The sequence below is a fragment of the Mesorhizobium sp. M0751 genome, assembly GCF_040320265.1.
Classification (GTDB): domain Bacteria; phylum Pseudomonadota; class Alphaproteobacteria; order Rhizobiales; family Rhizobiaceae; genus Mesorhizobium.
On the sequence record NZ_JAMYPH010000018.1, the window covers coordinates 55,566 to 113,236 of the forward strand.

The 57,671-nt window shown below is 59.7% G+C and carries 48 protein-coding genes and 2 pseudogenes (2 of these 50 cut by a window edge); 22 read left to right on the forward strand and 28 right to left on the reverse strand.

Going from position 1 to position 57,671, the window contains the following annotated elements; genetic code table 11:
- Together nodB and NKI19_RS24410 are read right to left on the reverse strand one after the other, a co-directional pair.
- Positions 1 to 451, reverse strand: the 5' portion of a protein-coding gene (gene nodB / locus NKI19_RS24405) for a chitooligosaccharide deacetylase NodB (protein ID WP_352566039.1). The gene continues 209 nt to the left of window position 1, outside the view; only the first 451 of its 660 coding nucleotides appear in the window; its start codon is at positions 449 to 451; its stop codon lies off the left edge, out of view.
- Positions 448 to 1,041, reverse strand: a complete 594-nt coding sequence (locus NKI19_RS24410; protein WP_352457034.1) for a NodA family N-acyltransferase — start codon at positions 1,039 to 1,041, stop codon at positions 448 to 450. The genes nodB and NKI19_RS24410 overlap by 4 nt, the downstream gene beginning before the upstream one ends.
- A gap of 268 nt (positions 1,042 to 1,309) precedes the next feature.
- Between NKI19_RS24410 and NKI19_RS24415 the strand changes: the two genes are divergently transcribed.
- Positions 1,310 to 2,239, forward strand: a complete 930-nt coding sequence (locus NKI19_RS24415; RefSeq protein WP_352494956.1) for a LysR family transcriptional regulator — start codon at positions 1,310 to 1,312, stop codon at positions 2,237 to 2,239.
- Between the two features lie 116 nt (positions 2,240 to 2,355).
- Here the strand turns inward: NKI19_RS24415 and NKI19_RS32905 are convergent.
- The 3 genes and pseudogenes from NKI19_RS32905 to NKI19_RS24425 form a co-directional block, all read right to left on the reverse strand.
- Positions 2,356 to 2,593: pseudogene (locus tag NKI19_RS32905) on the reverse strand (IS1634 family transposase); the annotation flags it as partial.
- A gap of 445 nt (positions 2,594 to 3,038) precedes the next feature.
- Entirely contained in the window at positions 3,039 to 4,070 is a 1,032-nt protein-coding gene (locus tag NKI19_RS24420; protein WP_352542066.1) for a LacI family DNA-binding transcriptional regulator, read from the reverse strand.
- Between the two features lie 302 nt (positions 4,071 to 4,372).
- Positions 4,373 to 5,701, reverse strand: a complete 1,329-nt coding sequence (locus NKI19_RS24425) for a dicarboxylate/amino acid:cation symporter (RefSeq protein ID WP_352494958.1) — start codon at positions 5,699 to 5,701, stop codon at positions 4,373 to 4,375.
- 998 nt (positions 5,702 to 6,699) lie between these two features.
- Here NKI19_RS24425 and nifA (NKI19_RS24430) point away from each other — a divergent pair.
- From nifA (NKI19_RS24430) to NKI19_RS24440, 3 genes are all read left to right on the forward strand, one after another.
- Entirely contained in the window at positions 6,700 to 8,472 is a 1,773-nt protein-coding gene (gene nifA / locus NKI19_RS24430) for a nif-specific transcriptional activator NifA (protein ID WP_352566037.1), read from the forward strand.
- A 235-nt stretch (positions 8,473 to 8,707) separates the two neighbouring features.
- Entirely contained in the window at positions 8,708 to 9,847 is a 1,140-nt protein-coding gene (gene hisC, locus NKI19_RS24435) for a histidinol-phosphate transaminase (protein WP_023678255.1), read from the forward strand.
- A 91-nt stretch (positions 9,848 to 9,938) separates the two neighbouring features.
- On the forward strand, positions 9,939 to 10,979 hold the full coding sequence (locus NKI19_RS24440) for an LLM class flavin-dependent oxidoreductase (protein ID WP_023678254.1): 1,041 nt from the start codon (positions 9,939 to 9,941) through the stop codon (positions 10,977 to 10,979).
- A gap of 609 nt (positions 10,980 to 11,588) precedes the next feature.
- Here the strand turns inward: NKI19_RS24440 and NKI19_RS24445 are convergent.
- From NKI19_RS24445 to NKI19_RS24520, 16 genes are all read right to left on the reverse strand, one after another.
- The gene (locus NKI19_RS24445) at positions 11,589 to 13,484 is read right to left on the reverse strand and encodes an ABC transporter ATP-binding protein (RefSeq protein WP_352566035.1); all 1,896 of its coding nucleotides are present in this window, start codon (positions 13,482 to 13,484) and stop codon (positions 11,589 to 11,591) included.
- Positions 13,484 to 15,352: an ABC transporter ATP-binding protein gene (locus NKI19_RS24450; protein WP_352566033.1), complete on the reverse strand. Its 1,869-nt coding sequence runs from the start codon at positions 15,350 to 15,352 to the stop codon at positions 13,484 to 13,486. The genes NKI19_RS24445 and NKI19_RS24450 overlap by 1 nt, the downstream gene beginning before the upstream one ends.
- 73 nt (positions 15,353 to 15,425) lie before the next feature.
- The gene (locus tag NKI19_RS24455; RefSeq protein ID WP_352566031.1) at positions 15,426 to 16,331 is read right to left on the reverse strand and encodes an SIR2 family NAD-dependent protein deacylase; all 906 of its coding nucleotides are present in this window, start codon (positions 16,329 to 16,331) and stop codon (positions 15,426 to 15,428) included.
- Positions 16,332 to 16,369: 38 nt separating this feature from the next.
- Complete coding sequence (gene nifT / locus NKI19_RS24460) at positions 16,370 to 16,582, reverse strand: putative nitrogen fixation protein NifT (protein WP_023678250.1); 213 nt, start codon at positions 16,580 to 16,582, stop codon at positions 16,370 to 16,372.
- On the reverse strand, positions 16,579 to 16,899 hold the full coding sequence (locus NKI19_RS24465; RefSeq protein ID WP_352516056.1) for a nitrogen fixation protein NifZ: 321 nt from the start codon (positions 16,897 to 16,899) through the stop codon (positions 16,579 to 16,581). The genes nifT and NKI19_RS24465 overlap by 4 nt, the downstream gene beginning before the upstream one ends.
- A 98-nt stretch (positions 16,900 to 16,997) precedes the next feature.
- Complete coding sequence (locus tag NKI19_RS24470) at positions 16,998 to 17,192, reverse strand: 4Fe-4S dicluster domain-containing protein (RefSeq protein ID WP_352457023.1); 195 nt, start codon at positions 17,190 to 17,192, stop codon at positions 16,998 to 17,000.
- 31 nt (positions 17,193 to 17,223) lie between these two features.
- Positions 17,224 to 18,702: a nitrogenase cofactor biosynthesis protein NifB gene (gene nifB / locus NKI19_RS24475; RefSeq protein ID WP_352566029.1), complete on the reverse strand. Its 1,479-nt coding sequence runs from the start codon at positions 18,700 to 18,702 to the stop codon at positions 17,224 to 17,226.
- Positions 18,703 to 18,940: 238 nt separating this feature from the next.
- On the reverse strand, positions 18,941 to 20,704 hold the full coding sequence (nifA, locus tag NKI19_RS24480) for a nif-specific transcriptional activator NifA (protein ID WP_352566028.1): 1,764 nt from the start codon (positions 20,702 to 20,704) through the stop codon (positions 18,941 to 18,943).
- Positions 20,705 to 20,876: 172 nt separating this feature from the next.
- The gene (locus NKI19_RS24485; protein ID WP_352480510.1) at positions 20,877 to 21,176 is read right to left on the reverse strand and encodes a ferredoxin family protein; all 300 of its coding nucleotides are present in this window, start codon (positions 21,174 to 21,176) and stop codon (positions 20,877 to 20,879) included.
- An 11-nt stretch (positions 21,177 to 21,187) separates the two neighbouring features.
- Positions 21,188 to 22,495, reverse strand: a complete 1,308-nt coding sequence (locus tag NKI19_RS24490) for an FAD-binding protein (protein ID WP_352566085.1) — start codon at positions 22,493 to 22,495, stop codon at positions 21,188 to 21,190.
- Positions 22,496 to 22,504: 9 nt separating this feature from the next.
- The gene (locus NKI19_RS24495) at positions 22,505 to 23,614 is read right to left on the reverse strand and encodes an electron transfer flavoprotein subunit alpha/FixB family protein (RefSeq protein ID WP_352566026.1); all 1,110 of its coding nucleotides are present in this window, start codon (positions 23,612 to 23,614) and stop codon (positions 22,505 to 22,507) included.
- A gap of 18 nt (positions 23,615 to 23,632) precedes the next feature.
- Positions 23,633 to 24,484, reverse strand: a complete 852-nt coding sequence (locus tag NKI19_RS24500; protein WP_352472415.1) for an electron transfer flavoprotein subunit beta/FixA family protein — start codon at positions 24,482 to 24,484, stop codon at positions 23,633 to 23,635.
- A 191-nt stretch (positions 24,485 to 24,675) separates the two neighbouring features.
- Positions 24,676 to 25,056, reverse strand: a complete 381-nt coding sequence (gene nifW, locus NKI19_RS24505; RefSeq protein WP_352506802.1) for a nitrogenase stabilizing/protective protein NifW — start codon at positions 25,054 to 25,056, stop codon at positions 24,676 to 24,678.
- The gene (nifV, locus tag NKI19_RS24510) at positions 25,053 to 26,261 is read right to left on the reverse strand and encodes a homocitrate synthase (RefSeq protein ID WP_352566025.1); all 1,209 of its coding nucleotides are present in this window, start codon (positions 26,259 to 26,261) and stop codon (positions 25,053 to 25,055) included. The genes nifW and nifV overlap by 4 nt, the downstream gene beginning before the upstream one ends.
- Positions 26,258 to 27,475 carry a cysteine desulfurase NifS gene (gene nifS / locus NKI19_RS24515; protein ID WP_352566023.1) on the reverse strand — a complete coding sequence of 406 codons (1,218 nt, stop codon included), beginning with the start codon at positions 27,473 to 27,475 and terminating at the stop codon, positions 26,258 to 26,260. Before nifS ends, nifV begins: the two co-directional genes overlap by 4 nt.
- Before the next feature lie 459 nt (positions 27,476 to 27,934).
- Positions 27,935 to 28,255, reverse strand: coding sequence for a HesB/IscA family protein (locus NKI19_RS24520; protein ID WP_023678237.1), 321 nt, complete (start codon positions 28,253 to 28,255; stop codon positions 27,935 to 27,937).
- 724 nt (positions 28,256 to 28,979) lie between these two features.
- Here NKI19_RS24520 and NKI19_RS24525 point away from each other — a divergent pair.
- The 9 genes and pseudogenes from NKI19_RS24525 (at position 28,980) to NKI19_RS24565 (ending at position 38,326) form a co-directional block, all read left to right on the forward strand.
- Entirely contained in the window at positions 28,980 to 30,047 is a 1,068-nt protein-coding gene (locus NKI19_RS24525) for a hemin-degrading factor (protein ID WP_352494970.1), read from the forward strand.
- An 853-nt stretch (positions 30,048 to 30,900) separates the two neighbouring features.
- Complete coding sequence (locus NKI19_RS24530) at positions 30,901 to 32,118, forward strand: cytochrome P450 (protein WP_352566021.1); 1,218 nt, start codon at positions 30,901 to 30,903, stop codon at positions 32,116 to 32,118.
- Positions 32,119 to 32,158: 40 nt separating this feature from the next.
- A complete protein-coding gene (locus NKI19_RS24535) occupies positions 32,159 to 32,359 on the forward strand; it encodes a ferredoxin (RefSeq protein WP_352566019.1) in 201 nt (66 codons plus the stop codon).
- Between the two features lie 323 nt (positions 32,360 to 32,682).
- The gene (locus NKI19_RS24540; protein ID WP_502899331.1) at positions 32,683 to 33,303 is read left to right on the forward strand and encodes a nitrogen fixation protein NifQ; all 621 of its coding nucleotides are present in this window, start codon (positions 32,683 to 32,685) and stop codon (positions 33,301 to 33,303) included.
- 143 nt (positions 33,304 to 33,446) lie between these two features.
- Positions 33,447 to 33,780: pseudogene (locus tag NKI19_RS24545) on the forward strand (hypothetical protein); the annotation flags it as partial.
- Between the two features lie 781 nt (positions 33,781 to 34,561).
- On the forward strand, positions 34,562 to 35,278 hold the full coding sequence (locus NKI19_RS24550; protein WP_352566018.1) for a nuclease-related domain-containing protein: 717 nt from the start codon (positions 34,562 to 34,564) through the stop codon (positions 35,276 to 35,278).
- On the forward strand, positions 35,275 to 35,415 hold the full coding sequence (locus NKI19_RS24555; RefSeq protein WP_352566016.1) for a hypothetical protein: 141 nt from the start codon (positions 35,275 to 35,277) through the stop codon (positions 35,413 to 35,415). Before NKI19_RS24550 ends, NKI19_RS24555 begins: the two co-directional genes overlap by 4 nt.
- A 241-nt stretch (positions 35,416 to 35,656) precedes the next feature.
- Positions 35,657 to 37,564, forward strand: coding sequence for a GmrSD restriction endonuclease domain-containing protein (locus NKI19_RS24560; protein ID WP_352566014.1), 1,908 nt, complete (start codon positions 35,657 to 35,659; stop codon positions 37,562 to 37,564).
- Between the two features lie 3 nt (positions 37,565 to 37,567).
- On the forward strand, positions 37,568 to 38,326 hold the full coding sequence (locus tag NKI19_RS24565; RefSeq protein ID WP_352566012.1) for an AlbA family DNA-binding domain-containing protein: 759 nt from the start codon (positions 37,568 to 37,570) through the stop codon (positions 38,324 to 38,326).
- A gap of 117 nt (positions 38,327 to 38,443) precedes the next feature.
- On the opposite strand, the gene NKI19_RS24570 is transcribed toward NKI19_RS24565, so the two are convergent.
- From NKI19_RS24570 to NKI19_RS24585, 4 genes are read right to left on the reverse strand one after another with little or no spacing between them, the layout of a single operon-like run.
- Positions 38,444 to 38,944, reverse strand: a complete 501-nt coding sequence (locus NKI19_RS24570; protein WP_352566010.1) for a very short patch repair endonuclease — start codon at positions 38,942 to 38,944, stop codon at positions 38,444 to 38,446.
- Position 38,945: 1 nt separating this feature from the next.
- Entirely contained in the window at positions 38,946 to 39,494 is a 549-nt protein-coding gene (locus tag NKI19_RS24575) for a hypothetical protein (RefSeq protein ID WP_352566008.1), read from the reverse strand.
- Positions 39,491 to 40,987, reverse strand: coding sequence for a DNA cytosine methyltransferase (locus NKI19_RS24580; protein ID WP_352566007.1), 1,497 nt, complete (start codon positions 40,985 to 40,987; stop codon positions 39,491 to 39,493). The genes NKI19_RS24575 and NKI19_RS24580 overlap by 4 nt, the downstream gene beginning before the upstream one ends.
- Position 40,988: 1 nt before the next feature.
- Positions 40,989 to 41,186 carry a ribbon-helix-helix protein, CopG family gene (locus tag NKI19_RS24585; protein ID WP_206073768.1) on the reverse strand — a complete coding sequence of 66 codons (198 nt, stop codon included), beginning with the start codon at positions 41,184 to 41,186 and terminating at the stop codon, positions 40,989 to 40,991.
- Between the two features lie 288 nt (positions 41,187 to 41,474).
- Here NKI19_RS24585 and NKI19_RS24590 point away from each other — a divergent pair, with 288 nt between their 5' ends.
- The 9 genes from NKI19_RS24590 to NKI19_RS24630 all read left to right on the forward strand — a co-directional run bounded on the left by NKI19_RS24590 (position 41,475) and on the right by NKI19_RS24630 (position 54,175).
- Positions 41,475 to 42,950: an ATP-binding protein gene (locus NKI19_RS24590; protein WP_352566005.1), complete on the forward strand. Its 1,476-nt coding sequence runs from the start codon at positions 41,475 to 41,477 to the stop codon at positions 42,948 to 42,950.
- Positions 42,937 to 45,636, forward strand: coding sequence for a Z1 domain-containing protein (locus NKI19_RS24595; RefSeq protein WP_352566003.1), 2,700 nt, complete (start codon positions 42,937 to 42,939; stop codon positions 45,634 to 45,636). The genes NKI19_RS24590 and NKI19_RS24595 overlap by 14 nt, the downstream gene beginning before the upstream one ends.
- A 1-nt stretch (position 45,637) precedes the next feature.
- Entirely contained in the window at positions 45,638 to 46,624 is a 987-nt protein-coding gene (locus NKI19_RS24600; RefSeq protein WP_352566001.1) for a PD-(D/E)XK motif protein, read from the forward strand.
- Positions 46,621 to 48,729 carry an AIPR family protein gene (locus tag NKI19_RS24605; protein ID WP_352565999.1) on the forward strand — a complete coding sequence of 703 codons (2,109 nt, stop codon included), beginning with the start codon at positions 46,621 to 46,623 and terminating at the stop codon, positions 48,727 to 48,729. The genes NKI19_RS24600 and NKI19_RS24605 overlap by 4 nt, the downstream gene beginning before the upstream one ends.
- Before the next feature lie 77 nt (positions 48,730 to 48,806).
- Complete coding sequence (locus tag NKI19_RS24610; RefSeq protein ID WP_352565997.1) at positions 48,807 to 50,489, forward strand: hypothetical protein; 1,683 nt, start codon at positions 48,807 to 48,809, stop codon at positions 50,487 to 50,489.
- An 11-nt stretch (positions 50,490 to 50,500) separates the two neighbouring features.
- Positions 50,501 to 52,111, forward strand: a complete 1,611-nt coding sequence (locus NKI19_RS24615; protein WP_352565995.1) for an AAA family ATPase — start codon at positions 50,501 to 50,503, stop codon at positions 52,109 to 52,111.
- 95 nt (positions 52,112 to 52,206) lie between these two features.
- A complete protein-coding gene (locus NKI19_RS24620; RefSeq protein WP_352565993.1) occupies positions 52,207 to 52,947 on the forward strand; it encodes an HNH endonuclease signature motif containing protein in 741 nt (246 codons plus the stop codon).
- Between the two features lie 164 nt (positions 52,948 to 53,111).
- On the forward strand, positions 53,112 to 53,771 hold the full coding sequence (locus NKI19_RS24625) for a hypothetical protein (RefSeq protein WP_352565992.1): 660 nt from the start codon (positions 53,112 to 53,114) through the stop codon (positions 53,769 to 53,771).
- Positions 53,768 to 54,175 (forward strand): hypothetical protein, encoded by a 408-nt coding sequence (locus tag NKI19_RS24630; RefSeq protein ID WP_352565990.1) that lies wholly within the window; start codon positions 53,768 to 53,770, stop codon positions 54,173 to 54,175. The genes NKI19_RS24625 and NKI19_RS24630 overlap by 4 nt, the downstream gene beginning before the upstream one ends.
- Before the next feature lie 435 nt (positions 54,176 to 54,610).
- Here the strand turns inward: NKI19_RS24630 and NKI19_RS24635 are convergent, their stop codons facing one another.
- From NKI19_RS24635 to rpoN, 3 genes are all read right to left on the reverse strand, one after another.
- Positions 54,611 to 54,778: a hypothetical protein gene (locus NKI19_RS24635; protein WP_352565988.1), complete on the reverse strand. Its 168-nt coding sequence runs from the start codon at positions 54,776 to 54,778 to the stop codon at positions 54,611 to 54,613.
- 320 nt (positions 54,779 to 55,098) lie between these two features.
- Positions 55,099 to 56,316, reverse strand: coding sequence for an MFS transporter (locus tag NKI19_RS24640; RefSeq protein ID WP_352565987.1), 1,218 nt, complete (start codon positions 56,314 to 56,316; stop codon positions 55,099 to 55,101).
- Between the two features lie 57 nt (positions 56,317 to 56,373).
- A protein-coding gene (rpoN, locus tag NKI19_RS24645) for an RNA polymerase factor sigma-54 (RefSeq protein ID WP_352951242.1) crosses the window boundary here: on the reverse strand, positions 56,374 to 57,671 show its 3' portion. The gene runs 139 nt beyond the window's last position; 1,298 of the gene's 1,437 nt are visible here — the last part of the coding sequence; its start codon lies beyond the right edge, outside the window; it ends in the stop codon at positions 56,374 to 56,376.

Genomic DNA, 57,671 nt, shown 5'->3' on the forward strand with positions numbered 1-57,671 from the left:
GAGACCAATCTCGAGGGTCGACGGACCAATGGAGGGCCGTCAGCCCGGCGATCTGTGACGCTGTGAAGATTTCTTCGCTCCAGGCGCCGTAGGGCGCGCGAATATAGCGCACCGAGGCCTGAGGGCACGCCCTCATGATGGCGCCGTTCGCTTCAAAAATCTCACGTTGCACTTCGCCGAAGCCGCATTTGTACAGATCCGGATGAGTCATCGTGTGGTTGCCTAGCTCGTGCCCTTCTGCAAACATTCGTTGGATTAGATCCGGGTGCTCTAAGGCGTAGGCGCCGATGACGAAGAAAGTCGCCGGCACCCGCTGCTCTGCCAACACATCGAGAATCTCCGGTGTGAAAAGTGGATTGGGACCGTCGTCGAACGTCAGATAAACGCTGCGACGGCCGGTGCCGTCAGAGCACTCACGGCGCACGTCGTACAAGCAATCGGGACGGCTCATAGCTCTGGTCCGTTCCGATCGATCATCGTGCCCGTGGGCCATTCGCTGATCGGCCGTCCAACTGGCAGAACAATGGTGAGTGCGTCATCGATGCGTGTGGGCGGCAGGTCGAGGCGCGCCTCTGGTCGGGTGGAGCGCACGCGAATTCCCGACAAAACGGCCAAAGGGCTGTATCGCCGCGCGAACCTCTCAACATGATTCCGCAGCGCGTCCCGGACGGTTCCGAAAGCGAATGGAACGCCAAGCTCCTGCAGTATTGGAAGCATGACATGGATTGAATGGGCGATTCCGAGACCCTCAAGATCCGGACGTACCCCGTACAGGCCCAGCTCAGCCACCAACAGATCGACCGCGTCAACCTTGATGAAACGGCGCAGTATGCCCATGTGAGCCGCTACACCGCTCGAATCATAGGCGATTGCGCGGAGTTCAGGCCTGGCTCCGGCCCAGCTTCGACTACCTTCGAACGGTTCTGCGTTGGACGCCCCAGTCGGCCCGTAGGTATTACGAAAGAACTGGGCGAGCTCGACGTGGTCCGAGAGCTGCAACTCGTTTTCCCAGCACAATTTCCACTGCACCTGAGGGCGCATTCAGGACCTCTCTTCAAAATGGTTTCTTGCGGGCCGCATTACCCGGCCAAAGCGGCGGCGTTGTTGGCTGCACTCAACCGTTGTCGTTAGCGACGGTGAGCCAGCCGGTGGGGCTCGCCAATGAGCTCTCTCGATGTTCCCGCCCGTGTGGCGGCGCCGTCGATTTGAGCTTGACGTCGGTCATTTACGTTCCTCTAATGCATGGTTCGTAAATTCGTAAAATTGATTGTTTAGATGATGCCCATCCACACGCTGGATAGATCAGGATATGCGGTTTAAGGGGCTGGATCTGAATCTCCTCGTTGTGCTGGACGCTCTGATCAGGGAGCGTAAAGTCACTGCCGCGGCCAACAGTATTAATCTGAGCCAGCCGGCCATGAGCGCCGCCGTCGCTCGGTTACGCGCCTACTTCAGCAATGAGCTATTTACGATGAACGGCCGCGAGCTCATTTTGACACCGCGCGCGGAGGGGCTTGCCCCAGCAGTCCGGGACGCATTGCTGCACATCCAGCTATCGATTATTTCCTCCGACGCCTTTAACCCAGCCCAATCGGATCGTCTCTTCCGAATCATGCTTTCCGATTACCTCACGCTCGTGCTTTTTAAGAGGATCGTAGAGCGTACTGCGCGGGAAGCTCCCGCCGTCCGCTTCGAATGTCTGCCTATTTGCGACGACCCCGAGGAGCTTCTCCGGCGCGGCGACGTTGATTTTCTGATTATGCCGGAAGTGTTCATGTCGAAACATCCTCGCGCAGCCCTGTTCGAAGATATGCTCGTATGCGTAGGCTGCGGCACGAACAAGCAGCTGTCAGAGCCACTTACATTCGAGCGATACTTGTCGATGGGGCATGTCGTGCTCAAATTCAGGCACACCCGGCAGCCCACCATGGAGGAATGGTATTTGCTCGAGCACGGGTTCGAGAGACGTATCGAGGTCGTCGTACAGGGCTTTAGCCTGATCGCGCCGGTCCTATCAGGCACCAACCGCATCGGGACCATGCCCTTACGGCTGGCGCAGCATTTCGCAAAAACAACACCCCTGCGGATTGTCGGACTTCCGCCGCCACTTCCTCATCCCGCATTCACGGAGGCCGTCCAATGGCCTGCGCTTCACAACACTGATCCGGCAAGCCTGTGGATGCGGGAAATGATGTTGCAGGAGGCATCTCGCCTGGCGCCTTTGCCTGAAAGCTATTGAGCGTCTCGGGCACGACCATCCGACCTGGCAGTTAAACACCGCCCGTAAGAATATGTCATTAATCAGCATGTTAGGCGCGCTCCGGCGCGTGTTACCACTACGTTTTGGGGGTGATCTCAGGCGAGTTGTTCGTCCAGGTTGTGTGGCAGAGCGATGCCAGCTGCCTTCAAAACGTTGCCCACTTTGGCCGTGACGTGGTGGTGACGACGCGAGCATCCTTTTCGATGGTGGCTTCCTGGAGGCGGTCGCGATCGCTTAGGAGCGGTTGCCATTCGGGCGTCAGGCCTTTGGCCCGGTAGAGCGGCGCAGTTCCTTGCTGAGTACGAGGGCCAGGAACGAGCAGAACACATGTCCGGGTTGGTACTGAATTGACTGCCGCCTCCGATTTCGCGTGCGAAGTCCCAGAAGGTGTTTAGCCCCACTCAAATGCCAACTTTGCCGGCCATGCCGCGGCTTTTCACGCGGCCAGGCGAGGAGATGGCGGTCGACGAGGTCGATACCAATGGACTGTGCCGGCCTCGCTCGGCTACTGGCGTGAGGCATCCTTGACGACACCGCCCTGCACCGACAAGGTCGAGATGTTGGCAATGAAGCCGGTCGAGGTCGACGCTGCGGATGTAGGCAATTTACCTCGCGCTTCGGGCTGAACGCGCGGCCGATCCGTTCACCCAATCGGCGCTTCATGCTGGGCCGCGGCTGAGGCCTGTGGGGTGCGGCTACCCCGCGTGGATGGGATAATCAATCAACTTTCTCTCATTCATGAAAGGAAACTCCCCGCTTACGATAGAAGCCATCAGTTTCATATATTTTCCGGCAGATGGATGTCGAACGGCAGAAATGTCTGTCCTGGTGTTTCAGCAGTGCCGGTCTCGATAGCCCGCGTCATCAGCGTTATCAGCTCCTGGGAAAGCCGGCGCATTGGCGTGGCGACCGCCATCGTGATGATGTTATCAGCGAGTGCCGCCCGAGATTCCGGCGTGATTTCATTCACGATCGCGACGAGATCGCGACTTTTACCCTCTTCCCGGACCGCGGAGATGGCGCCCTCCATGCCGCCCCCGGCGACATAGAAGCCGACGAGCTCGGGTTCCCGCTGCATGAGATCAAGCGTTGCCTCGTAGGTGACCTGCCGTTTCTCCAGGTTCACAAGCGGATCGAGCACCTCGAACGTCGGCGCGTTCTCACGGCAATAGGAGCGAAAGCCGACGTCACGGAGCTCGTGCCCCTGGAAACGATGGCTACCGACAAACACCGCCACCTTGCCGGGCCGTTTTGCGACCTTGGACACCATCCAAGCGGCCGTGCGCCCCACCTTGCGGTTGTTGAGGCCGATATAGCCCTGTCGCACGCCGGCGGCGAAGTCGGAAAGCAGCGAGAAAACCGGAATGCCTTTGGCCTTGAGGTCCTCAACCGCTGCTGTAATTTTTGGGTGGTCCGGTGCCACCATCGCGATCGCATGGCAGCGTGCGCCCAAATCCTTGAGCGGTGCGATTAGGTCGTTCGGCATATGTGACGGGGCGAATTGGATGAGCGGAATGCCGTGGAAGGACTGGGCCAAATTGACCGACGCTTCGACCTCGCGCGCAAAGTCTTGGTAGAAATGCTGGGCCGGTTTTCTCAAGATGAAGCCCAGACGGTAGCACGGTAGGTCTCGCCGCAAGCGCTGCTTGATGAGCCCGGCAGCATGATAGCCGATCGCGTGGGCGGCGTCGTGGACCCGCCGCGCGGTCTCCTCGCGCACCGGATGGCGGGCGTTCAGAACCCGATCGACCGTTGCTACGCTGACTCGGGCTTCGCGGGCGAGATCGGTAATTGTGGGGCGCTTGGTCATGGGTCCTATTCTGATTGGTTTTTGACGCAGGCTGGCTCTCTGTCACCTAGCGCGATTCGACAATGCTTTCGGGTGGGCAAAGTGAAGACGCCCGCATACTGAATGATCGACAGCGTATTGGGCTACTCCAGACGTAGACCGGCCGGGTATAACGGAAGGTTCATTCGCTTAGGGCGGCGATGATTTGCACTCACACATTTAGCGCTTCTGATACATGGTCCGTGAGGCGCCGTTTAGAGCCTGCGAGTCGATCGTTCAGGTCATGTGACCAGCTTGGCGAAACCGGTCGCGGTGCGTCGCCCTTACTGGGCGGGGGGTAGCCGGTTTGGTGCCTCGGCAAGCTGATGACCGCAGAAGGCGGCTTTCATCTGGGCTTGGTCCAATTCTCCTTCCCAGCGGGCGACGACGAGGGATGCCACTGCGTTACCAACGCAATTCGTCAGCGCCCGGCATTCGGACATGAAGCGGTCGATGCCGAGTATCAGTGCCATCCCAGCAACGGGAACACTCGGAATTACGGCGAGCGTAGCAGCCAGGGTGATGAAGCCCGCACCTGTTACACCTGCAGCGCCCTTGGAGGAAAGCATCGCAACGAGCAGCAGCAGCACCTGATCGCCGATTGACAGATCCGTGTTCGTCGCCTGCGCGATGAAGAGGGCCGCCAGGGTCATGTAGATATTCGTGCCGTCCAGATTGAACGAATATCCGGCCGGGATGACGAGACCCACAACCGAACGCCTGGCGCCCGCCTTCTCCATCTTCTGCATGAGCGAGGGGAGCGCGGCCTCCGAGGAGGACGTTGCGAGGACAAGCAGCAGCTCTTCCTTGATGTAGCGAATGAGAGAACAGATCGAAAAGCCGTTGTAGCGGCAGACCGCGCCGAGAACCCCGAACACGAAGAGGAAGGCGGTGAAATAAAACGTCGCGACCAGCATCGCGAGGTTGACGACCGAACCGATGCCATATCTACCGATGGTGAAGGCCATTGCGCCGAAGGCGCCGATCGGCGCGGCTTTCATGAGAATGCCGACGAGCTTGAAGACAGGCGCGATGAGCGCCTGTAGGAAGGAAACGACAGGCTTGCCCGTCTCTCCGGCCATCGCGAGCGCCATGCCGAACAGAACCGAGAAGAACAGCACCTGCAGGATGTCGCCTTCCGCGAAGGCACCGACAATCGTTGGCGGGATGATGTTCATCAGGAAGCCGGTGACCGACTGCTCGTGGGCCTTTGCGGCATAGGTATTCACGGCCTGGACATCGAGCGAGGCCGGATCGATGTTGAGGCCGGCGCCAGGCTGGACGACATTGGCGACGATCAGGCCGACGATCAGCGCGAGCGTCGAGAAGGTGAGGAAATAGACCATTGCCTTGCCGGCGACCCGGCCGACCTTGTGAAGATCGTTCATGCCGGCAATGCCGGTCGCAATTGTCAGGAAGATGACAGGCGCGATGATCATCTTGACCAGCTTGATGAAGGCATCACCCAGCGGCTTCAGGCTCTCGCCGGTCCCCGGATAGAAATAGCCAATTGCGACGCCGAGGGCGATGGCGGCAAGCACCTGCGCGTAAAGCTTGGCATAGAAGGGTTTGCGGGGCGCGGGACTCGCGCCGCGGACTTGTGCAGCTGACACTGTTTCTCTCTCCCTGACCGGATCGAGGTGGCGTGACTTCTCCCGGGCTTCTCCCTATCGCGGCGCTCCGGTCGAACGCTGCACCAACGCCGCCGCAATACCCATGCCAAATGGATCCGCATGACCTGAACTGACGTTGGCTCGCCAATGATGGGATGAATGCGGTGGCACAAGACGGGAATGACAAGGCCGCCGTCCAGCACGCGCTTGATGTTCTCCGGCAGATTGCCGGTCGATCTCTCTGGCTTGCGGTTTTGCTGCACATCGTGGTGGGCTCCTCGGTTTGCCGACTTTGGGAAGGGCCGCATCGCTGGCACCAGAGCGGAGAATTGCCGTGTTCTTTGCCGCGCTGCCGCTGCAGCGACAGCTTGAAAGCGACGTCGAGACGTAGGGATTGACGCCGCTGGTGCTGACCGCGACGATGCGGTTCAGAAGTTCCGAGCACCGCCGAAAAAGCCGCGCTCGACCGCCAGCTTCGCGCCTTCACACGCGATGCCGCCGCCTTATCTCCGTCATCAATATCGAGGAAATGGCGGTTGCCGCGACCGACCAGTGTCGTCGGCAGTGATTATCGCTCCCGCCCCTGGTTCGCAGGCGCTGGTGACTGGCACGGCCGGGCAACTCGGCGCGGTCAGCCGCTCGGGCACCGCATCGCCGGCGCCGTATTTCTGTCGTTCAACATCGCCGACAAAAATTAGAACTGATGAATTCTATCATAGGCCGCGAGGTTTCCTTTCACGAATGAAAGAAAGCTCGATTGACTATCCCGCCTCGCTCCAGTCTTTTGAAAATCAACGTGTGGTTGCCCCCGTGCAAGCCGAGAACGTGGCCAAGCTTCGTGGAGGGAGAGCCAAGCGATGCGTCAGGGGTCGACCCGCTTTGCACTCGACCACACGGCGGTGGCACGAGTTCACGTCAGAGCATTTTCGCGCTTGCCCGCGACGTCGCGGGCGCACATGCCGCCGGCATGCATTTCATGGCGCGAGATCGAGGATCATATGCACCACAACATTCCCAAATCAGAACAAAATGCCAGCGAGTGCCGCATTTCGCTTCCGGATGCGAAAAGGGCTTACCCAAAGTCCGAGATGAACACCGCGGTCCCTTTTGTGCCATCGCACGAGCACGCGCTTACCGGCATCTTCGAAATATCGAAAGTACTCACCGACCCCGCCCGGCTCGAAGTCACGTTGGCCAAGGTCGTCGATCTCCTGCCCTCGTTTGTGCAGATGCGGCACGGCATCATCGCTCTCTTCGACGCTGAGGGCGTACTGGACATCACCGTAGTCACCGGCTGCGACGAGAACAGCGATGAGCGCTCCCGGATGCGCCTGCCGCGCAAGGCAATCGATCTGATTGTGACGACGGACACGCCGCTCGTCGCCGAGAACATAGCGGTGCATTCGGCCTTCACTGCCGCTGACATAGAGGTGCTTGGGGCCTCCGACACCGTGTCCTTCATCGGCGTTCCCATTCGTGTTGATGGGAACGCCGTAGGCACGCTGACTATCGACCGCGCCTTGGACAGCAGGTCAACGTATCGGCTCGATTATGATGTCCGGCTGCTCACCATGATAGCCAACATGGTGGGACAGACAGTCAAGTTGCACCGCTTCTCCGCGGGCGACCGCGAACGACCGACGGAGGTGGAAGATCGGCTGCAAACGCAATTCTCTGATGTCAAGCACCCTGCACCGCAGCGCAAGAAGGTTCACGTCAAGGGAATGATTGGCGACAGTCCGGCGCTAAGCGCGCTGCTCGAGAAGATCGCAGTGGTAGCTAAGGCAAAGACCACGGTTCTGTTGCGAGGCGAATCCGGTACCGGGAAGGAGCTGGTCGCGAAGGCAATTCACGAGTTGTCGCCGCGCGCCAAGCGGCCCTTCATCAAACTCAATTGTGCAGCGCTGCCAGAGACAGTCCTGGAATCCGAATTGTTCGGTCATGAGAAGGGTGCCTTCACAAGCGCGTTCAATTCCCGCAAGGGTCGCTTTGAGCTCGCCGACAAGGGGACGTTGTTTCTGGATGAGATCGGCGAGATCTCGGCCTCCTTCCAGGCAAAGCTACTGCGCGTGCTGCAGGAGCAGGAGTTTGAGCGCGTCGGCAGCAACCAGACCATCAAGGTCGACGTTCGCGTGATTGCCGCCACGAATAGGAACCTTGAAGAGGCGGTTGCAAGGAATGAGTTCCGCGCCGACCTATATTATCGCATCAACGTGGTTCCCTTGCTGGTGCCGGCATTACGCCAAAGGCGCAGCGATATTCCGCTCCTCGCAGCTGAGTTTCTCAAGAATTTCAACGATGAGAACGGCCGTACGCTGACCTTCGATGCGCGTGCGATTGAAGTACTGATGAAATGTGAATTTCCCGGCAACATTCGCGAGCTTGAAAATTGCGTGCACCGGACAGCGATCCTGGCGGAGGGACGATCAATCGGGAGAAACGACTTTGCGTGCTCCCACGACCAATGCTTTGCCGAGGCGCTGCGGAAGAGCAGATCGGGCAAGGCCGCGCTGCAACCAGCGCCAATCCTCCCAGAGGCAGTGAATCCGGCCACGCCGCCGGATGCGGCCGCTCGTTCGGCCGCCACCACAGTCCCGCCTGCCGGAGCAACCCACTCATTGGGCGCGAGGACCACCGACGCCGAGCGCGTCATTGCTGCCATGGAAAGATGTGGCTGGGTGCAGGCAAAGGCGGCGCGCCTGCTTGGACTGACCCCGCGCCAGATTGGCTACGTGCTGAGGAAATACGGCATCGAGGTCAAGCGTCTGTGAAAGCATGACTCAGGCGGATTAGCTGAGACCGCTTAGCGGCTTGGCCCGCGCAGGGATGCAGATCCGCGTCCGCGTCAAGTCGATTCGACCGAGGACAGCCTGGCCGAATTCCCGTGGCAGCCGGCGTTGCGACCATCTTGTGAAAGGCGACGCTGCCATCGTCAATCCGTCCGCCATGTTGCTCTCGTTGCGAGCTCATACGGATGCCCCTGTGCGACTGAAACGGAGATAAAATATGTCCGATGCAAAACTGCAAGCTGTGCTTTCGTCTCTTCCGCAAGGGACGCGACAGTTAGATGCTCTGCCGTCCAACGGACCAGCGCCGGACAAAAGTTTTGTCAAGCTGAATACGAATGAGAACCCGTTTCCGTTGCCGCCAATTATAATGCAAAGTGCAGTGGCGGCCCTAAATCGCCAGTATCTGTATCCGGACGACGATAACATCAGCTTGAGGGAAGCAGCGTCCAATACCTATGGGGTATCCACGGATCAGGTCATCGCAGGCAACGGGTCGTCTGAACTGCTCGGACTCATCTACAGAGCTTTCCTCGCCCCTGGCGACAAGGTGGCGATGATATCGCCAGGGTTTTCGTTCAACCGCAAGCTTGCCATGTTGCATGGTGCTGAGTTTCTCGAGATCGGATGTCAAACTCATTCGCTGCCAATGGAGCAATTGCTTTCCGGTCCGGCAAAAGACGCCAAGTTCATTCTGGTGGCCAATCCAAACAATCCGACCGGAACATTCCTCTCGATAAGCAATATCGAACGCCTCGTGGCACAATCGGATCGCCTGGTCGTCCTTGATGAGGCCTATGTCGACTTTGCACCCGATCACGGGCTGCGCCTCATCAACCGTTATTCGAACCTTCTGATCTTGAGAACATTTTCGAAGAGCTATGCCGCCGCCGGCATTCGCGTCGGTTTCGGTTTCGGTCACCCTGAGATTATTGGCAGGCTGCGCAACATCCAGAACGTCTTCAACATGAACGTGATCGGGCATGCGGTTGGTATCAGCGTGCTTGCGCATCGCGGCGCCTACGCAGAGAACCACAAGCACATCAGACATGAACGACAGCGAGTGACAGCCGCACTGTCGCAACTTGGATTTTCCGTAACGCCCTCCCACGCAAATTTCTTGCTAGCCCGTGTGCCAGCGGGACAGGACGGCTCATGGTGGCAAGCAGCCTTGGAAAGGCAAAAGATACTCGTTGCCTACTTTCCGGACAATGGTTTGGAACATTGCATCCGCGTCAGCATCGGCACAAAAGAGCAATTGGATGCATTTCTTGCTGCCGCTCGCGATATAGTTGGAAGCTTAAACATACCAAGCACCACGGGCAGGGGAGCGTCAGGCTCTGCTCGTTCGGTACGCTGACGCTAATCCGATATCACACATTGCTATCTTTAGGCTTGCTTGGTCACCCAAGCACGACAACATTTTTCTTTAAAATCGGGGACAATATCGAGTGACAAACGTCTTTCCTTCAAACCTAGCCTTCGGCATCTTCGATCATCTGGACGAGGACGGCCTCGATATCGCCCGGCAGTACGAAGATCGCCTGATATTAGCAGAGGCGTGCGATCAGCTAGGGTTCTATGCCTATCATCTCGCAGAGCACCACTGTACCCCCCATGGGAGAGGTCCATCGCCGAATCTGTTCTTATCGAGCGTCGCCCAGCGCACCCGGCGCCTGCGTCTCGGACCCTTGGTGATGCTGCTTGCGCTTTATCATCCGCTGCGTGCGTTCGAAGAGATCTGTATGCTGGACCAGTTGAGCGGTGGCAGGCTCGAACTGGGCATAGGGCGCGGTGCTCTCCCGATCGAATTGGGTTACTTCGGGATTGGTGCGGACGCGGTGCCGGGCCGCTATGCGGAAGCCAGCGAAATTCTTGTTGAAATACTTGTTAATGCCATGAAGGTTGGCACGCTGTGCTATCAAGGCCGCCATTTTGAGCTCAATGACGTTCCTTTGACGCTAAGACCTCATCAGCGTCCACATCCGCCGACATGGGTCGCCGCCAATCGACCCGAGTCCGCAGCCTGGGCCGCTGCGAATGGAGCAAATATCGCGTGTGTAGGACCTTCCTCTTCTGTTCGCAAAACTACTGATGCGTTCCGCGCCTATCAAGAGGACAACACTGGCGCGGGCGATCGAGCGCCATTTATTGGATTGCTCCGCATGGTCGTGGTTGGGCGTTGTGACACACATGCCTATTCGCTCGCGGCACCTGCTTACGAACGATGGCTCAAGAGCTTCCAATTCCTTTACGAGCTTAACGCTATCCCCACTCCACCCAACCTGCCGCTGACCTTCGATGCGGCAGTCGAGAGTGAATTGTGCGTGGTAGGATCAGCAGCGTCTGTGCGAGAAGCTCTGCTCAGTCAGTTGGAAGAGGCAGGTGCTAACTACCTTCTTTGTCAACTGGCATTTGGGAATCTGCCGCTCGATGCTTCCCTGTACACCGCGACGACCATTCAATCCGAAATCATGGCTCGACTTGGCTGACCATGAAATTCGCGGTCTGATCCGAAGGTAAATCGTTGTAACAGCGCTCCCTCACATTGCTCGAGCGTGCACGTGGTGGGGATTGGGAAATCGTGAGGGAGGCCAAACTGACGACGAGCCGGCGGCACAGATTACCAGGTTTGTGCGTTGGCCGGCATCTGGGCACGGTGTGAGACTGCACGATCCTAAGGAGATGATGGCCGAGCGCGTCACGATGCCGGCACGCATCTGCTCGTCGCGCTCGCGCTGATCGTTGCCCATAGCCCGCCGCAAGAGGGTCTTCTCGACCGGGGCGGCGCCGGTGGCCGCTCCCGCATCCAGCTTCATCAGCGGCTCGGCGGTAGCAAAGCCGTCACTCGCTACGGCGCTGTTGAGGGCGCGCTCGCGAGCGGCTTTGCTACGCCGAGCGACACCACCTGGAGCGAGTTCGCCCGATGTCGCGGCGTGCACCGCGGTCGGATAACGACGCTGGAGGAAATCGTTCGCAGCCGGTCTTCACGATCCGCGCGAGTGCTTTGCATGAATGCTGCCTGCTTCCTCGTCTGCGGCGGCCTGAGTGTCCGCCGGCACGCCCGAAGTCAATGTCAGTACCACAAGGCCGCCAAGACGTCAGGTCTGGGAGCCGGCTTGTACGGTCGTATCGTGTTCTGGAATATCGTCAAAGGAGGCGTAGTTGAGATTGTAGAGTTTGGAATACAGGCCCCCCATGGCTATTAGCTGATCGTGGTTGCCAGTCGCAATAACTTGGCCATTCTGAAGCACGATGATGCGGTCGGCACCCCGGATCGTGGCAAGACGGTGGGCGATGACGAGGCCAGTGCGCCCTTCAAGCAGCTTTATCAGAGCCTTCTGAATCTGCATTTCCGTGTAGCTGTCGATGTTGGCGGTAGCTTCGTCGAGCACGAGGATCTTGGCGTCGGCGACGAGGGCGCGGGCGAAACTGATAAGCTGGCGCTGGCCGAGAGATAAGTTGTCGCCGCGTTCGCCAAGTTGGGTCTCATACTCGTCGGCGAGGCTCATTATGAAGTCGTGGGCGCCGACCGCCTTGGCGGCCTCGATCACCTTGTCGCGCGTGGCTTCCGTCTTGTGGTATCGAATGTTCTCGAAGACCGTCCCGGTGAACAGGAACGGCTCCTGCAGCACCATGGCGACCTGGCGGCCGAGCGATTCCTGGGTGAGATCGCGCACATCATGTCCGCCGACCAGCACTTGGCCCTGCTGAACATCATAGAAGCGGTGGACCAGGGCCATCGCGCTCGATTTGCCAGAACCGCTCGGCCCGACCAGTGCGACCGTCTCGCCGGGATTGACCCGGAAGGAGACATTTTTCAGCACCGAACGGTTCGGATTGTAGCCGAAGGTGACGTCCCTGAACTCGACCGAGCCGTCCATTTCGGGCGAAAGCACCTCGGCATTGGGTTTGTCCTGAACATCGATCTTGACGTCGAGCACATCGGTCAGGCGCTTGCCTGAGGCCATGGCGCGCTGCATGACCGAATATTGCAGGGTGAGTGAGCGGATCGGGTCAAAGAAGCGCTGGATGTAAAATAGGTAGGCAACCAATACGCCCACATCTATGCGGCCATTCATGACCATCGAGCCGCCGACCACAATAACGGCGGCCATGGCGAGGCCGGTGAGGCCATCGACGATAGGCACCATGACCAGTGCATATTTGGCAGCGATCAGGTGGGTCCTGAGGTTGGCATGGGCCTTGTCGTCAAAAAGGATGAAATTCACCTGCTGGCGGTCCATTGACTGGACGGTGCGCACGCCGTGAATGGCTTCGGCCAGCGCGCCGTTGACGACGGAATTAGTCTCGTGTGCGGCCATGAAGGCGTCGCGGGCACGCGGCAGCCAGACAATGCGGACGATCACCAGGACCGGCAGAACCGAGAGCGTCAGGAGGCCGAGGCGGAAGTCGAGCCACAGCATTACGAAAACGATGCCGAAGAGAAGCGCAACATCGCCTACGGAATATACCGAGGTTTCGAGGAATTCCTGTATGGAGTTGACGTCGCCTTGCAGGCGCGACATGAGGCGTCCGACCTCGGTCTTGTCCATGAAGGAGAGCGAAACCTTCTGCAGATGGCCAAACATGGCGCGGCGGATGTCGAACAGGACAGTTTCGGCCACTTTCCCAACCACGGTTTCCTGCATGTAGCCGGCAGCGAAATTGACCAAAATCGCCAAAACGAACGCGCCGACGGCCGCGAGCTGGGCTGAGCGATCGGTCCTTGCCGGGTTCATGCCCTGGTCGAGCGCGTAGCGGATGATCAACGGGATGAGAAGCTGCGTCCCGGTGAAGATCAGCATTGCTGCAATCGTGATGACTACCCTGGCCCGATAGGGACGGACGAAAGCCCAGATGCGCCGGAGGATGCTCTTGTCGAAAGCCCGGCCGAACATCTCCTCCTCGATGCGGTGCGAGCCGACAACCGCGCGCGGAGGGCGTCTACCGTCGTCACGTTCGGCTTCGACTTCGCCGGCGCGGCCCTGCGTCATCAGCGGGCGCCCCCATACTGGGTCATATTGTCATCACCCGGGCGCGTCTGGAGATCGTAAAGGGCCCTGTAGCGTCCCCGCTTCGCCAAAAGCTCTTGATGCGTGCCGCGTTCTACGATTTCGCCGTTATCGACAAAAAGGATCTGATCGGCATGCACAAGCGCACTCAGCCGGTGCGCGATGATGATCGTCACCCGATCCTTGGCGAAGCGCCGCATCGCCGCGCGGATGCGCTGCTCGGTGCCGGCATCGATCGCGGCCGTTGAGTCGTCGAAAACGACGACGGAGGGGCGCAGCATCATGGTGCGAGCAATCGTGAGACGCTGGCGCTGGCCGCCGGAGAGAGAGACGCCGCGTTCGCCCACGACCGTCTCGTAGCCCGCTGGGAGCCCGAGGATGTAGTTGTGGAGCTGGGCGAATTCGCCAGCGCGTTCGATTCGCTGTCTCTTCGCCCAGGGATCGCCATAAGCGATGTTGTTCTCGATCGTAGTGGTGAATAGGAATGCATCCTGCTGTACGACGGCGACCGCCTTGCGAAGCGTCGCGAGGGTGACATTGCGTATGTCCTGGCCGTCCAGCGTGATGGCGCCACCGGTCACGTCATAAAAGCGGGGGACCAGATGAGCTATCGTCGATTTGCCCGAACCCGGCGGACCGACGATCGCGATCGTCTCGCCTCTACGGGCCTCAAAGCTGAGGTTCTTCAGAATGGCGCGGTTTTCGGCGCTGGGGTACGCAAACGAGACATTGTGGAAGCGCAGAGTGCCGTCGCTTATCTCGAGCGGTCTGGCCTCGAGAGCATCCCTGATTGTGATCTCCTGGTCGAGGAGACCGAAAAGCCGCGAACCGCAGCTAGAAGCGCGGGCAAAGGCATTGACCATGAGGCCGATCTGGCGGACTGGCATTTGCAGGATTGTCATGAAGGTCAGGAAGGTCGCCACCGTTCCGACGCTTATCTCGCCAGCGACGAGCTTGCTGCCACCGATCCAGAGCACCAATCCCATTGCGAAAAAGAAGGACAAGGTCATCGCCGACGTGCTGGGCACGTAGATGTCAACTCGGTCGTGGGCGAGGTCGAGCGCGTTCTTGGAAGCGCCGTCGAACTTCAGCATCTCATAGGCTTGAGCCGCAAAAGCGCGGACCACGCGGATGCCTGCGAGATTTTCCTCCATCACGCGGCTTAGTACTGAAAGCCGCTCATGCAGGTCGAGCCAGGTGGCGCGCAGCCTAAGCTGTGTGGCCGATGAGCGCCAGGCGACAAAAGGCACGAAGCTCAGCGCGACCAGGCCGAGCATGGGATCGGTCGAGATCATCATGTAGGCGCCGATCCCGATCAGCATGGTGAGCAGGAGCACGCGAACGAGCGCGGTGGAAAAATACATCCGCACGCCTTGGAGATCGAGCATTCCGATGGTGATCAGATCGCCTGAATGGACCCGGTCGTGAAAGGAAAAGCTGAGACGCTGGATCTTGTCGTAGTAGGCGAGCCGCAGTTCGTACGCGACATGATGCCCGACGGCTTCGGCAAAATAGTTCTGCGCCATCGTGAAAAGGCCGCGTAGCGCGCTGACGGCGAGCAGCAGGAGAGCCGGGATCCAGAGCGCTTGTCCTGCCGCGGTCCCCGCGACACCGCCCCCGATGGCTGTCTGGGTCAGGTCGACGGCCCGGCCGAGAAGCTGGGGAATGAGCAACTGGAGGATTGCCGCCAGGACCGTCGAGCCCATAGCGAAGGCGACCTGCCAGGGATGCCGCAAATTCATACGCGTGATGCGCAACAGCGTACTCAAATCCCGGCCCCAGCGCGCCACTTCCACATGGGTCAACGAATTTAGAGCGTTCGTTGCGCTGCCGATAGCATCACTGCTCACGGGTGTATTCCCGACTGCATTTTTCGCCTTCGAGGCAAGCCGAAGGACCAATCATCAAAGGGGCCCGCCATTGTTAATCCTGTCCACCACCTGCAGCAGTGCCCGTTCCTATAAGCCGAGCCGCGGCTTCACTTACTGGCATGTCGATCACCGTGATTCCGCTTGCCGCAAGGAAACGCGCTTCGTTTCTGGTCAGCGTTTCCGCGTCCATTACCGCGCAATGTGGACCTCGGGAGCGCTTCATGATCTGCCTGGCGTAGGTGCGCAGCATCTGATCGTTGAAGCGGCAGCCAACTAAGAAAAATCCACGGGTGATGCGCCGTTCCTTCACCACGTCTGGGATCGGTGTCTGGATATCGATTTCGGTCAGGACTTCGACATAGTCGGAATCTGCGACGAGAAAGTTTTGCGCCGGCCTAATACTCCCGTGAGGTGTATAGAGAACCGTCTTTGCCCCCGATCGGGGGTCGAGTTCCCTCCCGGACAAATCGTAGGTTTTCGTCCAAATGTTACCGATTTCGTTCGCCCGCGTGACGCCTTGTATCTCAACGACGTCCGTTCGGCCGGTCTCTACGAGAGCCGTGCGCATCGCGCCGTCGTACCAGCTGTCGACGATGAGGGAGAGCGGCAGCCTTGCGAGCCAGGCGTGGAGGAGGGTAGGCGCCACCGGCGCTGCGAATATGTCGGTCATCCAAGCTTGAAGCGTCCGGCGATGCCGGCGCTGTTCGATGAACTGCGCAACCGACCACATATTGGTGCGGATCCTGGAAGGGGCTGGCGCCCGTGCATTGAGTGCCGCGGCAACGACCTCGGGCGTATGCGGCACAGGCGGTTCCGCACAGTTGAACCCAAGAAGACCCGGACCGAGATAGGGGATCACCTGATCGGCGGCGAGCGCTTCCTTCGCCAGGTCAAGCAGCTTTTCGGCAAAACTGTCCCGCACGATGACCAGGTGGCCCGATGTCAGGATCGTGTTCATGCTCGTTTCCTCGCGACGCACCTTATGAACGGGCAGCATCAGTCCTCTTCGGAAACCTTCCTTGCCTCGACGGTGATCGGCAGACGCGTATCCCGTGGAAGATCGGGTAGGAGGAGCCGCCACCCGTTCCTGAGCGTCACAGTTCCGCCCCACAACTCTTCCTTCTCGAGCTTGATGATCGGCTCTTCGAGGTCCTTCTTCGGGACATACGCCGACAAGCCAGCATCGGTCCTGCGGATCATGACTTTCATCTGGCCGTCCCTTCATTGGTATTGCTATCAGCACTGCAGGGCGCCTCGGCTTTGTCGAGGCTCATCAGTTCACGCGCTCGCATGCCGACGACGGTGCCACGGTCGATCCATTCGACCGCATAGATGAAGAACTGCTGGAGAAAGGTGCCAATGTCGCGCACATATCCCTCGTCGCCCTTCCGCACGAGATTTTCGCCGATCTCCCTGCCAGGATAGGTGCCGTCATTTTTTATATGGCGAGTGGCACGTACCCGCTCTCCCGGCATGAATCGTGGAGGCCTGCGGATTTCGACCTCCTCTTCGCGTCCGAGCGACATGTCCGTTCCCTGATTTCCCTTGAGGCTGCAGATTGTGAACAAGGCGTTCCAGGCGTCCTGCGCAGGCAGCCCCGACCATGCCGGCAGCCCAATGTCCGTCACGCAGGAACGCAGGTCTTCGGCACCGGGCATACCGAGGCACATTGCTGCGCATCGAAGACCCCCTCGCACTCGGTGCACTTGTGGGGCTCGATCACGTAGCTCTCGCCTTTGAACTTGATCGCGCCGGAGGGACATTCGAATTCGCAGGCGCCGCATTGGGTGCATTGGGATGCGATGATCTTGAAAGCCATTTTAACTCCTGGTCCGAATGAATGAGACAGCTCAGGCCGTCGCCGCGAGTGCGGGGGTCCCACACGCGGCGGCGTAAATCGCGCTGATTGCGGTCTCGATATAGTCATGGGCATAAGTGTCGGTGGCTCGGATTCCAGCGTCCGCGAGCTGATCCTGCGGGCAGTTTCCGATCTTGGCGCACAGCACGATATCTATGCCTTCAAGCGCTGCGATGACGCCATCGAGGGCGGCTTCTCCGCCCCAGCCGCCGAGGCAATACTGCTCGACCTTCCGATGCCCGACAAAACTGATCCCTCTCGGCGAGGCTTGATAAACCTGGAATTCCTTCGCATGGCCGAAATGTTCATTGACGCGGCCGCCGCCCTTGGTCGCCACCGCGAAGAGAAGGGACTTGCCGGGGCTCGCTGCCTTGACCAATCCGATCGCTTCTCTCCTAGCCGCCATGTGATCACGGCGCTCCTCCGCGACCAGCTCCCGATAGGCCTTGCGATTGCTGGCATCGTAGGTGACCTCGCCGGGAATCCGCTCGAGTGTGAATTCCTGGCCACGATCCTCACCGAGCAGGCCGACGGCATCTGCCCGGCACTGCCGGCAGTGGCGCATCAACTGGGCGCCGCCTTCGACACGATCCTGAAGAGCCTTCATCTCCATTGCGTTTGGGCCGCGTTGCCCGCTCAGTCCGTAGTGCGTGCCGTGCGCCGGGTCCGAAATCAGCGGCATGAGGTTGTGCAGGAACGCGCCTCGCTCCTTGACCCATCTATTCACCTTGATCAGATGCTCATCGTTCACGCCGGGGATCATCACCGAATTGATTTTGGTGAGGATACCGCGCGCCGTCAGCATCTCCAGACCCAACATCTGCCGCTCGTGCAGGATCCGGGCGGCTTCGATGCCGACGTAGCGGCGATGGTCGTAAAAGATCCAAGGATAGATCTTTGCACCGATCTCAGGGTCGACCATGTTGATGGTGATCGTCACGTGATCGACATTCATGTCGGCAAGCTCATCGACATGGTCCGGCAGCGCGAGCCCATTCGTGGAGATGCAAAACTTGATGTCTGGGATTTCCCTGGCGACTCGTTCGAACGTTGCCTTCGTCTTCTTCCAGTCGTAACAGGCATCGCCAGGTCCGGCGATGCCGAGCACGGAAAGCTGCGGCACCTCGTTGGCGACCGCGATCACCTTGCGTAGCGCCTGGTCGGGCGTCAGCTTTTCGGAGACCACCCCAGGCCGGCTTTCGTTGGCGCAGTTATATTTGCGATTGCAGTAGTTGCACTGGATATTGCAGCCGGGCGCGACCGCGACGTGCATGCGCGCGAAATAGTGATGCGCCTCTTCTGAAAAGCAGGGATGATCCTTGATCTTGTCCCAGACAGCCGGATCCATGTCGTCCGGCTTTATCGACGAGCCGCAGGACGAAGACGCGCAGCCACCGGCTTTCACGGTGGCAAGCAGCTGGTCATTGAATGTCGTGCTGAGGCTCTCAAGCGAAATTGCCGGTGCGGACATCGAACGGCTCCGTTGCTGGGTGAATGTCGCAGTTCAAACCGCAAGAGCTATGCCAGCTCAAAGAGCAGTTTTGGTTCACGAATTGGCTTTCGTGTCGGATTCCGTCCGATTGCTCCGACACACCTTTGTCGGGCTTCCGACAGTGGACAAGCAAATCGGGTCGCGAAGGCTACCAGCCTTGGGCGCGCAGAGTGTGAGGGAGACTACTCCGGGCTTACATTTGACGTCATCACAACGTCTAGAATTTCTTCACCTCGATACCATGCCGGCGCAGGGCGTAGCCGATTTGCCGCGGCGTGAGGCCGAGGATACGAGCCGCCCTGGCCTGAACCCAACCGGCTTTGTCCATCGCGTCGATCAGCCGGTCGCGTTCCGTCAGACGCGGGGGACAAGCGGGATCGTTCGGATCGCCGGCCGTAAGGGGAGATACGTTGCCTGCGGAGGCACCGATGCGACTGGCCGGCAGCCGCAATCCGACCGGCACTGCGTTGACCCGTGTGAGATCGTCGATGGCATTGCCGCCATTCGAGCGGTCGGCTCGCTTCCAGAGGAGCCAGGAAAGGCACTGGCTCTTCTTACAGGCGAAATCGGATGGCGTGATCGTCCTTGAACGCGCAAGTGTGGCCGTCCTTTGGACGCAGTTCTCCAGCTCGCGGACGTTACCAGGGAAGTAGCATTGCGAGATCAGGTCAAACGCCGACGGCGCGAAGGCGAGTGCGCGATCGTTCTCCTTGTTGAATCGGTTGAGGAAGGCGTTCGCAAGGCGTGGAATATCGCCGGGTCGCTCTCTGAGCGGAGGCAGGATAATTGGCACCACATTGATGCGGTAATAAAGGTCGGCCCTGAACTCCCCTTTTATGACGGCCGTCTCGAGGTCCTTGTTGGTGGCGCATATGAGGCGCACGTCGACCTGTAGCGTTTTGGTGCCGCCGACTCGCTCCAACTCGCCTTCCTGCAAGACACGCAACAGCTTGGCTTGAAAGGCCGGCGAAATCTCGCCGATTTCATCAAGTAGCAGCGTTCCCTCATTTGCCAATTCAAAACGACCGGCGCGCTGGGAGATAGCACCCGTGAAAGCGCCCTTTTCATGCCCAAACAGTTCTGACTCCAGAACGCTTTCAGACAGTGCGGCGCAGTTCAATTTGACGAAAGACTTCTTCCTCCGACGTGAGAGCTTATGAATGGCTTGCGCAAAGAATTCCTTGCCGGTGCCGCTTTCACCCCGCAGAAGCACGGTGGAATTGGTCCCTGCTACGACCGAGACGGTTTCGAGCACCTGCTTGAGTGCGGGGCTTTCCCCGATGATCCCGTCGATTTTGGCATCCGGATGCCGGGCAGGGTCGTAGGTCCTCCCCTCGTTGGGCGATTTCTCCGGTCTCCATTGCTCATGGACACACCGCTGACGATCTGTACTCAGGGTGCGATGGAGACGGATGGTCCGGCCGACAAGGTTGGCGACCATCGTCAGGAAGTATGTGTCCTCGTCGTCGCGAAAGTCGGTGGCGCCGTCTCCGGCGCGGTCGATCGACAATGTCCCAAGGATCTTATGATCAGCCTTTAGCGGGATACCGATAAAGGCAATCGGGATGGTGCCGCTGCTCGAAGACGTTTGAAGGTCAGCCTGAAATAGTTGGGACTTGCGGACGTCCGGTATGAAGAGCGGCGTCCCCGTAGCGACGATTTGATCTGTTATGGCCTGTGGTATGACGCGGCGAGTGCCTGATTGAGGTGCGTGGGTGTTGCCGGCAGTTGCGGCAATCTCCGGCTCTCCTTCAGCGTCCAGGACGACGATTGCTCCGTGACGCATCTGCAGAAACGAAGGCAGGATGTTCACGACATTGGCGAGCGTAATCTCCAGCTCGCTGGGGGCGGTCAGCACCTTCGATATCTCGTAGAGTCCCCTGAGCGCGATATCTGCTTGGGGCATGCTTTTGATGGGCGGTTCAGGGCGGGTATCCCGAGGTGCTACCTCGTCGACCCGATCTTGCGGTACGTGAGCCATGGAAACACCTCAGGGGTTGTCGTCCAGAGTGCTCCTCCTTTTGTGTCTGAGTCTGAATTCTGAAAGCACAGTATTCACGAGCTTCTCTTCGTTGCGATTCAAGCAAAGATAGACTTGGCGTTGGTCGCGACCTCAGGGGGAGATTAACCCTCTTGATACGTGCGTGCGTCGGTCATCCGAATTTGAAGAGGACTCCGAAACCGCCGCGTGGATAGTTCCACTCGATCTCGCCACTGGTCTCACACAAAATCCGGCAGGTGCCGCACTCCATGCAGCCGTCGGCAGTGATCTCCACTTGACCTTTATCGTTCAACTCATAACATTTCGCCGGGCAGACGTGGGTCAGCGCGAGCAAGTTCGCGCTTGGCCTCTCGTGCGGTAGCACTTTGATATGCGGACGGCCGGAATCCACCAAGTAGCGGTTCTGGTAAAGCTTGTCCTCGACACGTGACTTCGTCACTGCGATCGTCATTTCGTCTCCCCTCAGCGCCACGCCAATGCAAGGCGGACCGCGTCGCTGACCAGCCCCCAGCGCGAGCGCGCCTTGATGAAGGCCGCCGTGGTCGCCTTTTCCTTCTCGATCTTCGGTGTGCCGTCGACACGCATGAAGTTCTGCGCGGCTTGCGACATCAACCGCGGATAAGCCGTGAAGTAATTGCAGGAATTGGTGTGGAGCAAGGCCGGCATGTCTTTGTATTTCCTTAGGTCCTTGACCACGAAGGACTTGTCCAGCATGGCTTTGTAAAGGGCGAGATTCCGTTTGGTCATAGGACCGTTGCGGCTCTTGACCTCGATGATTGCCTCAGCCGCGATGCGGCCGGAGGTCATGGCGAGGTTCGAGCCCTCGCGGTGAATGGCGTTGTTCAGTTGCGCGGCATCGCCGACCACGACCCAACCGTCGCCAAAGAGCTGCGGAATAGCCTTGTAGCCGCCTTCGGGAATGAGATGCGCGGAATATTCTTTCACTTCCGAGCCGGCGATCAGCGGCCGGATCGAAGGATGTTTTTTTAAGGCGTCGAGGAGGACGTAAGGGCTCTCGACCATCGCGGCGAAATCGGAGACGAGGCAGCCAATGCCCAGTGAGATCGACTCCTTGTTGGTGTAGAGGAAGCCGAGCCCGGCCATGCTGCGGGAGGTCGTGCCCACCGCCTCGATCACGCAGCCTTCATCGCCCTTGAGGCCGAACCGCTCCTCAATGACCTCTTCCGGCAGGAAATGCATTTCCTTGACGGCGAGCGCCACGGTTTGCGGCTTCGGCATCTCGCGCAGGCCGGCCCGCGTGCCAAGCAGCCCGGAAACACCTTCTGCGAGGACGACCACGTCCGCGTAGATGGCTCCGCCGGCCCGGTCTGTGCGGACGCCGATCACCCTGTCCTTGGCGTCACGGATGAGTTCCGTCACGGTCGTCTCGCACAGAACCGTCGCGCCGGCCTCGCGCACCTTACGCGAAAACCACTTATCGAACTGGGCACGAATGATCGTGTAGCGGTTGGGCTTCGCCTCATTGAAGTCGTCCGACCGATAGTGAATCCCGGTATGGGATGTGTCGTCCATCACCCAAAGCCGCTGTTCAACCAAATGCCGCTCGAGAGGCGCATCGTCCCGGAAATCCGGGATGATCTTCTCCAGCATGTTCGCGTACATGATGGCACCCTGGACATTCTTGGAGCCCGGATATTCACCCCGCTCCAACTGCAGCACCTTCAGGCCGTGGCTGGCCATGGTGTAAGCAGCTGCGTTTCCGGACATGCCGGCCCCAATAACAATGGCGTCGAATTGTTCCTCAATCATGTCCATCCCTTAGCTCGCAAGCTTGTCGCGACTGTGGGGCGACAGCCGCCGCGTGAAGGCTTCCGTCAGTGCGGGCAGGAAGCGGATCGCGTCGGTGACGATCCCGAGGTGAGCGAAATCGAAAATCGGCGCGTTCGGGTCGGTGTTGATGGCCACGATGAGATCCGCCCCCTCGACGCCAACCCGATGCTGGACGGCGCCGGAAATCCCGGCCGCTATGTAAAGCTTCGGCCGGATGGTCTTGCCAGTTTGGCCGATCTGCCGATCAGCTGGCATCCAGCTCTTCTGGACCAACGGGCGCGAACAGCCGTGCTCGGCGCCGATTGCCCGCGCGAGATTCTTCACAAGCTGCAGGTTCTCCGCCGCGCCTAGACCGAGGCCTCCGGCAACCACGACGTCGGCATAGGCAAGATTTGCCTTTGCCGACTGACTATCCGGCAGGAAGCCGAGGATTTTGGTAACGATCTCGTCCTCGGCTACCGAGAGCTTGTGCCGGATGACACGCCCGACCGGTTTATCCGCCCGCTGCGGCATGGGCATGACCCTCGGTCGCACTGTCGCCATCTGGGGGCGGAAATTGAGCGTATAGATCGTGCACAACAAGGAACCGCCGAAAGTCGGACGGGTGGCGGCGAGCGAACCGTCGGTATCCACATCAAGTGCGGTGCAGTCGGCCGTGAGCCCTGTCTGCAAGGTCGTCGCCACGGAGCCGGCAAGATCCCTGCCGAGTGTGGTGGCGCCGAGAAGAAGGATCTCGGGTTTGTGGGTATCGACCAGATCCGTCATCGCCTTGGTGAATGGCTCGTTCCGATAGTCGGCGAGCAGCGGCGCCTCGACGATGTAGACAAGGTCGGCGCCATAAGCGAACGCTTCGGCAACGGCGTTCCCGATGGCCTCTCCCGGCGGTCCAAGCACGACGCCCGCAAGCTGGACCTGAAGCTTGTCTGCTAACTTGCGGCCTTCGCCGAGCAGTTCGAATGATACGGGATGGACCTGGCCGCGTTCGAGCTCGATGAAAACCCAAACGTGCCGGTAGTCCTTGAAATGCGCGGGCAGCTCCTTCTTTATGCCGGCACGGCCGGCGGCAGGGCGAGGGGTTTCTCGGTTCGCGGTCGACATCGTCTGCTCCTTGCCCTCTCACGCGCCGCCGTTGAAGGCGAGCTCATGTTCCAATGCCGGCTGGCGGGTGAAAATTGCCGTGATGAGTTCGTCAGCGACATCGCGCAAGGCCATCTCGGCGGTGTCGATTTTTGCCGCCTTTTCCGCTCGCGCAGGAGGCGCGAAAACGCGCTTGACCACCGTCGGTGAACCGCGCAGGCCGCATTTGGTGAGATCCTCAATGCCGGCGTCGGCCGCACTCCATTTCAAGACCTGGCTGCGCGCGGCGCACAGGGCGTCCTGGATCGAGCCCCGGCGGATCTCGTTTGTGCCTTCCAGCATGGTGATGAGGCAAGGGAGCCTGCTCTTCAGCATCTGTGTGCCGCCTTCGGAGCGGCGCTCAACCCTGATCTCGCGCGCAGCAAGGTCAATAGAGGCGATCTTCGCGACATAGGTCAGTTGCAGGAGTCCGAGGCGCTTGGCGATGCCGGGCCCGACCTGGGCGGTGTCGCCATCGATCGTCTGCTTGCCGGTGAAGACGAGGTCTGGCGTGCCGAACGTCTCGCCAACCTTCGCGATTGCCTGGGAAAGGGCGAACGAGGTGGCCAGCGTGTCGGAGCCGGCAAAATAGCGGTCGGTCAAGAGCACCGCTCGGTCGGCGCCGTAACCGAGCGCCTTGCGCAGCGCGTCCTCTGCCATGGGCGGGCCCATAGTGAGCACGGTGACTTCGCCACCATAGGCGTCGCGCAGTCTGAGGGCTTCTTCGAGGGCGAACAGGTCGTAAGGGTTGATGATAGTCGGAACACCCTGGCGCATGATCGTGTTCGTCACCGGATGGACCCTTATCTGTGCCGAGTCCGGCACCTGCTTGATGCAGATTACGATGTGCATTGGCGGTTTCTCGAGGCTCCTGTCCGGATGCGGGCTTGGCGGTTATCTCCTAGGTTTGCATCATTCGTGCCAACTGTTTTGCTGCCCCCTATTCCTAGAACTTCGGTTGGTTGCTTCTGAAGGCGCTGTACCGTGGTGATGACCCCATTTGTCGGCTTCTCGACATTGTCGCGTCGCAACCCGTGTCGCGGTCATTCCTGTCCGAACCGCTTCAGTACGGAGTCGAACGGGACAAAGGTGCGGCCCGGCGTGGCAGGTTTGTTCGGATCGTGGTCTTTGAGCACCTTGAAGACCCGATGGGTGAGCGGCGAGGAAACCGCGAAGTCCTCGTAAGCGCGTTCGAGCGTCGCGCGCACCCGCGCGGCAATCACCTGGTCGGGCAGACCGGAGAAATCTTCTTCGGCAAGGTATTGGCCCACGCGCTTCATGATATGGAGCCGCGAGACATTCAGCACCTTCGGATCATAGGAGACGCCAAGGACTGCGAAGAACTCCTCCGCAGCCGACAGGCGCTTCAGTCGTGCGAGGATGTCGGTGACATTGATGGGGCGGCTGTCAGCGGAACAATTCATTGCATTCTCCCTGGTCGCAAAACTGTGGTGTCGGTGCGCTCGCGCACGGCTGACCTGGACCCGCACAGCTCCGCGAGGGATGCCTCGCTGCACATTCCATCGTAGAGCTCGACCAGTTGAGTTGCAGTGACGGTCGATTTGGTCTCGGCCGCCTCGCGCCGGACGCGGGCCACCATCGCGGCTGCCAGATCCGGGTCGAGATCGCGACCGCTTTCGCTCAGCACATGGGCAATCGCAGTGGCGCCGGAATGCTTGCCGATGACGATACGCCGGCAGCGGCCCACGAGAGCCGGATCGAGCCCTTGATAAGTACGCGAGTCCTTCAGCAGCCCTGCGACGTGAATGCCGGATTCGTGGGTGAAAACATCGGCGCCGACGACCGGCTTAATGGCCGCGGTCTGCCGGCGGGCGGCCCAAGCCACCTGGGCGGCGAGGTCGGGCAATGCGGTCAGCTCTATGCCGGTATCCGCGCCGTCGAAGACCGCCATCGCGGCGGCCACCTCTTCCAGCGCGGCATTGCCCGCACGCTCACCGAGCCCCAGGACGGTGACGGACGCATGGCGCGCGCCTGCGCGGATCGCGGCCAGCGTGTTGGCGGCAGCAAGTCCGAGATCGTTGTGCGCATGAAATTCAAGGTCGATTGAAGACTGCGCCACGAGCTGGGCGACAAGTTCGAAGGTCGAAAAGGGATCCAGAACGCCGACTGTGTCGGCTAGCCTGACGCGGCTTGCGCCGGCGCGTGCAGCCGTCTCGATGACGCGGGCGAGATGATCCCGATCGGCCCGCGAGGCATCCTCGCAGCCCACCGCGACGAAGAAGCCGGCGGCGGCTGCGCGCCTGACCATATGCTCGATGACCTGGAGCGCTCCCGCCTTGTCGAGCCCGAGCTTGGCCGAAAGTTGGATGTCCGACGAAGGCAGCGACAGATTGACGGCGTGGACGCCGCTCTCGATCGCTGCATCGAGATCCAGCGAGGTCATCCGGCACCAGGCCATGAGCCGAACCGGGAGACGCCGCGCGACCACGGCGCGAATTGTTTCGATCTCGTCGGCGCCCATTACCGGCGTGCCGATCTCGATCTCTTTGACGCCGGCCGCCGCAAGAGACTCGGCGATCTCCAGCTTTTCCGTCGTGGTAAAGACGACGCCGGGCGCCTGCTCGCCATCGCGCAAGGTCGTATCGTTGAGAAAGACATGACGGGTCATGGACGGTAGCCTGTTCTGCTGCCGCTCAGGCATAGACCGGATTGAACGTCTTCGGAGCTTCGCTTACCCGGCCCAGAACTGGGAAAGCCACGCAGCTTCTCCACGATTGCCGGCATGACCTCGAGCACCCGGTCGACGTCCGCTTCGCCGTTGTCCCGCGCCAAGGAGAAGCGGACTGCCGCGTGTGGCGTTTTCATCGCGCTCAGGACATGGCTCGGTTCCAGAGAGCCGGAGGTGCAGGCGGAGCCGGAGGAACACGCGATGCCCACGCGGCTGAGGAGGAGTGGAATTCCATCACTTTCGACATGTTCGAAGGAGATGTTTGCGGTGTTGGGCAACCGTTCCAGGGGATCACCAGTGACACAGGTGCTTGGGATGCGCTGGAGAATCCCGTCCTCTAAACGGTCGCGGAGCGACTTTACCCGTGTGGTCTCGTCGTCCATGAATTTCAAGGCGAGTTCGGCCGCCATGCCGAGCCCGACTATGCCGGGCGTATTCTCGGTGCCAGCACGCCGGTTGTGTTCTTGGTGGCCCCCCTTGATCAGCGAGTGGAAATTGACGCCACGTTTTACGAAAAGCGCGCCGATCCCTTTCGGCCCGTGCAGCTTGTGGCCGGAGAGCGACAGCATGTCGATTGCGGTCGACTTCAGGTCCATCGGAAGCTTGCCGACCGCCTGCACAGCATCGGTATGAAAAAGGGCGTCCACTTCCTTGGCCAACTCGGCAAGCCTGGCCACGGGGAAGATCACACCAGTCTCATTGTTCGCCCACATTATCGAGACGATTGCCACCTGTGGGGTGAGGGCGGCCATATAGGCGTCGAGGTCGAGCCGGCCACGGCAATCCACCGGAATCCTGTGCACCTTGACGCGGCGGGTCTTCTCAAGATGCGCGCAGAGCGTCAGCACGGCGGGATGCTCGACCGCGGACGTCACGATCTCGGTTCGGTTGGGCGCCGCCTCGAGCGCCGAAAGAAGCGCTGCATTGTCGCTTTCTGTCCCACCCGAGGTGAAGGTGATCTCATCGTCGAACTCCGCGCCGATCAGAGCTTGCAACTGCCTCCGCGCCTTTCTCACCGCCGCACTGACTGAGGCGCCAAGAGCGTGCGCCGACGAAGGGTTGCCGAATTGATCCCTAAAGAACGGCAACATCGCTTGCACGACCTCAGGATCGACCCGTGTGGTTGCGTTGTTGTCGAGGTAGACAGGTTTCATGTGCGATCCTCAGTTGACCGGAATGACGCGAGCGTGCGACCGCCTCATTGAGCCTCTGGCGCATGCCGTTGATGATGATGGGCCCGAACTGGCAGCCGGCGCGGACGCCCGAGAGTTTGAGTAGACCGGATCGGCGTCGACATGGCCAAGTCCGCAGTGGCCGCCGTCAGCCCGCAGGTAAGGACGCCCGAACACGACAACGTTATCGATAAGCCGAATTTGGCGCAGCGGCGCGATTTGGTCGCCAGCAGCTCGGGTGCCACCAGGAACCGAACTGTTTCGGCAGGCGACGTTCTTTGCATCCTACCGGAAGCGATTGCCGGTCCCGAGATCGGCTTTGACCTTGCCTTGTTCTTGAGGACGGGGACATCTGTTGTGCCGGCCATGTAAGCCTCCTCTTCCGCAAAAGAGTCCGTTTGCGGCAATCGCTTCATGGACCCGCACAGGCGCTTCGGGCGATCAACTGAAGGACTTGCCGCAGCCGCACTTCTCGCGCGCGTTGGGGTTATCGAAGACAAAGCCGGAAGATTCGAGCCCGGTGAGGAAGTCGACGGTCATGCCGGCGACATGGGGTTGGGAGCCCGCGTCCACGAACAGCTTGATCCCATCTGTCTCGGTGATCGCGTCGCCCTCGCGCGACACGCTCTCCAGGCCCATTAAGTATTTGAAGCCGGCGCAGCCGCCGGCCTGGACCATGATGCGAAAGCCTTCCGCCGGCTCGCTGGCGCGGGAAAGAGCAGTCTTGATGGCGGCAACAGCGTTGTCGGTGAGCGTAATCATGGCTCCATTCTCCTCAGTCCGGGACCTGCTTGCGCATCACGCTGCATGCACCGTGCCAAAGCGAAAACCGTTTCAACACAGCGCGGCATCTCTGACCCTGCGGTGATTCTTGTGAGTCCATTGCTGCGAAGGTGTCGGCCAACCGACACGTACTGTCGGGTTTGTCGGGTCCGCCACGCGGGATGTTGGGCCTGAGTTGTTGGCTGAACTCACATTAAACCAATGACCATTACAGAAGACTCCTTCTGAGCTTGCTTCGGCGCAATTGGCACGGTTTTTGAAGCTCAACTGGCGAGGTGGCAAGAGACTGCCGATCCACAATCGTGTCGTGGGTGCCCTCGCGATCGATCCGGCGAAGCAAGGGAGCAACATGTCAGGACTGGGTCAGACACGCTTTGTTTGGCGAAGCAGCGCCGCCCGTGGCATCCGAATGACCGATTGGCCGATTGCGACAACACCCACAATCGCTCACCACCGCCCGGTGGCCACCGACCGGCTCGATGAGATTCCATCGGCATGTGCCTGCTCGTGTCACTCGGGTCTCGCCGCTCCGACAGCACCCCCGGTTTTCGCGCGGGTGCGACGACGTGCGCACGCTGTCCAGCGACACTTTGTTCACGGGCCAGCAGCAGATCAGGGTCGAGCATTACGGCGCGCCCGATCGGCTGAAGATTCACCGGCAGGGCAGCTGATCCTCACACGTAGGTGGAAGCAGGGGTAAGACATGGACCAGCGCGAGAAACCGTCGCCGGACGAAATCCGGCGGGCGTGCGAAGACAATCCGAAAATCCGGGAGCATGATCTCGCCGCTCGATTGGGCATTTCGGAAGCCGAATTGGTCGCGGCGCATTGTGGTCACGGCGCGGTGCGCATCGAGCCGCGCGTCGATGATCTGCTGACCGGCCTCGAAGCGGTCGGCGAGGTGATGGCGGTCACCCGCAACCAAAGTGCCGTGCACCAAAAGATCGGCGTTTACGACAAAGTGGTCACCGGCAACCCGCATGCCATGGTGCTCGGCGACGAGATCGACCTGCGCATCTTCCCGAAAGCGTGGGCGTATGGCTTCGCCGTCGAGAAGCGCGAGGGAGCCGAGATCCGCCGCAGCCTGCAATTCTTTGATGCCACCGGCGAGGCGATGCACAAAGTACATCTCAGGCCCGCCTCGAACCTGCACGCCTATCAGAATCTGGCGGCAGAGCTTGTATCCTCCGACCAGGAGCCGATCATATCGGTCGAGGCGAGCGGGGCGCTCGATAATGCAGTGAGTCCAGACCAAGCCGCCACGGTCGACGACCTACGCGAGCACTGGAGCCGGCTGAGCGACGTGCATCAGTTCTACCATATGTTGAAGACCCTGAAGCTCAGCCGCTGCCAGGCGATGCGTATGGCCGACGAGGATTACGCCTGGCTGCTCGACAATGATGCCGTTGGCGCCCTGTTCCAACAGGCGGCCGAAGACGAGATGCCGATCATGTGCTTTGTCGGCAATCGTGGTTGCATCCAGATCCATTCCGGCCCGATCAAGTCGGTCAAGCAGATCGGGCCGCGGATCAATGTGCTCGACGAGAACTTCCATCTCCATCTTAGGACTCATCACATCCGCGAGGTCTGGGCCGTGCGCAAGCCGACGAGGGACGGTCACGTCACGTCCGTTGAAGCCTATGGCGCCGACGGCAAGATGATCGTCCAGTTCTTCGGCACGCGCAAGGAAGGCGAACGCGAGCGCAGCGACTGGCGGTTTCTGGCCGAGAGTCTGCCACGCGTTCCCGGTCCGACCGACCGGGATGTGTAGAGTGCCGACAGGCCCTCGGATTGAACCGGCCGCCATAGGACTCGGCACCACGTTCCGACAGCGGCTCGCGAGGAAATATAGGTCCATGTGCGATAGAGCTTGCCGTGTTAGCGCATACGCACGGTCAGGTGTGCACGCCGGAATTGACCGCATCGATACAGTCAGGCTCGTCGCCGGCCGGATCGCTGCGCACGAGTGCATCGCTCGTCTGACCGGAAATCCTTGCAGCGGCTACAACAACGCATATGCCATCAGCGCCGAACCGAAGCGGAAGCGCGGCCGGGTCTTGTCGGACCGCACCCGAACCTTGCGCTGGATCGCGTCGTTGCTCAATCCGGGCCGTGCGAGCGATCTCCTCGCTCGTCGACCGGAAGGCTGTGCAGCAGCAGCCAAGCCGAACAGCCCGATGTCGCGGACTCGACAAAACCGACCACGGATGTCGGTTGTCGGACGTTGTCCTAAGAATGATGGACAGGTGATCATCAGCGGCGGGCCTAGTGCAGGCTGGCATTGCTTGGTGCAGCGCCATGGGTACGCCTATCCGGCACGCGACTTGCTTCGACAATTTGATCAGCAGGGCATCAGCAGTGCGTCACGGAGCTCAGAGGTGATTGACCAGCCTCTCAACCCTAACGGGGATAAGCGGCGGCTTTGCTTCATGACCGCAGCGCCGCGGAGATGCCCCTTCTGATCGACTTCGCAACCGATCTCATCCGCGCTGGTGCAGGTGGGCTGTATCAGGCGACAGAATCTAGAAGGCGCCCGACAAGAGACGTGCCCATGCTGGAAATCGACTTTATGAACAGCGGTGCAATCTCAATCGAGCCATGAACGCCAATGTAGAGAAAACAAAATGGCGACCAACCCCGTTCCAGATCATGTCCCGCCCGAAATGGTGAGGGACTTCAGCCTGTTTACATCGCCAGGGATGCCACCAACACCCAACGGGGATCCACACGCAGCTGTCGCTTGCGTACATGACGGGCCTCCGATCTTTTACTCCCGCTACAACACGCAAGATGGCCGGGGTACCTGGGTCATCACCCGTGCCGCGGACCAGCGGAAGGTGCTGCAGGACGCAGAGACTTTTTCCAGCCATCGCAGCATCTTCTCCTCCATACTGGGTGAAAACTGGCCGACGATCCCGCTTGAGCTCGATCCACCGGCCCATGGCGTCTTTCGCTCACTGCTCAATCCGCTGCTTTCGCCAAAGCGGGTGTTGGCTTTGGAACCGGCTGTCCGCGAACGGGCGGCCGAGCTGATCGAAAGGATCGCCGCGTCGGGCACAAGCTGCGACGTGATGAAGGATTTTGCCTTTCCTTTCGCGGTGAGCACCTTTCTTCGCTTTCTGGGGTTGCCCGATGACCGACTCGATACATTCGTCGGCTGGGGGAAAGATCTGCTCCACGGCGACGATAAGGAACGACCTGTGGCTGCCCGGACGATCGTGGCATTCATCGACGAACTTGCAGCCATGCGCCGCCAGGAGGCGGTTGACGATTTCATGACCTTTATCGTGCAGGCACAGGTCGAGGGCCGCCGGCTGACGGACACCCAAGTCCGCGGCATCGGCGTGCTTGTCTTTGTCGCTGGGCTCGACACGGTCGCAGCAGCTATAGGCTTTGACTTGGCGTACCTCGCGCGCAACCTCAAAGATCAGCAATTGCTGCGGAGCGAACCGGACCGCATCCCGCTCGCAACCGAAGAATTGCTGCGGGCCTATCCGCCCATTCAGTTGATCCGCGTGGCTACGAAAGATATCGACTTCGAAGGCGCGCCGATCCGGAAGGGGGACTATGTTTCCTGCGCCACGATGATTGCCAATCGTGACCCGGCGGAATTCGAATGCCCCAACACAATCGATTTGGAGCGGGAGGACAACCGCCACGCAGCGTTTGGCTATGGTCCCCACCGTTGCCTTGGCTCACACCTTGCCCGGCGGGAGATTGTCATTGGCCTGGAGGAGTGGTTGGCGCGCATCCCGGCTTTCAGGATCAAGCAGGGTACGGCACCGATAACTTCTGGCGGCCATGTGTTCGGGATCGAAAATTTGATCCTGGACTGGTCTTAGGCCCGCCCCGACCCGGGGCACAGACAATGGAGGCAGCGCCATGCGCATCATCGTCCAAAAGGCCAAATGCCAGGGTCACGCGCGATGCGCGGCGCAAGCGCCGGACATCTTCAAGCTTGATGACGAGGGCTACATCCTGCCTGGTGACATTGAAGTTGCGGGAGGGGAGGAACTGCCTGCATCGCGGGGCGCGCGATCCTGTCCTGAACGTGCGCTGGAACTCACCCGCTGCGCGCTTTGAGGACTCATTCAACCGAGAGTCTGGCGGGCTTGAACCATGTGGCCGCACTCAGCACGCGACCTCTGTCCCGCACGGTTCACGTCCAACTCTGCAGGGGCATTTCCGGCGCCAGTGTTCCCCGTGAGGCGCAAACGGCAGGGCAGGGGTTCGCGAACACCTCTTCCAATCACAGAATTTGCCTCAGAGCCGATGGACCAGACGAGAATTGCCGAACTACTCGACGCGAGGCGACCCGGAGTGCCATACCGAATCACTGCCCGACCCATGTTGCGGCAGGCCGGGTCTCTGCATGATTTGATAGGACGAAACCAGGAGAACGCACCATATTTGCCCAACATTATGCCCGGCTCAGCACCGGCCAATGGCCGCACATCGAGCTGGAGAGGAGGTTCGACCAGCATGTGCTTGCCTGTGTGCTTTCACGTGCGCTCGAGGAGATCGAGGCCGGCGAGGCGACGGCGACGGAGGCAACCGGACTTTCGCGCGCCGAGCTGCGCGATGTCCTGTCCCGCTGTTTCCCTGCTATTCCTATCAACGCGTTTGCCTTGAAAGAGGTGAGCGAGCCCGAGCCGGATCTGGAGGAAGAACTTCTGCATGGACTGCTGCTGGCGCATGCCCGACCTGGCGACCCGACGAGCGCCCGCTTCGCCAGGATCATCGCCCGGCGTGCCATGCGCAATGACCACCTCTGGCAGGACCTTGGCCTTTTTAATCGAACCGACCTCGGCCGCCTGCTCGCCTCGCATTTTCCGATGCTGGCGGCCGGCAACACCCAAAAGATGAAGTGGAAGAAATACTTTCACCGCAAGCTCTGCGAGGCCGAAGGTTTTTCGCTGTGCAGCGCGCCCCGTTGCCAGGAATGCAATGATTTCGAAAGCTGCTTCGGCCCGGAGGAAGGCGAAAGCCGCCTCACACGGATCAAGAACGGCGTCGCCTCGGATTGACAGCCGCTTCGTCGGTCGTACAGCGCCAGCGCTCGCGCCGCGCCATAGGTTTCTTGTCGAATGTCGACGGACGCCTTCGAGAGTTGAATGCTGTGCCTGCTGTCCGATTGCTCGCGATGCACGCTTCGGCGGGCGCCGTCATCATGGCGGTGCAGGACCCGACCTGCACCATCGAGGCCGAGCAACTGCTGTTCTCCGGGTTGTTGCTCTTCGCCTCCCTGGCCGGGCTCTATTCGGAGCGAGCCGGCGTCTTCGACACCGGGCTCGAGCGCAAGATGCTGGCCGGCACCTTTGCGGCGCCTCGGCGGCCGCGGTTACAGGCTCGGCCCGGCTCGGCCTGGGTGCCGCCGTAGCCACCGCCCTGCTTTTCGCGCTGGTGCACGGTTTCGCCTGGATCACCCATCCCGGCGGCCAGATTGTCTTCGGCGTCGCCATCAATTTCATTGCTGCCGCTCCACCATCATCCTCGGCCAAGCTTCCGGCAGGGCGCGCGCCGACGCTCTCTGGGGAACCTGGATTCGAACCAGGACTAACGGAGTCAGAGTCCCCACTGCGATCGAATCCTTTAGGCAAATTATCATAGGAGCTACAGCTAGTTAGCGTCTGAACAAGATACAATTGGGGAGGCGGGACCAATACTCAAGGTTCCAGCATTTCCCATGGATTTACGTGTGTTCCCACTGAGCTCCCGCCGCTCCACGCAACAAGAATGCGACATGCGGGCGCGACTGAGGCTACATAAGGACTTTGCGACAATGTTGGCTGAGCCACCAAAATGACACCGCGCATGTTGGTCTGTCAAATGCTGCGACGGCTGGGTAGTGCATCTGATGCACTACCCACGGCTGCGGAGGTTGAGTTGGGTTTAGGATGATCGGTTTGCCTCAGCGCTTTCCTAAAAACTCAGTAACGAAGCGTGCCTCGGTAGGGCGCGCCCGGCCGCTTACCGGCCCGAAATAGACAAAGACAGGGACCGCTTCGCTTCTATGTCGCCATAAGCCGAGCGACCCACCAGTTGACGATCGTAGCTGACTTAGAGGCTCCATTGGCCCATTTGGGCGTGACCGATGTGGCCGGCCAATAGACCCGAAACCTAGCTATAAAGCCAGAAGCAGCCGAATCTGGAGGTGTGGTTCATCCGGAAGGCAGATACCAACAGGCACGGACGTAAACCTAGCAATGGCAGACAAGTACATTCACTGACAGACCAAACGTTAATGTCGTATTCAACCCGCTGGCCTAGGCGACGAGTCGTACCATGACAGTCAAGCTGTATAGGGGGGCTCCTTACCTCCACACTCAAGAAAATGAGGCGTTCGAGACGCTTTGCCTCCTCGGCGATCGCCACCTCCATGACAAAGGCGATGTGCGAATCCTTGGGAACGTCCGTTGCGGTCGCTACGAGATTGACGCCCTCGTGATGAGCGAGAGGTCAATCACGATCATCGACTTCAAGGATTACGGTGGGACAATCACGGTCCATGAAGACGGCACTTGGGTGACCGACGGCGGCGTGACAGTAAAGGGTGGATCCTATCTCAATCTCTTCGAGCAGGTGCGCGCCTACAAGCGCGGCATGATGAATTGGCTGGAAGGCACTGTGGGTTTAAGTGATGCAAACGATGTGAGTCACATTAGCGGTCTCGCCCTATTCACGAGACCTGTCACAATCGGGCTTTCCGACGTTCCGCCTACCGTCTCCAAGTGGTTCCGGGCGGTGGATTTTACGGGTGGGCTTCGCTGGTTGCGATATATCTCGTCTGCCAAGCTGGACCTCCGACACGGCAATCTCGACCGGATTGTCGCCCATCTCGAAGTGGAGCCATTCACGCCTGCGCAACTCGAGGATGCGACATCCAACGCGCAGTCTATACGCGCTGAGATGTGGCGGATCTGCAAGACCTCGACGATCAGCGGATGGCTGATTGGGAACAGCAAAACCGAGACTGGTTGCAAGAAGAAGCTGATCGGTTGAACGAAGCTGACCGAATTCGCTTCGAGAAGGAGGCTGAGCTCAGGCGTCTTCTTGACCTCGACGATCAGCGGATGGCCGATTGGGACCTGCAAAACCGAGACTGGTTGCAGGAACAACGCCGTGGTTTTCGCTGCTGACCCACTCAGAGGTGCGGCGGGTCCTGTCCCGAGCGCTCCAACAGCTGCCCGGAGTGGATGGCGGGAACGGAAGGCTAGGAAAAATTTGCTACAAATGTGGTGTCGAGCCACGTGCGGCAGCCCATGGCGGATCAACTTCGAACAGCTTACGGCGCTCTAAGTCGCAAGTGCGCAGGTTGACTGGAGCTTAAGTATTTCTGATGTTTATCATCGGATAGCGCAATGGAAGGTGGGGGATCGCGTGTCGCAACTTCAGGTCATGGATATCAACATTCCGGGAGTCCTAAAAAAGCTGAGGACAAAGGAATGGCTCATCCCGCAATTTCAGCGTGAGTTCGTGTGGAACAACGCGCAGGTGATCGCCCTGGCCAATTCGGTAATAGACGCGCGCCCGGTTGGCATGGTCACACTGTGGGAGCAAAGTGCCGACGCACCTCTTCCCCTAGAGCCAATCTCGATTGCGGATTGGGATCCGAAGGAGAACGCGACCGGACAGAAGACCTACGCGGACGATTGCCCGGTGCCAGGAAGATATTATGCGATCCTTGATGGTCGACAACGTTCGACCGCTCTCGCCTTAACCTTTGGGGGGTTGCGGGCATCGTCTGCGATTTATCGTCATGCCGGCGGCTATTTCCTTGATGTCACTGCGACGGAAGATAGCGAACGCGTGAAATTCGTGCCCCAGAAAGAGATGGTAAAACGCAACCTGCACACTCACGCTGGGGCGATTGGGAACGGGTACTTTCCCCTTGGGACTGACGACCCCAATGCCATGATGGGCCAATGGATGGTTTACCTCCAGGACATCAACAAGGCAGAGTACTATCCCGGCGGCGTACTACCCCAAGAAGAGGAGTTGAAGCGCCGGAATGCAGCGCTCAGCAAGGCATTCTCTGGCATCTTCAACACCAAGATGGCAGTCTACATCGTGCCGCCGACCTACGACCTTGCGCAGATCTGCGAGATCTTCGATACACTGAACACGACTGGCACTAAGGTGTCGACGATAGATCTAATTCATAGCGGCCTTTTCAATGACACGGTTGGGGACGCTGGCGGCGCTTTGCTGCTCCGCGACGAAATCGACGCCATAGGTGAACTCGACGGGGCGGTCGGTTGGTCGTCCTCGACTGGCCGCCCAGAGCTGATTGCCCAATTCGTCGCCGCCATTCATGTGGCGCTCGACGCGAAGCCTGAACCCAAGCGTATCGGCGGCGCCAAGGACACGCGGATCACCAGTGTAAAGTCGAGCGACCTCCTGGCTATCCCCAGCGCATTCTGGCGCAAGGTCATCGAGAACAATTTGACGTTCGCGTCCTTTATCGGAGGTTTTCAGAATACGGTTGCCGGAGGGCGCTTCACCATGGCCCAATGTCCCTACCCAGCGAGTGCTGCTATCTACGTCGCCCTACGCTGGCACCTCGAGTTCGAGGGTGGCGCTGCGACGCATTGGAGGGTTGCCGACCTAGACCGGCTGTATGGAGCGTTCTTTTGGCGCAACGTGTTTCATTCACGTTACGATCAGGGGTTCCTGACGCAAATCGGTACCGACTTGCGTGAGATGAAAGCGTTCCTCAGCAAGAAGCAACTCGGCGTAGATGAAATGGATTGGCGCAAGCAGGCGAACGAGTGGCTAGACTTCAATGTCGGCGCTCGCCCCGGTCCGATTGATATCTTCGAAGTGGTCTCAGATGGCGGCGAAAAGGGAGCCTTGAGACGCGCCGCGTTGTTGCTTCTACATGCTCGGGCTGACCGTGATGTGATCTCGGCTGAATTAAGTATCGCGCTTGAGGGCGGTATGATGGACCTGCATCACATATATCCGAAGGATTGGTGCAAGAACAATGCTGGCGGCGTCGCCAAGGATGTGCTCGACCGCGAAAGGGCCGGTCGCGACTGGGTCAATTCCGCGGCCAACCTAATGCCGATGCATCGCCAGACGAATAATGAGTGGCGCAAGCAATCTCCCGCAACCTTCCTGCACGGAAAAGCCGACTTCGACAGTCATCCTAATCTTTGGACGCGCTACTACATCAACCGTGATGCCTATGATCTCCTCCTGCTTGGTGAGGACGGCGTCGCCGAATTCTGGAAAAAGCGGGCGGGCGCAATGGCCGAGGATATCTATAGCCGCACCACGGCCTGAACCATGCCCCTCCTTTGCCCGATCGCGGCAAGAGCTCTCATCGCTCCAACCGAGACCACGCTCCTCGCGCTATTGGAAGAGTATGGGCTAGACACCGGCACGGGACTGCTTGTGAGCCTAACAAAGCTTCAAGTCGACCTTGGCGCCTTCGCAATCGCCTGTGAGCCGCAGATCGGCGTCGGCAACCTCGAAGATATCCGGGTACTCTCGGTGGTATCCGTGGAGTCGGTTGAATCAGTACTGAAGGTAATTGCGGGCGGCGAACGCTCGGACATCGAATTTAAGTCTTCCATGCTGCTCGATTTACGGAGGTACCGGAACGAACCCGGCGAGCCCCTCGAAGCTTACAAGCTTGAGGCCGTCACCCGAACGATGATGAAATCGATCGCTGCCTTTTGCAATACTGGCGGAGGGACATTATTCGTGGGCATCGAGGATGATACCAGTGTCTGTGGCTTGGTCGAGGATTTCCTTCTCGCAAACCCCAACCGGGGGGATTTCGACGGTTGGGATCAATACCTGAGAGGACAGATCGAATCCCGTTTCTATGATGGCAAGGCCGTGGCCAATTATGTTCGGGTGGTGCCGCTGGAGACTGGGGGGAAGACCTTCGTACGTATTCAGGTTGCGGACCGCGCGAACCTCACCTTCCTGAAGAAGGCCGGCGGTGGCGCCGAACTGTTTGTCCGCTCTGGTACCCGCTCAATCCCGATCGAATTCCAGGAGCTTGAGAAACTTTACTCGATAAAACGACAGTTCTGAAACGTCCACTTCCAATGCTGCTGAAGGATCTGCGACAACAATTCAGCCTGTCTCGGCTGAAGAGGATGGAGGAGAGCCATGGAACCAGCAGTAACCATCGGATTGGATATCGCGAAGTCATCCTGTTGAGCCGGACCGCGAGCAACGCCCTGTGACTTCCTGACTTGAAGCGCTCCCATTCAGGAATGCCTCGCAGGCATCCAGGACTTCGTGCTCGGACCAACGGTTGCGCCCGCGGATTGCACACTCCCAGAGCGTGAGCGTCCGCCATCCCCGATCGGCCAAGGCCTCGTACGAACGAGCGTCGCGGGCCTTGTTCGCGGCAATCTTCGATGCCCAGAAGTCACGGCGCGTTGCTGGAAGGCGGAAGAGATGACAGTTATGCCCGTGCCAGAAACAGCCGTGAACCAAAAGCACAGCGCACCGCTTTGGAAAAACCAGATCCGGGCGGCCGGGTAACTCCCGCACCTGTAGCCGGAAGCGAAATCCGCGCGCATGCAAGCCACGTCGGATCAGCAGCTCCGGTCTCGTGTCGCGACCACGGATGCGGCTCATGTTATAACTGCGCACCTCTGGAGTGTGCACATCATTGGTTGGCGGCTGGACGACGGATTTCATCCTAGAGGAACGCCGGCTGCTGAACCGCTGGTCGAACGGCAACCCGCGCCGGGATCCCAGGGAACAGGTCCGCAAGTGACGCAAACCCGTTATGGTCTTCTTCGAAAATGGCGACGTTGTGCTGGAGGACGCCCTCCGCCAACGTCGCCGCGAGGCCCGCCTGAATGAGCCTGTGCGAGCGACGCCCAACGAACGTAATCAGGATCGGACTGGAACCGTCATTAAAGGGAACGGATCGGATAAGTGCAAAGTCTTTGCTGTCGAGATCCTGAAACACCTGGTGTTGCAGCTGGCTGCCTCCCAGACGCCAGTTTTTGCCACCCTTGTTAATGCGCCTGATCTCCCGGTTCATCGCGGCTCCGAACAGGCAGATGCAATCGAAGTCTCCGCCCTTGTCGCGGACGATGTCCGGGTGAAGCAGCCGCTCTGCCGCAGGCTCAGTCAGGGCAATCGCCCGCTGGCGACTCGCCGTCGCCTTCCGATGTGCTGCGAACAGCCCCATATCTGAGTCCGTGAGTGAACGGACAATGATCAGTTCCCGCCCGCTCACTGACGAACTCCAGCACGAAAGCCCGCAGCCGCGCTTCCCGATTTGGTCAGCTGCGCCTTAAGGGACAGAGCGATACGCCAGGCCAGGAGGGGAGGAACTGCGTTTCCGACCTGTCGGAAGGCAGGGTTCATCGTGCCGCTAAATGCGAATCCGTCCGGAAAAGACTGCAAGCGTGCAGCTTCGCGCACGGAGATGGGCCGGGCCTGATCGCTGTCATAATGTATGTGGCTGTATCCGTCTTTGCCGAGATGCGCGAGCAGAGTTCGTGCCGGAAAGTCAGCCTCCATCTTCCGCCACTTGTTTGGGAACTTGCTCGCGTCATAGGGCGGCACGATGCTTGCCTGCAGAGCCTTCCACGCGGTCGAACCTTCCGGCAGTTCATCGCCCAGCGCCCGACGCTCAGCCAGACGCTGTTCAAATAAAGTGAGCGCGTAGCGGCGAGCTTCCGGGTATTGATCGCCAGGCTGCAGGCCAGCGAAGATCTGATAGTCCCGGGGCAGATACCGTATCACGTGATCATAGAGGGCGGACTTACCCTCGAAGCCAGGCCAGTTTCGCATGTTGCGAGTGTACTCAGTCTGTAAATCACAGTTGTGGTAAGGAACAGCGATGTCAAAACCGCGCCTTCCCCTTCGCAGCGTCCCTGCGGCGAGTTTCCGGCGGGCATCTATGGTCGGCAGATCCCCAATGGCGCCCTGAGCCGTGACGGCTGGCATCATATCGGAAGTCGCCGCCGGTGGGTCGCAGTAGTGATGTACGTCGCCGGCGCCACCCAGAGCACCGAGAAGCTTCAGAGCGACAGCGCGTGTCCCCCCGTATCCCGCAGGCAGATCAATCCAGTGCGTTGGTTCGGGCAGACTGATACTGTCAGCTACCTCGCGGTGCACCGCGACGAGTATCATTCGTTCCCGCATCTGCGGAACGCCGTAGAAAGCCGCGTTCAGCAGTGAGTACCGACAGACATATCCTCTGGCAGCAAGTACCTCCGCGATCTCCTCTGCGAGATTGTGTCCCCCGTGATTGAGCATGTCGGGAACGTTTTCCATGACCACAGCCAGTGGAGCGCACGCTTCGACATATCGCAGATATTCGATATAGAGCCTGGCCCTGGCATCATGACGGAAGGCTTCAGGATGCTCTGCCACCTCGCGCAGCTTCGAGCGGCCCACCCGGGCAAACGCCTGACATGGCGGACCACCGACGAGCACATCGACGGCGAGGGAGACGTCCCCCAGGCCCAGCGCTTCAGCAAGTTTCGCGGGAGGTGTTTCAGTGATGTCGCGGGCGACTGAATGGCGTGCGTCGTCCGGATGGAAGTTCAGGCCGTGGGATTTCGCGGCGTGAGAATCAAACTCAACGGCGCCCGCGATGTCATATCCAGCGCGCTTGAAACCAAGTGACAGGCCTCCGCAACCTGAGAAAAGGTCAAGCACGCGCGGCTTCGAACCGCCACGAACCCTCTGAAGCTTCTGGCTGATTAGCCGCGCTTCCATCTCAATGCTCCTCTGTACGCAGCGGGAGTTGCAGCTGCGCAGTCTGTTCGTTCAGGAACTTGAGAAGCGCGTGGCGGATAACCCACGCTGACGAGACCTGATTTGCATCTGCCAGAGCCTGAATCTGCGCGTAGCAGTCCGCCGGGAGCATCACGGAGGTGCGGACCGATCTCATCTTCTTCGTCGCGGATTTTGCCATAGACACCCCGAATCTGGAGGATACGACATAGTGGTGAAATGTGCACCAATAATATGTAAAATCCACAACGACAGCTGCGTGTTCCAGATGGACCTCCCGGTGGGCACGTTTATATGGCTCGGTGGATCGACCTCCAGATTCTGCAGTGAAATTCAGGCAGATTCTGGTTCCCAACAGTTACTTGCAGTTGAAAGTGGAAGCCTGGGGGGGTAGCGTATTTCGGGGGGAATCATACTTGGACTGCTTAGGAGATGGCACTACTGACCTGAGTGCGGGACGTTCCTCGGGATGAAGTTCGAAGAGAACCCCCCAGACGCCGCCTCGCTTATGATGTCCGCGCGCAGTTTTGGCAACTACGATCTGCCGGGCGCCCTGGCCGATCTGATCGACAACAGCATTAAAGCCGGTGCCGGAGAGGTCTTGCTGACCTGCGATTTCGCCGGAGGTGCGCCCGCCATCCGGATCCGGGACGACGGGCATGGCATGTCCGGTGCAGAACTCCGGCAAGCCATGCGCCCGGCCAGCGCAAATCCGCTGGCAGAGCGATCACCCGATGACCTCGGCCGCTTCGGCTGGGGCATGAAATCGGCCTCATTCTCGCAGTGTACCCGGCTGACGGTACTGACCCGCAAGGGCAAAGAGACGAGCGGCTGCGTCTGGGATCTGCAAGACGTCGACGGCTGGCGGATGGGTATCCTCGAGCCGGACGAAATCGCAGGAATGGCATCGCCCGAACTGCTGGCTAAGAACGGCGTCGAGATCCTGTGGTCGAACTGTGACCGACTATCCGAGAACGGCACCTTGACGGTCAGCGAATTCAACGCACTGGTCGTCCACGCCCGCAATCGCCTCGCCCTGATCTTCCACCGTTACATAGCGGGCGAGGTCCGGGGTCACCGTCTTGTCATCCGGCTGAACGGCCAGAAGGTCGACCCCTGGGATCCCTTCTACGGCGATCATGAAGCGACGCAGGAGCTGGAGCCCGAACCGCTGGAGATCGCGGGCCGAACCATCGACATCCAGCCTTTCATCCTGCCACACTATTCAAAGCTGATGGCTAACCAGTACGACCGGCTCGGCGGTGAGGAGGGCTTTCTCCGAAACCAGGGCTTCTATGTTTATCGGAACCATCGTCTGATCATCAGCGGCACCTGGTTCCGGCTCGTGCGCCACGGCGAGCTTTCGCAGCTGGTCCGCGTGCGCGTGGACATCCCGAATGCGCTTGATCACGTCTGGAAAATCACAATCGATAAGTCAGACGCCCAGCTGCCGGCCGCTCTGCGCTCGCGCCTGCATCAGATCGTCGAGGGTCTGCGCCGGCGCTCGGCGCGTGTCTATCGCGCCCGAGGCGGGAGACTGGACCGTCCTGGGACGACTTCCGTATGGAGCCGCCACGCCCGGGGCGGCGAAATCCACTACTCAATCAACCGTGACCATCCGGTTATCGATGCTTTGCTTGGGGCAGGAGACGATGGGCAGAAGCGCGCTGCATCTGCCGCCATAAAAGTGATTGAGCAGGCCTTCCCGGTCGTGGCTTTCGGCCGTGACGCTGTTGCGAAGATCGATTCCATCCATCAGACTCTGTCCGATCCCGAGGCATTCCGCGCCGATCTGATCAGCGCGCTTCCACTGCTCTTAGATCAGGTGGATGGCGATATAGAAGCCTTGGTTGCGCTTCTTCGGGTGACCGAGCCCTGGTGCGAGGCCTGGAAGACGGCCGAAGCGGTACTTCGAGAAAAAGGGTGGCTGCGTGCAGAATCTTGACAGTGAGCTCGCTTATTACGTCCGCAAGCTCGGCCAGAAGTATTCGACTGAAGTGTCTCAGGGCAAGTCGCTGCCCGATGGCGCCATCTCTGCGTTCGTCACTGCGGGGCCTTTCGACCTTTCCGCCGAAGAGGTGGAATGGCTGATCCGCGAGCTGGAGCAGAGCTTCACCACCAGCCAGAAGCGCGGCGCGTCCGTGACCAGCGACTTCAGGCCGTGGCTGCGTGAGCGGCGGGAACGTGGCGATATCGACTTCTACTACTGGAGCCGGCTGAGGCGATACTACCTGGAGGGCAATGTCATCCCGCCCCAGGTCGTCGCCACGCTGGATACCGTCACCGACGAAATTCTCGATTTTTCTGGTGATCCCCTCGATCCCGGAACGGGCCTGCGCCGCGGCATGGTCATGGGTCACGTACAGTCGGGCAAGACGACTAACTACTCCGCGCTGATCTGCAAGGCCGCAGATGCGGGCTACAAGACAATCATCCTTCTTGCGGGTATCACGAACAGCCTCAGATCGCAGACGCAGGAGCGCCTCGACGAGACCTTTATCGGCAAGAAGTCAGTGTTTCACGCCCTTGCGCAGGAACCACTACCGATTCAGACCTACTCCACCGTGAAGAGGTTTCCTGCCTATGGCACGTCACGCGACCGGGACTTCACCCGCGATGCCGCAGGCATGTTCTTCAGCCTCGATGCACACAGCGAGCCCATCATCTTCATCAGCAAGAAGAACAAGGCGCCGCTGACCCGGCTCCGGGACTGGCTGATCGAACAGGGTCATGGCGCCGCGATAGCGTCACCACTCCTGCTGATCGACGACGAAGCGGACAACGCCTCCATCAATACCGCCAAGGACCCGGCGGCGACCACCGCGATCAATGGCGTAATCCGGGAGATTCTCACGCTCTTCGAGCGCCGGTCCTATGTAGGCTACACCGCCACGCCTTTCGCGAACATCTTCATCGACCCTGACAACGAAGACGCGATGCTCCGCGACGACCTCTTCCCCAAGCACTTCATCAAAGCGCTCGATCCACCCTCAAACTATGTCGGCGCCTCACGCGTGTTCGCCGCCAATGGTGATCTGCGGCCGACAATGACCATCGTCATCAACGACTACGGTCAGCTCCTGCCTCTGCGGCACAAGAGCGACCAGCCTGTCATCGCGCTCCCGCATTCTCTGCTGACCGCAATCCGCGTTTTCGTCCTCATCCGTGCAATGCGTGTGCTTCGCGGTCAGGGCGACAGTCATTGCTCCATGATGATCAATGTGAGCCGGTTCAACGCCATCCAGGAGAAGGTCTACGGTCTGGTCTACGCCTACCTGGACGCGCTCAAGAACGCCGCAGCTGTCAGCGCCGGGCTGGGCGACTGCGCGCTTGATGATCCGGTTATTGGCCTCCTGAAGGTGGACTTTGACAGGGAGTTTGCGTCGGGGGGCGCTTTGTTCAAAGACGTGCTGGGCGTTCTTAATGAAGCGGTCGGCAGCATCATCCCTGTCACTGTGAACATGAAGGGAGGCGTGCTGGAATACAGCCGCAACAAGGCCAAGGGCCTGCATGTCATCGCGATCGGCGGTCTGGCCCTATCGCGGGGCCTCACACTCGAAGGCCTGTCCGTCTCATATATCCTGCGCAACACGGCGGCCTCCGACACTCTCATGCAGATGGCCCGCTGGTTTGGCTACCGCCCCGACTATGAGGATCTGTGCCGGGTCTATCTGCCCCTGGCATCACTCGACCACTATGAAGAAATCAATGAGGCGATCGAAGAGCTGCGCAATGAAGTCGGCCGGATGCAGGCGCTCGGACTCACGCCCGAGCACTTCGGACTAAAGGTGCGCCAGAGCCCCACCGCCATCCGCATCACCGCGGCGAACAAAATGCGGTCAGCAACCCAGATGACGGTCGCGCAGGACTATTCGACCCGCCACCTCGAAGGTTACATCCTGCCCAACGATCAGAAGATCAACGCTGCCAATCTTGAGGAAGTGAAGGGCTTTCTCAGAGGAGTGGGCGAACCATCGGCTGCACTCACAGACGACAGGACCATCATCTGGCGAGGAGTCGCGGGACCGCGGGTTCTGGCACTCCTGAAGGGATTCGCCTTTTCGCCCGCACACGGGGATCTTGGACTGATCAGCGGTGGCAGTAGCCTGTTCATCGACTACTTTGCGGACCGGCTGCAGGATGAACTTGCGGACTGGGATGTCGCCATACCGCATCCCAAGTCCGGAACGCCCCCCGCCGATGCGATCGTGACAGGCCAGAGTTTTCCCTTGCGGCAGCGACTCCGCGGCAAGGTCGTCGACGGCGGCTTTCGCGTGACCGGCGGCAAGAACAGGGTCGCCGACCCCGATGATGCGCAGATCGCCCTTACCGAAGATCAGCTGGCCGATGGGCGAGCTGAAAAAGAGCGGGAGGGAGGCCTGCGAGGAGACAAGGCGTTCTGCATCCAGAGAACCCGGCCTCTGCTCCTCATCCACATCTTCACAACGGATGAGGGGACCGCGGATCTGAAGCTGAGCGGCCCGGTGGTCTCCCTGAGCTTCTGCCTGCCTGCCACCCGTCGCGAAGCCGTGGCGCGCACCTATCAAGTTAATGCCGTGTACCGCCGGCAGGTTCAGATGGAAGCAGACAGCGAGGCCGAGGACGACGAACGGATGCTGGAGGAAGGCTGACGTGACGGTCGACGAATGGAAGGACATCGCCGCGGCAACCGGGCCAGCGTCGGACAACGTCCGCCGTGCCGACGCCGGACATCCCCTTGAGTTCTTCCGAGGCCGGGATTTCGCCGGCCGCTATCTGCTGTCGCTTGCGGCGGAGACTGCGGCAGAAGGTCTGCCCGACCTGCCTCGCCTCAACGGCATCGAGGTGCGGCTCGAGAAGCTTCCACAGGACAGGGTACGGCTTGTTCTGACGCTTCTGGACCGGAATCAGTTCGACCTGTTCCGTGATCTCGCAGATCACCTGCTCAAGGCGACGGCCGGTGTGGCGAGGGGCAACAGCTCTGCAGGCCTGAAGCTCGTACTACGCAGGCTGCGGTCATGGCATGACCTCCTCCGCCGCCGGCGTGACGACCTGCTGTCCGATTCCGAGGCAATCGGCCTTGCCGGGGAACTGCTGTTTCTGCGCGATCAGGTCCTCACGCGGCGGACGCCGACCCAGGCGGCTCTGTCCTGGCGAGGGGCCCATCGCGATGAACAGGATTTCGCTCTGGGCCAATGGCAGGTCGAGATAAAGACCCAGCTTTCGACCTCAGATCAACGGTTGCAGGTCTCGTCGGAGGCCCAGCTTGATGCCGGATCAGCCCGGCTGCTGATCTGTCATCAGACTCTGGCGCCCGCGCCAGCCGCGGAGCCGCGGAGCTTCACCCTGAATTCGCTCGTCAGCGAGATCACGGCGCAGATGGAGGGTATCGGCGATGTCGGCCGGGACGCGTTCGAAAAGGCGCTCGAGGCCCTGGGCTACGTCAATCGCGCTGAATACGATGAGATGCGCTGGGTCACCACCTACCGACGGGCTTTTGAGGTCACTGAGCAGTTTCCACGTATCGTTCCTGCGATGCTGCCGTCGGGCGTCCAGAACGTGCGCTATGACATCGTCCTCCGTGAGTGCGAGCCCTTCGCCGTCGATTTTGACGTTGCTATGGACCAGGTGTTCACATGAGCAGCCCGGATCTCGACGAGGCGTTCTCGGCCTTCTGGAATGACCTTCTTTTCGAGGCGGAGGCATCCGCTGAACCCCAGGGACGGGCGTTTTTCCAGCTGTATTCGAGGCTCGCCACACAGAACGGGGACTGTCTCGATCTCGCCTACGCTCCGGCCCATCGAGAGGGCCGCGGCGGATATCAGATCGATGGCTATGCGCTGGAGACCGAACGCGGCGACCTCTACTTGGCCATCTCCGACTTCCGACCTGGCCGCCAGCTTGAAACCCTCAACGCCGCTCAGATCGACGCGCTGTTCGAGCGGGTGCGCCGCTTCTGCGAGCTGGCTGTACAGCCAGCTTTCATCAACGGGCTGGAGGAGACGAGCCCAACCTTCGAGGCCGCGTGGATCGTCCATTCCCACCGCTCGGCGATCCGGAGAATCCGGGGGATCGTTCTTTCCAACGCCCGCCTGTCGACACGGCGCAAGCCGGAAATGATGGGCGAAGTGCTTGGCGTGCCGTTCGTGTGCAGCGTCCTCGATTTCGCGCGGTACGTCGACATTTCGGCAGCTCACGGAGGCGCCGAACCCATCGAAATCAACGTGGCCGAGCTGAATGGCGCGCCCCTTCCGTGCCTGCCCGCGCATGACATCGGTGGCGATCACGCTTCGTATCTGATGGCCGTTCCCGGGCGGCTTCTTGCTGACATCTATGGACTCTACGGCGCACGCCTTCTTGAGCAGAACGTCCGGACGTTTCTGCAGGCGAAGACGAAGGTTAATTCGGGGATTATTAGGACACTCGAGACGGTCCCCGAGATGTTCTTCGCCTACAATAACGGGCTGACGGCGACCGCATCGGGTATCACCACGTCGAAGCTGCCGGATGGCACGCTGGGGATCGCGGCGATCGAGAATCTCCAGATCGTGAACGGCGGGCAGACGACAGCTTCGATCCTCTACGCAAGCGACCAGCGCAAGGCAGACCTGTCGGGCGTCTTCGTCCAGATGAAACTCTCCGTCGTGAACCCCGATCGGCTGGAGGAGATCGTTCCAAAGATCTCCAGGTTCGCAAACACTCAGAACAAGGTCAGCGAGGCCGACTTTTTCGCCAGCCACCCCGTTCATCTTGTGCTGGAAAAGATTTCCCGCCGCCAGACCACGCCGGCGAAGCCAGGATCGCTTTCAGGATCCAAGTGGTTCTATGAGCGTGCCCGCGGCCAGTACCGTGACCGACTGGCCTATGGCACGCCGGCCGAGCGACGTCGGTTCGAACTTGAATTTCCCCGCGACCAGTTCATTGACAAGACCGAGCTTGCCAAAGTTGAGGTCACATTCGACTGCCGGCCTCACATTGTCAGCCGTCATGGTCAGAAGTGTTTTCTTGAATTTGCCGAGACGATTGGCAAGGTGTGGGTGACTTCAGAAGCGACCTTCAACGCGCATTGGTTTTGTAGAGCTGTCGCCAAGGCTATTGCATTCAACTGGACCGACAGGATGGTCGGCACGTCGGCTTGGTATAAGGAAGATCGAGGCTACAAGGTCCAGATTGTGACATACACAATCGCGTGGCTTGTCCATCACCTCCAGAGCCAGGACCTCGAACTCGACCTCAATATCATCTGGCAGCGACAGGAACTTCCCGAGGAGATCGGGGCCGCGATGCGCGAGCTTGCGCCGCAGGTTGCGGCTACCTTGAAGGACGCCCCGCCTCAGGTCCGAAATATCGACAGTTATTGCAAGCTGCAGGCTTGCTGGGCGGCTGTTTCGGGATCCAGATACAGCTTCGCCAGCTCACTCGAAGGCTTTGTCGTTAACCGCACCGAAGCCGAGCGGGGGCGGAAGCAGGCCATAGCGGCGAAAAGAGTCGACGCGGACATCGATATCGATCGCGCAATTGCCGCCATGCTTGAGGACGCTGAGCCCTATCTGACATTCGCAAGGGCAAGGCGCCTTCTGACGCCGAAGTCCGACGCCGCTTTGCGGCGGCTCACACGTGGTGACATCCGGCTGCCCGCTCCCGAACGCAATGCCCTCAAGTACATGCTGGAGAGGATGCAGCAGGCGGGGTTTGAATTTCCGGGTGTCGCAAAGGCGGCGCTAGCGGAGGCAGAAGTTCAGTGACTTGGCAGCGCCTGGGTGTAGTAGAACTTTTGCTACTTGAGACTGGATCGTGAAGGTCGCATTGGACCAGCAGAACAATGGCCATATCCGGAAGTGAGGCACAGGAAAAGTTGACCCAACTGCTATCCAGGATCGATGCGGGTGAACAGACGCTTAGGCAGCAAGTCAAGGGCTCGGAGCGGTCTGCGCTTCTCGAAATCATCCGAGCCGTCGACTCGGTGGGCTATTTTCGGGCTTTTGCACCTAACCATCGAGTTTCCGATCTTCCCAGCTACCTCGACATTTGTTGGCTTGGTGCCAGCCGCGCACTCTCGCTTTTTCTGCCGAATGGAATGCTCGGCCCTGGAGCGATGTGGGCGCGAACAAGCGATAGTCGATCCCTCTGGGCTAGCGGTCTACTCTATCGCTCGGGTCTTGTTTCGCACCTTCGGCGCCTTGTCGATCTGGTGCGCTATGAACTCGCCACACTCGAAGCGACGGCGTCTGGTGCGATTCGTTTCGTGGTCCTTGCAGGCGACTTAGAAGCCGTCGATCGCCAAGCCATCGTTTGGTACACTCGACATTTGAAGAAATCTGATCGGCCATTTCTGGACGCATTAGAAGCAGATAGAGGAGCTTGGGTTATCCAAGAACTCGAAAGACGCGTCGAGGTAGATGCGACGTTCGACATAAAATACTCGTCCTCCCGAGAGCTGGAAGAGTACTTCGAAACCTATGCCGAACTAAGAGCACGGAGCTTACCTGGCAACGACAGTTTGCCGGATGATAGCAAGATCGGGCCACTTACCTTTGGCCAGTATCGGACCGCGATTGTTTCCGGAATGGCCCGCTGTCTAAAACATTCCGCGTTTGTCGACACCCTGCTCGCCAGGCCGACCGCCCCGGCACCCAGAGATATCCTGACCATTTTTTCATTCGACCATGAGCTACGCGATCAATGGGGTGGACTCCTCGGCCTGAAAGATACAGAGGCCTCGATGATGCTTGAAATCATAGGGATGTCTCCAGTCGATGCGGCGCATCTAAGATCAATACCCGATTGCCCTCAGGCACTGCTGATCAGAGGAGGCGATCAATGCTGGCACAAACCAATCTTCGGTGGTCTCAACAATCCATTCCCTTGGACTACGCGCAAACTTCAGCGAACGTTTCGTCGAGACTGGGATCGGGCGGTCAACGCACGTGAGGCAACATTTCGACGCAACTTACGTGAGCTGTTTCCGGAGCCACGTTTTTACATGCCCGAAAAGCCACATCGGCTCCGCCGGGGGCGTCGCGATCTGACCGATATTGACGCTGTCATTCTAGATCGCGCAGCCGGAACCATGGCCGTCTTTCAGTTAAAATGGCAGGATTCCTTCGAGAATTCCCTATCCGAACGTGCCAGCCGCCAGAAAAACCTTACAAAGGAAGGCAACAACTGGATCGAAATCGTGTCCCGCTATTGTGATGGTTTAAGCGGTGAAGAGCGGGCCTTGCGACTAGGTGTTGCAAAGGAGATAGCTGGAGGTGCCCAGTCGATGTGTCTTTTCGTGCTCACGCGTAACGCTGCCAAGTTCTCGGGCGGAGAGCCACAGGACGACCGGGCGGCCTGGATGTCTTGGTACGACCTATTGAGACGTTGCCTTAAAGCAAGACACGCCGCTGACCCGCTATTGCGCCTCTGGAGAAGCGGTCGGCGCGTTCAGATTCCGGCTACGGACTCGCGTATCGAGACCTTTGAGCTTGAGGGGTTCCAGATCGAGACCGTAGCCGGCTAACATTTGGAGACATGGTCGGTAGCATCTGGGACCAAGCACTTGAACCGTCCAGCTGCGTTCGTCAGAAATTTGTCCTTCAGATGGGGGCTGCAAACCTTATGCAATATGAAGTCGTTGAAATGCGCCTTGGCCCAGACGTCTCCGCATCGGATATATGTTACCTCGTCCGCAATACTTGGGATGATTTCGGATTCAAAACACTCTTCGAAGTAGTCCTTTTCGACGAAAACGCTCGACGTTACGATCTTGCTTCCGTTCGTATCATGCAAGCCGGCATGGATGGCGGTTACGTGGAGTTACCATTGCAGTTCGAGGCCCTGGATGAGCGCTACTGCTCGATCGGTCGTGGGCGCGAATACTACATAGAGCTATCCTCGTTGCCCTTGCCACTGCGCCGCGGCCACCTCGCTGATCTGCGCGATTGCGTAGCTGCCCCCGCGATCTTCGGGACATTCCGCAATGAGCCAGCGATGAGGTCCTCGCTCCTGCGCGATGTCTCTGTGACAGATGTGTCGCATAGCTTTCCCCGCATCCTGCGCGGCAATGCCAGCCTCACCCCGTACCGATTCTGGTTCGATTTTCCCTCCGAGGCGGGCGGCTCTGGAACCGAACGCTCCCTCTTTGATGTGAAGCCGGACTCTCGCCCGCCGACCAACATTCACGTGCTGATCGGTCGCAACGGGGTCGGAAAAACGCGTCTTCTCGCAGGTATGGCAGACGCGCTTATGAACAATCATGCCGCCTCCATCGGTATCCAAGGGCAGTTCGCGTTTGATACGCAGGAGTCCGGTCCGAGCGAGTTCCTGAATCTCGTGATTGTCTCCTTCAGCGTGTTCGATCGCTTCGATCCCATCCCCAACGGGCGTGCACGTACCGAGACAACGCTTCCTTACTACTACGTCGGGATCAAGTCGGACGGCGCTCCTGCACCGGGTGATGGCCGCGTCAGAATCAAATCTACCGACGAGCTCGATGCCGAGTTCGGGCAGTCCCTGCACAACGTCTCGGCCGAACCCCAGCATCTAGAACGCTGGCTCGATGCTATGCGGATCGTATCCTCAGATCCAGGCATCGGTGATATCGGCGTTGAGGCCATGTTCCTCTCCGGACAGGCAGACGCCATTGACCGCATGCTAGTGGCGTTTTCCCGCATGAGCTCCGGACACAAGATCGTCCTCCTCACGCTGACACGGCTGGTCGAATGCATCAGTGACCGCTCGCTTGTGCTCATGGATGAGCCGGAGACACATCTTCATCCGCCGCTGCTAGGCTCCTTCGTTCGGGCCGTTTCCGATCTTCTTGTGTCGCGAAATGCTGTGGCGATCGTCGCCACACATTCGCCTGTTGTGCTACAAGAGGTTCCGGCCAGTTGCGTATCGATGTTGATGCGGTCGGGGGAAAGTCTCCGTGTACTGCGCCCAGACGACGAGACCTTTGCCGAGAATGTCAGCGTCTTGACCAGAAAGGTCTTCGGCCTGGAGGTTGAACAGAGTGGCTTTTACAAACTGCTGCAAGAGGCTGCGCTCGGCAGGGACTACGACTATGTGCAGGCTCGTTTTGACAAGCAAATTGGAAGCGAGGGCCGAGCCCTTACCCGCGCATTCGTGGCAGGAGAGGAATAGCCTTGCTCCCTCTCCCTGTGCCTGCGATCGATCATCGGTCGCTATTTGATGATTGCGTCGCTCAGACACAAAGGAATGCCGACCGGGCTACCCTTGTGAACCTCGGTGACCAAATAGTGGGTGCCGGTGCGATCTTTGTCGGCGCGGCTGCGGGCGGCGGGCTGGCCGGTGTTGCGCCGATCGACCTCACGGCCCCCGAGGAGAAACTTGTCCGCCCGCTTTACGACAACCGCCTTGTGGACAAGGAGGGTCGCGGTCGTTGGGCATACGATGTCATTCGAAACTCGGCACGCTACTGTCCTTACTGCACTTTCGGCGAAGTCTACGAGGTCGATCACTTCTTGCCCAAGATGGACTACCGGGAACTGAACATCTGCCCGGCCAACCTCGTCCCGATCTGCCACGCCTGCAATCACATTAAACTAGCCGAGCAGCCGCAGGCTGCAGACCGCTATCTGCTGCACCCGTATTTTGATGCGCTGCCGGCAATCCGCTGGCTCTTCGCCGAACTTGGCTATGAGGCTGGCGGCCCTGTGCTGCACTACCGGGTGGCGCTAGATGCCGAGATCTACGGCAATCTCGCGGGACGCCTTGCCTATCATTTTGGCGCGCTGGAGCTAAACCGGCGTTTTCGGGAGCGGGCCTCAAGAGTCCTCGTCGAGATCGAAAGCGATCTCGCTGAAAAGTCTGCGCTCCTCGGCTCGCAGGGTATGGCCGATCATTTCCGTAGTGAGTCGGATAGGCATTTCGGTCGGCACGGCAATTCACTGGAAGCCGCCGGCTATCTGGCGGCTGCCGAGAGTGAACCTTTCTGTGCGGGCAATCTGCAAAACTAGCACCGCCGCCAGAACGGAATTTCATCATCGAAGAACACAATGGCAGCCGCCCTTAACCTAGACGCCGTCCTGACAAATAACCATGTCTGAGCTCGTAGCTTGAGATCTGGTCCGGATCCCGATCGGCTAGCGGCGCTCACGTTAGGGCAAGACGAAATCGGCCCGTGCTTGCAACACCGAACGGAGGCCTGACCCGCAACCTGGTAAGAGGTCTTGGCGCTATGAGAATTGTTAGATGGCATTTCCGCCGTCCGGAAGGGGACAGGCGGAATGCGACGGTGCGGCGGGCGGGTAATCGACGCCATCTGGGGCTATCGACTGGATCGGTGCGGCCTGGACCCTTCGACGACGACATCGACAGGCTGGTCGACGAAGCGATGAAGGCGGCGCTCGCCGGAGAGGCCCGGGGCGACCTCACCTTCGGCGAGTGTGCGTCGCTCTTCGGCTTCTTCCGTTCGGCGGTGATGCAGGAAGGTCGGCTGCTTGAACTGGCCATCGGGCAGGCCGTCCAGAAGAACCCCGACCTCAAACTCCTGTCGACAACGGCGATGCCGATCGTGTCCGCCGCGCAGGAGATGCTGAAGCGGACACCTTCCGGTAAGATCAAGGGTGTGCGCTTTACATCTCGGGTACATTCGACCGAGACCTACAAGCCTGATCTCTTCGTGGTGAACAAAACAACACACAGCGGGCTGATCCTGGACATCAAGCGGAGCCTCGGCGCCTACCGTCCTCAGGAAGTGGACCGGCTGCGATTCAGGATGGTGGCGGTGGCGGCGATAGCGCCGGAATGGGTGGCTGAACATCGGGGCCACTCCTGGTGAAGATCGAAACCGCGATCGTCGACGGAGCCGATCAGGTGTCTGATCCCGAGCGTGGCGTCTTCCGGCTTTCAGAGATCGACCGCCTTCTAGAATCCGAGGGCGCTGCCGACTCCATCAGGCAGGTCCGCGAAGCGTTCTCCGGTAGGGTCCAGGATGAGCTTGCGCGCCGGTGCCGGAAGCTGGCGGGCGACCACGTCGAACCTGACAAGTTGCTCGACAGAGCGAATCCTGCGGGCGACCATCCGCCAATTTGGCACGAGCAGGCCTCTGTCGTTCCGTTGCAGGCGTCCGTAACGCAACAGCCTTGCTTCGGATATGCCGAAATGGCGCTGGGTGGCTTGCAAACGTCTCTATCAGGGACGATGCGGTCCGGCCGCTGCGCAGTGAGCGGCGACCACGGGTGAACGGTTATGTGCCCGACCTGTTTGCAATCAATGTCCCAACGACAGCCTCGCTCATTGGCGAGGCGAAACGAAAGCCGACCGGGAAAACGAACATAGCCGAAAGCAGATCAACGCATTTCTCCCTATCTTGCTCAGACACCGAAGGGCATCTTTGTGCTGAGCGTTCCTCTGCCGGCGTCCATGGCCGCTCGACGTCTACTCGTCGAGCTCAAAGCTCCCTTTCAAGATGCTCGAACACAAGCCGTCGTCATTGACGGCCTGGGAGTGAAGCAATGTTGAAGGTGCAGAATCGGCAAGTCTCGATGCCAAGCGCTCGGCATTCTCACATCAACTGGACGCTTCAACGCCATAAGGGACCTTCCCTACGCAGCGATATTGCATGAGCAGGGGCTAGGAAAGACAAAGATCGGCCTAGACCTTGCGCTCTCATGGCTCTCACGCGACCTCGTTGACTCTGTGCTCATCATCACGAAGAAGAGTCTGATTGAGAATTGGCGGACCGAAATCGGCAGCCACAGCCACCTGCGCCCGCGCATCATCGGGCAGGACCGGAACGCGAACTTCTATGCCTTCAACAGTCCCGCGAGGATTTATCTCGCGCATTATGAGGTTCTAGTTTCTGAGAGAAAGCGGCTGGGAGCTCTTTCTCAAAACCTGCAGGGTAGCGGCCTTGCTTGACGAGGCGCACAAAATCAAAAATCCCGAAGCTGAAATCAGCTTGGCGCTGCACACACTATCACCAGGTTTTGTACGACGGTCATTATGACTGGTACGCCGCGGCGAAGGTCGCTATGGCCCGGAGGTGAAGCCGGCGAGGCGCTTGCGCTGGTCCATGCGTAATCATGCAGAGGATCGCGCCGCGCCGTGCATGCGATTGCATCTCTCGTCCCGCTGCGCTGCTGAGACCTCTTCTGTCAGGCGGTCTAGGTTTCGCGCTTCGGGCCGAGCAGGAACACTGTCAGGGCGGCGAGGAACGTGGCAACAGCACTGTAGGCAATGGCACTGGTAATCCCGGCATTGTCCACCAATAGTCCGCCGAAAATCGCGCCGGCTGCGATTGCCACTTGGAACGCTACGACCATCAGCACACCGGCGCTTTCGGCCTGCTCGGGAGCGGCGCGCCACACCATCCACGTCTGCAATCCCACCGGCACTGCGCCGAAGGCAAAGCCCCAGGCGGCAACCGCAACCGCCGAGGCCGAGGCCGATGCTCCCGCCGTCAGCAGCGAAACAGCGGCTATCGCTATGAGCAGCGGTGCAAGGGCCGCGACTGCCTTGAGACTGTACTGGGCCAGCAGCCCGCCGGCCAAATTGCCGAAGAATCCGCCGATGCCAAAAGCAAGCAACACAAGCGAGATCGTCTCGACATCCAGCGCGGGAACCTTCTCGAGGAAGGCGCGGATATAGGTGAAGCCGGCGAAGTGGCCGGAAGCGACCAGCAGGACGACCAAAAGCGCGACCTTGATCGTCGGAATCTTGGCCACATCCAGCGGGCTGCGGAAGCTAGCCACTCCAACCGGAGGCAGCCTCGGAATGGTTATGAGTTGCACCAGCAGTGTAGCGGCGCCGACGACTGCGGCGACCATGAAGGCGCTTCGCCATCCCCAGATATCGCCGACATAAGCGCCGATTGGAGCTGCGCAAACGGTAGCGACGGAAACGCCGGTGAGGATGATCGACATGGCGCGCGGCAGGAGGTGGCTTGGAACGAGCCGCATCGCCAGTGCTGCCGACATCGACCAGAAGCCTCCGAGCGCTATGCCGAGCACGACGCGTGCCGTCAGGAGTACTGCCAGCGACCACGCGCCGGCCGCCAGAACGTCCGACAGGATTAGCAGCAGCGTCATCGCCCACATGACGATCCTGCGGTCCAGGCGCTTTGTGATGATGGCCAGCGTCGGCGCCGAGATCGCCCCGACGATAGCGGTCGCCGTCATCGCCTGTCCAGCCGCACCCTCGGTGACACCGAGATCATGCGCGAGGGGCGTGAGGAGGCTGACGGGCAGAAACTCTGCCGTCACCAGCCCGAAGGTGCCCAAGGAAAGCGAAATGACCGCGCCCCATGCGGGACCAGACGGTTGGTCGGGCTTTTCTGGGTCGTGCAGAACAGCGTCCATGACGCCTGCCGCGGATCGGGTCATGAACGAAGTCTCCACTTTGGATGCACTGCAACATGAGGTTGGCTGCCTTGACCCACATTAAAGACACAAGCGCATTTCGCGGCGGCGTTGCACGGAGGAGGGGATGTTCATTGCTTCGCGATATTTTGTGACGGTGCGGCGCGCAACATCGATGCCGGTTTCCTTCAGCCGGACAGCGATGTCATCGTCGGAAAGCACGTCGCCGGGAGATTCTGCGGCAATCATCGCTTTGATCCGATGGCGGACAGCTTCGGCGGAGTGCGCATCGCCGCCTTGGCAGGACGCGATCGCGACGGTGAAAAAATACTTCAGTTCAAAGACTCCGCGCGGGGTAAGCATGTACTTGTTCGAGGTCACCCGGCTTACCGTCGACTCGTGCACGCCGATCGCGTCAGCGACGGTTCTGAGATTGAGAGGCCGCAGGTGGGCGACGCCATGTTCCAAAAAGGCATCCTGCTGGCGCACGATTTCAGCCGCAACCTTAACAATCGTCTTGGCGCGCTGATCGAGGCTGCGGATTAGCCAGTTCGCGTTTTGCAAGCATTCGTTGAGAAATGCTTGATCTTTCGAATTTTGGACAGTTTGACGCGACACTTCGGCATAGTAGGTCTGGTTGATCAGCAGCTTGGGCAGTGTGGCCGGATCAAGTTCGATCTGCCACCCGCCTTCCGGCGAGGGCGTGACCCAGACGTCGGGTATGATTGATTCAGACGCACCGGATTGGAATCGGTTTCCAGGCTTGGGATCGAGCGCCCGAATCTCATGCATCATGTCGAGAAGGTCGTCTTCATCGACGCCGCAATGCTGCTTCAGTGCCTGAAAATCGCGTCGCGCAAGCATTTCAAGATTGGCAACCAAAGCTGCCATTGCCGGGTCAAACCGGTCTCGCTGGCGCAACTGGATTTCGAGGCATTCTCCGAGAGTTCGCGCAAAAATTCCCGGTGGATCAAATTGCTGCAAGGTTCCGAGAACCCGTTCTACAACAGCCTCACGGACATTCAGGCTCTCGGCCAGCTCCAAAAGGTTTGCCCGAAGATAGCCAGTGTCTTCCAGATCGGCGGCAAGCTGGCCAGCGATCAGCCGCTCCTGTGGTGTGAACGCAGTGAGGGCGATCTGACGAGCGACATGGTCGTGCAATGTCTCCGCGAGGCTGGCAAACTCGTCGAGGGAAGGGCCATTACCCGGCGGGTTGTTGGTCGTGTTGCGAAGTGATTTCCATTGCCCGAGCCGTTCAGGCGACCCGGCCCCGGTCGGTCCCTCAACGGCGTTTGCGCGTGGGGCGACAGGCTGATCCGCTCCCGAAATCGAAACATCGCCAAAAGGCCCGCCATCGTTTGACGCAGATTCCAAGAGCG

What these genes read in the sequence shown, in the direction of transcription:
- NKI19_RS24410 (WP_352457034.1), bottom strand. Translation starts at nt 1,041, where the DNA reads ATGCGCCCTCAGGTGCAGTGGAAATTGTGCTGGGAAAACGAGTTGCAG.
- NKI19_RS24415 (WP_352494956.1), top strand. Translation starts at nt 1,310, where the DNA reads ATGCGGTTTAAGGGGCTGGATCTGAATCTCCTCGTTGTGCTGGACGCT.
- NKI19_RS24420 (WP_352542066.1), bottom strand. Translation starts at nt 4,070, where the DNA reads ATGACCAAGCGCCCCACAATTACCGATCTCGCCCGCGAAGCCCGAGTC.
- nifA (WP_352566037.1), top strand. Translation starts at nt 6,700, where the DNA reads ATGCACCACAACATTCCCAAATCAGAACAAAATGCCAGCGAGTGCCGC.
- hisC (WP_023678255.1), top strand. Translation starts at nt 8,708, where the DNA reads ATGTCCGATGCAAAACTGCAAGCTGTGCTTTCGTCTCTTCCGCAAGGG.
- NKI19_RS24445 (WP_352566035.1), bottom strand. Translation starts at nt 13,484, where the DNA reads ATGACGCAGGGCCGCGCCGGCGAAGTCGAAGCCGAACGTGACGACGGT.
- NKI19_RS24455 (WP_352566031.1), bottom strand. Translation starts at nt 16,331, where the DNA reads ATGAACACGATCCTGACATCGGGCCACCTGGTCATCGTGCGGGACAGT.
- nifT (WP_023678250.1), bottom strand. Translation starts at nt 16,582, where the DNA reads ATGAAAGTCATGATCCGCAGGACCGATGCTGGCTTGTCGGCGTATGTC.
- NKI19_RS24465 (WP_352516056.1), bottom strand. Translation starts at nt 16,899, where the DNA reads ATGTCGCTCGGACGCGAAGAGGAGGTCGAAATCCGCAGGCCTCCACGA.
- NKI19_RS24470 (WP_352457023.1), bottom strand. Translation starts at nt 17,192, where the DNA reads ATGGCTTTCAAGATCATCGCATCCCAATGCACCCAATGCGGCGCCTGC.
- nifB (WP_352566029.1), bottom strand. Translation starts at nt 18,702, where the DNA reads ATGTCCGCACCGGCAATTTCGCTTGAGAGCCTCAGCACGACATTCAAT.
- nifA (WP_352566028.1), bottom strand. Translation starts at nt 20,704, where the DNA reads ATGGCTCACGTACCGCAAGATCGGGTCGACGAGGTAGCACCTCGGGAT.
- NKI19_RS24485 (WP_352480510.1), bottom strand. Translation starts at nt 21,176, where the DNA reads ATGACGATCGCAGTGACGAAGTCACGTGTCGAGGACAAGCTTTACCAG.
- NKI19_RS24490 (WP_352566085.1), bottom strand. Translation starts at nt 22,495, where the DNA reads ATGATTGAGGAACAATTCGACGCCATTGTTATTGGGGCCGGCATGTCC.
- NKI19_RS24495 (WP_352566026.1), bottom strand. Translation starts at nt 23,614, where the DNA reads ATGTCGACCGCGAACCGAGAAACCCCTCGCCCTGCCGCCGGCCGTGCC.
- NKI19_RS24500 (WP_352472415.1), bottom strand. Translation starts at nt 24,484, where the DNA reads ATGCACATCGTAATCTGCATCAAGCAGGTGCCGGACTCGGCACAGATA.
- nifW (WP_352506802.1), bottom strand. Translation starts at nt 25,056, where the DNA reads ATGAATTGTTCCGCTGACAGCCGCCCCATCAATGTCACCGACATCCTC.
- nifV (WP_352566025.1), bottom strand. Translation starts at nt 26,261, where the DNA reads ATGACCCGTCATGTCTTTCTCAACGATACGACCTTGCGCGATGGCGAG.
- nifS (WP_352566023.1), bottom strand. Translation starts at nt 27,475, where the DNA reads ATGAAACCTGTCTACCTCGACAACAACGCAACCACACGGGTCGATCCT.
- NKI19_RS24520 (WP_023678237.1), bottom strand. Translation starts at nt 28,255, where the DNA reads ATGATTACGCTCACCGACAACGCTGTTGCCGCCATCAAGACTGCTCTT.
- NKI19_RS24525 (WP_352494970.1), top strand. Translation starts at nt 28,980, where the DNA reads ATGGACCAGCGCGAGAAACCGTCGCCGGACGAAATCCGGCGGGCGTGC.
- NKI19_RS24530 (WP_352566021.1), top strand. Translation starts at nt 30,901, where the DNA reads ATGGCGACCAACCCCGTTCCAGATCATGTCCCGCCCGAAATGGTGAGG.
- NKI19_RS24535 (WP_352566019.1), top strand. Translation starts at nt 32,159, where the DNA reads ATGCGCATCATCGTCCAAAAGGCCAAATGCCAGGGTCACGCGCGATGC.
- NKI19_RS24550 (WP_352566018.1), top strand. Translation starts at nt 34,562, where the DNA reads ATGACAGTCAAGCTGTATAGGGGGGCTCCTTACCTCCACACTCAAGAA.
- NKI19_RS24565 (WP_352566012.1), top strand. Translation starts at nt 37,568, where the DNA reads ATGCCCCTCCTTTGCCCGATCGCGGCAAGAGCTCTCATCGCTCCAACC.
- NKI19_RS24570 (WP_352566010.1), bottom strand. Translation starts at nt 38,944, where the DNA reads ATGAAATCCGTCGTCCAGCCGCCAACCAATGATGTGCACACTCCAGAG.
- NKI19_RS24580 (WP_352566007.1), bottom strand. Translation starts at nt 40,987, where the DNA reads ATGGAAGCGCGGCTAATCAGCCAGAAGCTTCAGAGGGTTCGTGGCGGT.
- NKI19_RS24585 (WP_206073768.1), bottom strand. Translation starts at nt 41,186, where the DNA reads ATGGCAAAATCCGCGACGAAGAAGATGAGATCGGTCCGCACCTCCGTG.
- NKI19_RS24590 (WP_352566005.1), top strand. Translation starts at nt 41,475, where the DNA reads ATGAAGTTCGAAGAGAACCCCCCAGACGCCGCCTCGCTTATGATGTCC.
- NKI19_RS24605 (WP_352565999.1), top strand. Translation starts at nt 46,621, where the DNA reads ATGAGCAGCCCGGATCTCGACGAGGCGTTCTCGGCCTTCTGGAATGAC.
- NKI19_RS24610 (WP_352565997.1), top strand. Translation starts at nt 48,807, where the DNA reads ATGGCCATATCCGGAAGTGAGGCACAGGAAAAGTTGACCCAACTGCTA.
- NKI19_RS24615 (WP_352565995.1), top strand. Translation starts at nt 50,501, where the DNA reads ATGGTCGGTAGCATCTGGGACCAAGCACTTGAACCGTCCAGCTGCGTT.
- NKI19_RS24635 (WP_352565988.1), bottom strand. Translation starts at nt 54,778, where the DNA reads ATGCGCGAGATAAATCCTCGCGGGACTGTTGAAGGCATAGAAGTTCGC.
- NKI19_RS24640 (WP_352565987.1), bottom strand. Translation starts at nt 56,316, where the DNA reads ATGACCCGATCCGCGGCAGGCGTCATGGACGCTGTTCTGCACGACCCA.